This is a genomic window from Streptomyces sp. NPDC093568 (assembly GCF_044764945.1).
GTDB lineage: Bacteria > Actinomycetota > Actinomycetes > Streptomycetales > Streptomycetaceae > Streptomyces.
Window position 1 is genome coordinate 1 of the sequence record NZ_JBIWJD010000002.1, and the last position, 53641, is coordinate 53641.

General features: G+C 69.0%; 62 protein-coding genes and 1 pseudogene (1 of these 63 cut by a window edge). 24 read left to right on the plus strand and 39 right to left on the minus strand.

Annotation, left to right across the window (positions count from 1 at the left end):
- Positions 1–82 precede the first annotated feature (82 nt).
- From ACIRD7_RS09430 to ACIRD7_RS09440, 3 genes are read left to right on the plus strand one after another with little or no spacing between them, the layout of a single operon-like run.
- Complete coding sequence (locus tag ACIRD7_RS09430; RefSeq protein ID WP_403451768.1) at positions 83–1909, plus strand: hypothetical protein; 1827 nt, start codon at positions 83–85, stop codon at positions 1907–1909.
- Complete coding sequence (locus ACIRD7_RS09435; protein ID WP_403451770.1) at positions 1906–4047, plus strand: site-specific integrase; 2142 nt, start codon at positions 1906–1908, stop codon at positions 4045–4047. Before ACIRD7_RS09430 ends, ACIRD7_RS09435 begins: the two co-directional genes overlap by 4 nt.
- The gene (locus tag ACIRD7_RS09440; RefSeq protein ID WP_403451772.1) at positions 4044–4463 is read left to right on the plus strand and encodes a hypothetical protein; all 420 of its coding nucleotides are present in this window, start codon (positions 4044–4046) and stop codon (positions 4461–4463) included. The genes ACIRD7_RS09435 and ACIRD7_RS09440 overlap by 4 nt, the downstream gene beginning before the upstream one ends.
- A 366-nt stretch (positions 4464–4829) precedes the next feature.
- On the opposite strand, the gene ACIRD7_RS09445 is transcribed toward ACIRD7_RS09440, so the two are convergent.
- From ACIRD7_RS09445 to ACIRD7_RS09470, 6 genes are all read right to left on the minus strand, one after another.
- Entirely contained in the window at positions 4830–5204 is a 375-nt protein-coding gene (locus ACIRD7_RS09445; RefSeq protein ID WP_403451774.1) for an ArsR/SmtB family transcription factor, read from the minus strand.
- Positions 5201–5650, minus strand: coding sequence for an OsmC family protein (locus tag ACIRD7_RS09450; protein ID WP_403451776.1), 450 nt, complete (start codon positions 5648–5650; stop codon positions 5201–5203). Before ACIRD7_RS09450 ends, ACIRD7_RS09445 begins: the two co-directional genes overlap by 4 nt.
- Positions 5647–5919 (minus strand): DUF2180 family protein, encoded by a 273-nt coding sequence (locus ACIRD7_RS09455; protein WP_403451777.1) that lies wholly within the window; start codon positions 5917–5919, stop codon positions 5647–5649. The genes ACIRD7_RS09450 and ACIRD7_RS09455 overlap by 4 nt, the downstream gene beginning before the upstream one ends.
- Positions 5920–5991: 72 nt before the next feature.
- On the minus strand, positions 5992–6345 hold the full coding sequence (locus ACIRD7_RS09460; protein WP_403451779.1) for a hypothetical protein: 354 nt from the start codon (positions 6343–6345) through the stop codon (positions 5992–5994).
- A 36-nt stretch (positions 6346–6381) separates the two neighbouring features.
- Complete coding sequence (locus ACIRD7_RS09465) at positions 6382–7122, minus strand: sulfite exporter TauE/SafE family protein (protein WP_403451780.1); 741 nt, start codon at positions 7120–7122, stop codon at positions 6382–6384.
- A 218-nt stretch (positions 7123–7340) separates the two neighbouring features.
- A complete protein-coding gene (locus ACIRD7_RS09470; protein WP_403451782.1) occupies positions 7341–9365 on the minus strand; it encodes a PhoX family protein in 2025 nt (674 codons plus the stop codon).
- A gap of 344 nt (positions 9366–9709) precedes the next feature.
- On the opposite strand from ACIRD7_RS09470, the gene ACIRD7_RS09475 reads away from it, so the two are divergent.
- From ACIRD7_RS09475 to ACIRD7_RS09500, 6 genes are read left to right on the plus strand one after another with little or no spacing between them, the layout of a single operon-like run.
- Positions 9710–10687, plus strand: a complete 978-nt coding sequence (locus ACIRD7_RS09475; protein WP_403451783.1) for a phosphate ABC transporter substrate-binding protein PstS family protein — start codon at positions 9710–9712, stop codon at positions 10685–10687.
- Positions 10684–11634 carry a phosphate ABC transporter permease subunit PstC gene (pstC, locus tag ACIRD7_RS09480; RefSeq protein WP_403451785.1) on the plus strand — a complete coding sequence of 317 codons (951 nt, stop codon included), beginning with the start codon at positions 10684–10686 and terminating at the stop codon, positions 11632–11634. Before ACIRD7_RS09475 ends, pstC begins: the two co-directional genes overlap by 4 nt.
- The gene (pstA, locus tag ACIRD7_RS09485) at positions 11634–12539 is read left to right on the plus strand and encodes a phosphate ABC transporter permease PstA (RefSeq protein ID WP_403451787.1); all 906 of its coding nucleotides are present in this window, start codon (positions 11634–11636) and stop codon (positions 12537–12539) included. Before pstC ends, pstA begins: the two co-directional genes overlap by 1 nt.
- Before the next feature lie 59 nt (positions 12540–12598).
- Positions 12599–13447, plus strand: a complete 849-nt coding sequence (gene pstB, locus ACIRD7_RS09490) for a phosphate ABC transporter ATP-binding protein PstB (protein ID WP_403453046.1) — start codon at positions 12599–12601, stop codon at positions 13445–13447.
- 58 nt (positions 13448–13505) lie between these two features.
- Positions 13506–14279 carry a winged-helix domain-containing protein gene (locus ACIRD7_RS09495; protein WP_403451788.1) on the plus strand — a complete coding sequence of 258 codons (774 nt, stop codon included), beginning with the start codon at positions 13506–13508 and terminating at the stop codon, positions 14277–14279.
- A 9-nt stretch (positions 14280–14288) separates the two neighbouring features.
- The gene (locus ACIRD7_RS09500; protein ID WP_403451790.1) at positions 14289–14579 is read left to right on the plus strand and encodes a hypothetical protein; all 291 of its coding nucleotides are present in this window, start codon (positions 14289–14291) and stop codon (positions 14577–14579) included.
- 73 nt (positions 14580–14652) lie between these two features.
- Here ACIRD7_RS09500 and ACIRD7_RS09505 read toward each other — a convergent pair whose 3' ends face one another.
- Genes ACIRD7_RS09505 through ACIRD7_RS09520 form a run of 4 tightly spaced genes read right to left on the minus strand, consistent with a single transcriptional unit; the run spans position 14653 to position 16689 of the window.
- Entirely contained in the window at positions 14653–15087 is a 435-nt protein-coding gene (locus ACIRD7_RS09505; protein WP_403451792.1) for a hypothetical protein, read from the minus strand.
- Positions 15021–15437: an FAD-dependent oxidoreductase gene (locus ACIRD7_RS09510; RefSeq protein ID WP_403451794.1), complete on the minus strand. Its 417-nt coding sequence runs from the start codon at positions 15435–15437 to the stop codon at positions 15021–15023. The genes ACIRD7_RS09505 and ACIRD7_RS09510 overlap by 67 nt, the downstream gene beginning before the upstream one ends.
- A gap of 56 nt (positions 15438–15493) precedes the next feature.
- Positions 15494–16219: a sulfite exporter TauE/SafE family protein gene (locus tag ACIRD7_RS09515; RefSeq protein ID WP_403451795.1), complete on the minus strand. Its 726-nt coding sequence runs from the start codon at positions 16217–16219 to the stop codon at positions 15494–15496.
- Between the two features lie 47 nt (positions 16220–16266).
- Positions 16267–16689, minus strand: a complete 423-nt coding sequence (locus tag ACIRD7_RS09520; protein ID WP_403451796.1) for a MerR family DNA-binding protein — start codon at positions 16687–16689, stop codon at positions 16267–16269.
- Between the two features lie 95 nt (positions 16690–16784).
- Between ACIRD7_RS09520 and ACIRD7_RS09525 the strand changes: the two genes are divergently transcribed.
- The gene (locus ACIRD7_RS09525; RefSeq protein ID WP_403451797.1) at positions 16785–16937 is read left to right on the plus strand and encodes a hypothetical protein; all 153 of its coding nucleotides are present in this window, start codon (positions 16785–16787) and stop codon (positions 16935–16937) included.
- Between the two features lie 93 nt (positions 16938–17030).
- Here ACIRD7_RS09525 and ACIRD7_RS09530 read toward each other — a convergent pair whose 3' ends face one another.
- Both ACIRD7_RS09530 and ACIRD7_RS09535 read right to left on the minus strand, forming a co-directional pair.
- Positions 17031–17303, minus strand: coding sequence for a hypothetical protein (locus ACIRD7_RS09530; protein WP_403451799.1), 273 nt, complete (start codon positions 17301–17303; stop codon positions 17031–17033).
- Positions 17304–17452: 149 nt separating this feature from the next.
- Complete coding sequence (locus ACIRD7_RS09535; protein ID WP_403451800.1) at positions 17453–18133, minus strand: three-helix bundle dimerization domain-containing protein; 681 nt, start codon at positions 18131–18133, stop codon at positions 17453–17455.
- Positions 18134–18299: 166 nt separating this feature from the next.
- On the opposite strand from ACIRD7_RS09535, the gene ACIRD7_RS09540 reads away from it, so the two are divergent.
- Positions 18300–18701: an ArsR/SmtB family transcription factor gene (locus ACIRD7_RS09540; RefSeq protein ID WP_403451802.1), complete on the plus strand. Its 402-nt coding sequence runs from the start codon at positions 18300–18302 to the stop codon at positions 18699–18701.
- 88 nt (positions 18702–18789) lie between these two features.
- Here ACIRD7_RS09540 and trxA read toward each other — a convergent pair whose 3' ends face one another.
- From trxA to ACIRD7_RS09555, 3 genes are read right to left on the minus strand one after another with little or no spacing between them, the layout of a single operon-like run.
- A complete protein-coding gene (trxA, locus tag ACIRD7_RS09545; protein ID WP_403451804.1) occupies positions 18790–19113 on the minus strand; it encodes a thioredoxin in 324 nt (107 codons plus the stop codon).
- Between the two features lie 35 nt (positions 19114–19148).
- Entirely contained in the window at positions 19149–20144 is a 996-nt protein-coding gene (trxB, locus tag ACIRD7_RS09550; RefSeq protein WP_403451806.1) for a thioredoxin-disulfide reductase, read from the minus strand.
- Positions 20141–20554, minus strand: coding sequence for an arsenate reductase ArsC (locus ACIRD7_RS09555; RefSeq protein WP_403451807.1), 414 nt, complete (start codon positions 20552–20554; stop codon positions 20141–20143). The genes trxB and ACIRD7_RS09555 overlap by 4 nt, the downstream gene beginning before the upstream one ends.
- Positions 20555–20646: 92 nt before the next feature.
- On the opposite strand from ACIRD7_RS09555, the gene ACIRD7_RS09560 reads away from it, so the two are divergent.
- The 4 genes from ACIRD7_RS09560 to ACIRD7_RS09575 are packed head-to-tail and all read left to right on the plus strand — an operon-like array spanning position 20647 to position 23370.
- Positions 20647–20955 carry an ArsR/SmtB family transcription factor gene (locus ACIRD7_RS09560; RefSeq protein WP_403451809.1) on the plus strand — a complete coding sequence of 103 codons (309 nt, stop codon included), beginning with the start codon at positions 20647–20649 and terminating at the stop codon, positions 20953–20955.
- Positions 20952–22061, plus strand: a complete 1110-nt coding sequence (gene arsB / locus ACIRD7_RS09565; protein WP_403451810.1) for an ACR3 family arsenite efflux transporter — start codon at positions 20952–20954, stop codon at positions 22059–22061. Before ACIRD7_RS09560 ends, arsB begins: the two co-directional genes overlap by 4 nt.
- Complete coding sequence (locus ACIRD7_RS09570) at positions 22061–22309, plus strand: DUF2180 family protein (protein ID WP_403451812.1); 249 nt, start codon at positions 22061–22063, stop codon at positions 22307–22309. The genes arsB and ACIRD7_RS09570 overlap by 1 nt, the downstream gene beginning before the upstream one ends.
- Complete coding sequence (locus ACIRD7_RS09575; RefSeq protein WP_403453047.1) at positions 22309–23370, plus strand: ArsO family NAD(P)H-dependent flavin-containing monooxygenase; 1062 nt, start codon at positions 22309–22311, stop codon at positions 23368–23370. The genes ACIRD7_RS09570 and ACIRD7_RS09575 overlap by 1 nt, the downstream gene beginning before the upstream one ends.
- Before the next feature lie 139 nt (positions 23371–23509).
- Here ACIRD7_RS09575 and ACIRD7_RS09580 read toward each other — a convergent pair whose 3' ends face one another.
- Complete coding sequence (locus ACIRD7_RS09580) at positions 23510–23887, minus strand: ArsR/SmtB family transcription factor (RefSeq protein ID WP_403451814.1); 378 nt, start codon at positions 23885–23887, stop codon at positions 23510–23512.
- A gap of 243 nt (positions 23888–24130) precedes the next feature.
- Positions 24131–24420 (minus strand): annotated as a pseudogene (locus ACIRD7_RS09585) (FAD-dependent oxidoreductase); the annotation flags it as partial.
- A gap of 109 nt (positions 24421–24529) precedes the next feature.
- Between ACIRD7_RS09585 and ACIRD7_RS09590 the strand changes: the two are divergent.
- Both ACIRD7_RS09590 and ACIRD7_RS09595 read left to right on the plus strand, forming a co-directional pair.
- Positions 24530–25897, plus strand: a complete 1368-nt coding sequence (locus ACIRD7_RS09590) for an NAD(P)-binding domain-containing protein (RefSeq protein WP_403451815.1) — start codon at positions 24530–24532, stop codon at positions 25895–25897.
- A 28-nt stretch (positions 25898–25925) separates the two neighbouring features.
- Positions 25926–26393: an ArsI/CadI family heavy metal resistance metalloenzyme gene (locus ACIRD7_RS09595; protein WP_403451817.1), complete on the plus strand. Its 468-nt coding sequence runs from the start codon at positions 25926–25928 to the stop codon at positions 26391–26393.
- 149 nt (positions 26394–26542) lie between these two features.
- On the opposite strand, the gene ACIRD7_RS09600 is transcribed toward ACIRD7_RS09595, so the two are convergent.
- Positions 26543–27130: a phosphotransferase gene (locus ACIRD7_RS09600; protein WP_403451818.1), complete on the minus strand. Its 588-nt coding sequence runs from the start codon at positions 27128–27130 to the stop codon at positions 26543–26545.
- Between the two features lie 1070 nt (positions 27131–28200).
- Here ACIRD7_RS09600 and ACIRD7_RS09605 point away from each other — a divergent pair.
- A complete protein-coding gene (locus tag ACIRD7_RS09605) occupies positions 28201–29199 on the plus strand; it encodes a phosphotransferase (RefSeq protein WP_403451820.1) in 999 nt (332 codons plus the stop codon).
- On the opposite strand, the gene ACIRD7_RS09610 is transcribed toward ACIRD7_RS09605, so the two are convergent.
- From ACIRD7_RS09610 to ACIRD7_RS09655, 10 genes are read right to left on the minus strand one after another with little or no spacing between them, the layout of a single operon-like run.
- On the minus strand, positions 29196–30278 hold the full coding sequence (locus tag ACIRD7_RS09610; protein WP_403451821.1) for a zinc-binding dehydrogenase: 1083 nt from the start codon (positions 30276–30278) through the stop codon (positions 29196–29198). The genes ACIRD7_RS09605 and ACIRD7_RS09610 overlap by 4 nt on opposite strands.
- A 23-nt stretch (positions 30279–30301) precedes the next feature.
- Positions 30302–31495: a DegT/DnrJ/EryC1/StrS family aminotransferase gene (locus ACIRD7_RS09615; protein ID WP_403451823.1), complete on the minus strand. Its 1194-nt coding sequence runs from the start codon at positions 31493–31495 to the stop codon at positions 30302–30304.
- 13 nt (positions 31496–31508) lie between these two features.
- Positions 31509–31910 carry a cupin domain-containing protein gene (locus ACIRD7_RS09620; RefSeq protein WP_403451824.1) on the minus strand — a complete coding sequence of 134 codons (402 nt, stop codon included), beginning with the start codon at positions 31908–31910 and terminating at the stop codon, positions 31509–31511.
- Positions 31907–32839: a phosphotransferase family protein gene (locus tag ACIRD7_RS09625; protein WP_403451825.1), complete on the minus strand. Its 933-nt coding sequence runs from the start codon at positions 32837–32839 to the stop codon at positions 31907–31909. The genes ACIRD7_RS09620 and ACIRD7_RS09625 overlap by 4 nt, the downstream gene beginning before the upstream one ends.
- Before the next feature lie 28 nt (positions 32840–32867).
- Positions 32868–33878, minus strand: coding sequence for a Gfo/Idh/MocA family protein (locus ACIRD7_RS09630; RefSeq protein ID WP_403451826.1), 1011 nt, complete (start codon positions 33876–33878; stop codon positions 32868–32870).
- Positions 33875–34522, minus strand: coding sequence for a hypothetical protein (locus ACIRD7_RS09635; protein WP_403451828.1), 648 nt, complete (start codon positions 34520–34522; stop codon positions 33875–33877). Before ACIRD7_RS09635 ends, ACIRD7_RS09630 begins: the two co-directional genes overlap by 4 nt.
- A complete protein-coding gene (locus ACIRD7_RS09640; protein ID WP_403451829.1) occupies positions 34519–36093 on the minus strand; it encodes a hypothetical protein in 1575 nt (524 codons plus the stop codon). The genes ACIRD7_RS09635 and ACIRD7_RS09640 overlap by 4 nt, the downstream gene beginning before the upstream one ends.
- On the minus strand, positions 36090–36965 hold the full coding sequence (locus ACIRD7_RS09645; protein ID WP_403451831.1) for a glycosyltransferase family 8 protein: 876 nt from the start codon (positions 36963–36965) through the stop codon (positions 36090–36092). The genes ACIRD7_RS09640 and ACIRD7_RS09645 overlap by 4 nt, the downstream gene beginning before the upstream one ends.
- Positions 36962–37984 (minus strand): UDP-glucuronic acid decarboxylase family protein, encoded by a 1023-nt coding sequence (locus ACIRD7_RS09650; protein WP_403451833.1) that lies wholly within the window; start codon positions 37982–37984, stop codon positions 36962–36964. Before ACIRD7_RS09650 ends, ACIRD7_RS09645 begins: the two co-directional genes overlap by 4 nt.
- 5 nt (positions 37985–37989) lie before the next feature.
- Positions 37990–38985 carry an adenosylhomocysteinase gene (locus ACIRD7_RS09655; RefSeq protein WP_403451835.1) on the minus strand — a complete coding sequence of 332 codons (996 nt, stop codon included), beginning with the start codon at positions 38983–38985 and terminating at the stop codon, positions 37990–37992.
- On the opposite strand from ACIRD7_RS09655, the gene ACIRD7_RS09660 reads away from it, so the two are divergent.
- Positions 38975–39157, plus strand: a complete 183-nt coding sequence (locus ACIRD7_RS09660) for a hypothetical protein (protein WP_403451837.1) — start codon at positions 38975–38977, stop codon at positions 39155–39157. The two genes, ACIRD7_RS09655 and ACIRD7_RS09660, sit on opposite strands and share 11 nt — an antisense overlap.
- Before the next feature lie 184 nt (positions 39158–39341).
- Positions 39342–39902 (plus strand): hypothetical protein, encoded by a 561-nt coding sequence (locus ACIRD7_RS09665; RefSeq protein ID WP_403451838.1) that lies wholly within the window; start codon positions 39342–39344, stop codon positions 39900–39902.
- Between the two features lie 175 nt (positions 39903–40077).
- Here ACIRD7_RS09665 and ACIRD7_RS09670 read toward each other — a convergent pair whose 3' ends face one another.
- From ACIRD7_RS09670 to ACIRD7_RS09710, 9 genes are all read right to left on the minus strand, one after another.
- Positions 40078–40851, minus strand: a complete 774-nt coding sequence (locus ACIRD7_RS09670; protein WP_403451840.1) for a hypothetical protein — start codon at positions 40849–40851, stop codon at positions 40078–40080.
- A gap of 102 nt (positions 40852–40953) precedes the next feature.
- A complete protein-coding gene (locus tag ACIRD7_RS09675; protein WP_403451842.1) occupies positions 40954–42207 on the minus strand; it encodes a cytochrome P450 in 1254 nt (417 codons plus the stop codon).
- Between the two features lie 5 nt (positions 42208–42212).
- A complete protein-coding gene (locus ACIRD7_RS09680; RefSeq protein WP_403451844.1) occupies positions 42213–43478 on the minus strand; it encodes a cytochrome P450 in 1266 nt (421 codons plus the stop codon).
- Positions 43475–44077 carry a GTP-binding protein gene (locus ACIRD7_RS09685; RefSeq protein ID WP_403451846.1) on the minus strand — a complete coding sequence of 201 codons (603 nt, stop codon included), beginning with the start codon at positions 44075–44077 and terminating at the stop codon, positions 43475–43477. Before ACIRD7_RS09685 ends, ACIRD7_RS09680 begins: the two co-directional genes overlap by 4 nt.
- Positions 44049–44414, minus strand: coding sequence for a DUF742 domain-containing protein (locus tag ACIRD7_RS09690; RefSeq protein ID WP_403451847.1), 366 nt, complete (start codon positions 44412–44414; stop codon positions 44049–44051). Before ACIRD7_RS09690 ends, ACIRD7_RS09685 begins: the two co-directional genes overlap by 29 nt.
- Positions 44411–44824, minus strand: a complete 414-nt coding sequence (locus ACIRD7_RS09695; RefSeq protein WP_403451849.1) for a roadblock/LC7 domain-containing protein — start codon at positions 44822–44824, stop codon at positions 44411–44413. Before ACIRD7_RS09695 ends, ACIRD7_RS09690 begins: the two co-directional genes overlap by 4 nt.
- A complete protein-coding gene (locus ACIRD7_RS09700; protein ID WP_403451851.1) occupies positions 44821–46134 on the minus strand; it encodes a sensor histidine kinase in 1314 nt (437 codons plus the stop codon). The genes ACIRD7_RS09695 and ACIRD7_RS09700 overlap by 4 nt, the downstream gene beginning before the upstream one ends.
- Before the next feature lie 136 nt (positions 46135–46270).
- Complete coding sequence (locus ACIRD7_RS09705; protein WP_403451853.1) at positions 46271–47092, minus strand: aldo/keto reductase; 822 nt, start codon at positions 47090–47092, stop codon at positions 46271–46273.
- Positions 47089–47691 (minus strand): hypothetical protein, encoded by a 603-nt coding sequence (locus tag ACIRD7_RS09710; protein ID WP_403451854.1) that lies wholly within the window; start codon positions 47689–47691, stop codon positions 47089–47091. Before ACIRD7_RS09710 ends, ACIRD7_RS09705 begins: the two co-directional genes overlap by 4 nt.
- Before the next feature lie 710 nt (positions 47692–48401).
- On the opposite strand from ACIRD7_RS09710, the gene ACIRD7_RS09715 reads away from it, so the two are divergent.
- Entirely contained in the window at positions 48402–48857 is a 456-nt protein-coding gene (locus tag ACIRD7_RS09715) for an ATP-binding protein (protein WP_403451855.1), read from the plus strand.
- On the plus strand, positions 48857–49891 hold the full coding sequence (locus ACIRD7_RS09720) for an aldo/keto reductase (RefSeq protein ID WP_403451857.1): 1035 nt from the start codon (positions 48857–48859) through the stop codon (positions 49889–49891). Before ACIRD7_RS09715 ends, ACIRD7_RS09720 begins: the two co-directional genes overlap by 1 nt.
- Positions 49892–50008: 117 nt before the next feature.
- On the opposite strand, the gene ACIRD7_RS09725 is transcribed toward ACIRD7_RS09720, so the two are convergent.
- Complete coding sequence (locus ACIRD7_RS09725; RefSeq protein ID WP_403451859.1) at positions 50009–50257, minus strand: DUF397 domain-containing protein; 249 nt, start codon at positions 50255–50257, stop codon at positions 50009–50011.
- On the minus strand, positions 50258–51169 hold the full coding sequence (locus tag ACIRD7_RS09730) for a helix-turn-helix domain-containing protein (protein WP_403451861.1): 912 nt from the start codon (positions 51167–51169) through the stop codon (positions 50258–50260).
- Between the two features lie 199 nt (positions 51170–51368).
- On the opposite strand from ACIRD7_RS09730, the gene ACIRD7_RS09735 reads away from it, so the two are divergent.
- Together ACIRD7_RS09735 and ACIRD7_RS09740 are read left to right on the plus strand one after the other, a co-directional pair.
- A complete protein-coding gene (locus ACIRD7_RS09735; RefSeq protein ID WP_403451863.1) occupies positions 51369–52853 on the plus strand; it encodes a hypothetical protein in 1485 nt (494 codons plus the stop codon).
- A 45-nt stretch (positions 52854–52898) separates the two neighbouring features.
- On the plus strand, positions 52899–53641 hold the 5' portion of the coding sequence (locus tag ACIRD7_RS09740; protein ID WP_403451864.1) for an asparaginase. Its footprint extends 259 nt past the window's final position; only the first 743 of its 1002 coding nucleotides appear in the window; it begins with the start codon at positions 52899–52901; the stop codon falls past the right edge of the window.

Sequence of the window (53641 nt, forward strand, 5' to 3'; positions counted from 1 at the left end):
ACAGCCCGCCGGAACCCCACCGGCGGGCTCTTCTCATCCCCGAACATCACCATCGTGAGTGGCAAACCCGTCACGATTTTGAATGGCAACCAACAGTGGTACGGCGGTGCGCGTCATAGAGCAGTCGGGGGCGCGTTCGCGGGTGTTCGACTTCGCCGATATCCACGACCGTAAAGGCCGACGGGTAGTGATCGCTGTGGGCCTGCAACGCTGGTTGGCGTCGGCCTTCGCCGCCCGGACCTCGAACCGTTCGGGGGTGACGCGGCTCGGCGCCGCTGAGGGCATCTATGCGGTGCTGTCCTGGCTGGCCCGGTTCTTCGCGGCCCAGAGCCCTCCCGTTCTGGGGCCGGGCGACGTCACCGCAGATCACGTGCGGGCGCTGTGGACGCATATGGAGGGGCGCAACAACGCCACGCAACGGGATCATCTCTACCGGCTGCGTCTGCTGTGGCGCGATGACGACCAGTTGTCGGATGAGACGCGGGCGGCACTGTACGAGCAGCCGCTGCCCGAGGTGACGGACATCGTGGATGTGCCCGCGTACGACGACGCGGGCATGCAGCGGATCATGACCGCGTTGCGGCACGACATCCGGGTGGCGCGGGACCGGGTACGGACCGGGCAGGATCTCCTGGCGCGCTACCGCGCCGGCCGGGTGCAGCCCGAGGATCCAGATCACCGACTCGTGAGCCTGCTGGACGCCTTCGACCGCACGGGGGATATTCCGCGTACGGCCAGTGGCTGGCCGGTGCTGGCGGTGAGGCAGGCGGGCGGGGTGCGCGAGATTGCCCGGTGGCTGTGCCTGAATTCCCAGGAGCTGACCGCGTTCTGCCTGCTGCTGACGGCGTTGACGGCGGAGAACTTCGGCACGGTGGCCGCGTGGCCCGCGGCGCACTACCGGCCGGACGCCGGGATCGAGGGTATCCCGGGGGTTGCCCTGGTCGAATCGTCCAAGCCCCGGCGCGGCCCGGAGCGCGAGCACATGGTGACCCCCGTGGAAGACGTGCCGGAAGACCTGGCCGCGCTCCTGGTGAACGGTGATCCAGAGCCTCGGCTTTTCCGTTCCCCGCTGCGGGTCTACCAGCTGCTCCTGGAGCTGACACAGGTGGCGCGCCGCCACTGTGGTCATGACCTGGCTCTGGCCGGGTTCCGCGCGACGGGCGCCTCTCGAGAGGGACGCTGGACGCGCGGGGCCGATGCCAAGAACATCGCCCGGTGGTCCGCTCGGCACGGCTTTCCCACCAAGGAGCCCACGATGGAGGGGGTCGAGCCGGTGGAGGCCAGACGGCTTCGGCAGACCGGAATCGAGCGCAAGCGCCGCCCGGTCGCGCACTCCCGGTCCACCATGAACGACCACTACCTGGCCCGCAGTAAGGCGGTCGTCGCCCAGTCCCGCACCGTTGTCGCGGACGCACTGCGCGCCCAGGTGGCCACGGCCCGAGAGCGGCGCAGTGTCCCCGTCCTGCCGGCCTCGCTGGTCGCCCGGGCCGCATCGGATCTGGACGGAGCGGCCCGCGAAGCAGACCTGGACCCGAAGGTTCTGCAGCGCCTGGTCACCGGCGAGCAGGACACCGTGCTGACGGGATGTATCGACCACCTCAACAGCCCGACCACGGAGCCGGGAGAGCCCTGTGCGGAATCGTTCCTGGCCTGTCTGGGATGCGAGAACGCCCGAGCACTGCCGCACCAACTGCCCTTGCAGATCGCTGCCCTGGACCAGTTGAACCTCCTGCGAGCCCACGTGGACCCGGCGACGTGGAAGGCGCGGCACGCAGTGCACCAGGAACGCCTGGAGGACCTGGTGGGCCAGTACCGCGAGTCGGAGCAGGACAAGGCACGCCGCGACCTCACCGAGCCGCAGGCACAGATGATCAATGAGCTGATGAGCGGACGGATGGACCTGCGATGACCATGCCCTTGAGCGACGGGGCGGTCGCGCCTTCACTGTTGCACCGCCTTGCGGATGTCATCGTCCTGCGCGCACGCCCGCTGTGGCACGGCATTGATCCGGTGTCGCTGTCACGGTTCGCGGACTGGACCTGGTCCCTGGCCGAGGCGCAGCCGGACCAGCACACCCAGCCCATCATGCTGTACTGGTCGACGTTCCCGTCCGTTCTGGTGGACGACTTCAAGGTGTTCACCCTCGCGGTGCTCGACTGCCCCTATCCGCCGACCCTGAGCAGGATCACGGGACTGGACCAGGCCAGCGTTGCCACGGTGCTCCTGTGGTTCAAGCGTCTCCGCGTCTTCGCGACCTGGCTGCAGCATCGCGGCGTCGCCCGGCTGCGGGACGTGACCGATCACGATCTCGACCGCTACCTCGACCACGTGCGCGCGATGCAGGCCAGCACCAACACGCGCCGTCAGCTCCTGAACGCCGTACGCGCCATCTGGGCCTACGCGCCACAGATGCCGCCAGAACACCGCATGTCCGTCACGGAACCGTGGCAGGGCCGCTCCCCCGGGGAACTGGCCGAGGACATCAAGACCGGCCGCGGCAACAAGACCCCGAGGATCGAAGCCGCCACCATGACCGCGCTGCTGGACTGGGCTCTGCGCATCGTCGAGGACATCGGCCCGGACGTCCGCGACGCATGGCGGGAATTCCGGCAGCTGTACACGGGCGACCACCTCAGCCACCGCCGGTACGACGGGCTGCCGCAGACCGAGCGGATCAAGCTCTTCCTCCAGGCCGCGCGTGAACAGGGCAAGGAGCTGCCCGGCGACCCGATGCGCCCTGGCATCATCGATTTCAAGTACTTGGCCTGCCTCATCGGGCTGCCCGCGCTGTCCAGCTCCCTGTCCGGAGCTTCCCGGTCGCTGGCCGAAGCCGCCGGGCTGCCGGTGGCCGAGGACTTCTTCATCGGCCGTATCACGGGACGGCTCGACGGCCGTCCCTGGCGGGAGCGGCCGCTCATGGTATCGGAACTCCCCGCCCTCGTCTGGGTCGTGACCGCGGCATGCTTCGTCACAGTGTCGTACTTGTCTGGTATGCGCCCGGGTGAGGTGGCCAATCTGCGTCGCGGCTGCCGGGCGGACGACGTCGAGTCCGGGGAACTGCTGCTGCTCGGGCACCGGGGCAAGGGGTATGACCGGAACGCGGCGGAGACGCAGCGGCCGCCGGCCCGTCCCTGGGCCGTCGTCAGCCCGGTGCACCAGGCCATCGCCCTGCTGGAGTCGCTGCACGAGACGGACCTGTTGTTCCCCACCCGTCTGCCGGGCAGCAGCGGGCGCAAGAGCCGCGCGGGCGCGCGGACCTGGGACACCAAGAAGACCAATACGGAGCTGAAGCGGTTGCAGGACTGGGTGAACTCCACCTTCACGTCCGTCAGCGGCACCGCTGCGATACCGCCCGACCCGGTCAAGCACCTGCACGCCTCCCGGTTCCGGCGGACCCTCGCCTACTTCATTGTGCGCCGCCCCCGCGGCCTGATTGCCGCCGCGTTGCAGTACGGCCATCTCAAGACGAAAGTGACCTTGAACTACGCCGCGAACGACGACGACTCGTGGCTCGACGACGTTGCCGTGGAACGCCTCGAGATGGTCCTGGAACAGTCCGAGGACGACTGGACCCGCCTGGAGGAGGAGCACGAGCACGTCAGCGGCCCGGCTGCCGCGGAATACCGTCGCCGCACCGCCGGCGCCGCGGCGTTCCTCGGTCGCACCGTGCGGGCACAGGCCAGTGTGAGCCGCCTCCTAGCGCAGGCGGACACCGACATCCACCACGGTGAAGCCATGACCTGCGTGCATCGTGCGGAAACCGCGGCATGCCGCAAGGAGAAGCTCCTGCTCGGGCTGCCCGCCGACGACGGACCCGATGAATCACTCTGCCGCAGCACCTGCGTCAACCTCGCCTACACCGACCGGGACATCGCCGAACACCGCGCGCGCCTGCCCGTCCTGATGACGGAAGCATGCGATCCGATGACCCCGCGCCCGCGCCGGGACCGTGCCGCCGCACAGGCCGACCAGATCCTCGCGGTCATCGAACAACACGAGACGTCGCGACCAGGAGCCGCACACACGAAGGGCGGTCAGGCGGCATGACCCGCAGGAACAGAGACCGGGATGCGGAGCGTGAGGCGATACGAGCCGCCGCGACACGTCTCCTGGCCGGCACACCCTTTCGCTCGACGGCCGGCAAACTGACAGGGACCGAGCTGATCGCCGAGTGCGGGCTACGGCGCGACATTGTCTACGGCGACCACAAGGACCTGGTGGACGAGTTCAAGGCGCGGGCCAGGGCACAGAACTTCACCCCGCAGGCCGCCCAACGCATGGCTGAGGACAACGCCGCGCTGAGGCACGCCCTGGCGAAGACCAAGGACGAACTCGCCGCGGAGCGAGAGCGGGTCCGCGCCCTCGTACGCGCCACAGCCGAACTGTCACTCGAACTCGACCAGGCGCGCGAGGAACTCGCAGCAGCTCAGCAGGTAACACGGCTGCCCGGCGCACGGGGGTGACAGCTCATGGTTTCGACGACAGGCCGCCTCGTGAACGCCTCCGCCTCCCTGCACGGGGTCGGACACCATGCGGCGTACGTCCTGCGAAAGTTGAGACGCCGCCGCACAACATGGGCCCGTCCGGGGCGCAAACCGTCACACCCTGCGCCCCGGAGCAGGAGCTACCCACCGCTAGTGCCGTTTCTCCTTCCACACCGTCACGACCGATGTTCCTGTCGGACGTCGGGCACGCCATCGCCGCCCCGGAGACCGGCGGTTGGCGGAGCCGGCAGACGCATCGTGGTGGACATGACGACTCCCACCGTGGGCCCTCCGAGGCTGGGGTGGGGAGTGGAACACCCAGTGCGCCCGAAGTGCTTGCCGTGGCTACGCTTGATCGGCGCACTGTGGCGGGCAGACCGCATACTGCGGCAGGACAGCGGCCGCACCGCCCGCGGCAGCGGGCTGGCGGACCGGTGTGCCGGGGAGTGTGGCGTGGAGCCGTTCGAGGGCGTCGGGGGCCAGGACGTAGTCGATCCAACGGCCGCGACGGCTGCAGGTGACCAGGCCCGCCGCGCGGAGCACCTTCAGGTGGTAGCTGAGGAGGTTGAGTGCGAGTGGCACCTGTTCTTGCAGGACGCAGACGCAGGCGGGGGAGTCGGCCAGCCGGTGGATGACGGCCAGGCGGGCCGGGTCGGCGACCGCGTGCAGCAGGGCTGCGGCCTCGGTGCGGTCCGGTGCGTCGGCGGTCGTGGTGGTCATGACGGTTCCGTCGGGGGTGGGGTGGTCACGATGCGGCCCTGGACGTCGCAGGTGGCGGCGAGGGTGTTGTAGACGGTGCCGTAGCGGCGCAGGTTGTGGTGGAGCAGGTCGATGCGGCGCTGGGGTTCGTTTGTGACCAGGCGCAGTTCGTAGGTGAAGCCGGTGAACTTCGGTGGGGTGTCCTGGCGTTGGGCGACGACGTCGACCTCGGCGCTGGTGTAGCGGAACGGCAGGAGCTTGCCGGAGCGGTTGAGGTTCTTCAGCAGGCAGGCGGCGAGGGACGCGGCGAGCAGTTCGGCGGGGCCGGGCTGCCCGGTCGCGGGCTGGGCCCAGGCGGTGTCGGCGGGGATGGTCTGGTCGGCCGCCTCGATGTGGGCCGGGCCGTCGGGGGTGGTGCGGCCCCGCACCCGGTAGGTGGTGCGGGCCTGGGGCGTGCTGGTGCTCATCGCCGGCCTCCGATCAGATCGGTCAGGTGGCGGCGGGGCCGCGGGACGGCGGCCGGGGTGGGGTTCCCGCTGTGCTCGGCGTCGTAGCAGGTGGTGCAGGTGATGCGGCGCGCGGGCAGCGGCCGGACCGAGGGGCCCATGCCGAGCATGCGGTACACGAGGTCGGCGGTGACGTGGGCGTGTTCGGTGCACACGGCGGCGCCGCAGTGTTGGCACACGGCCGTCGCCGGGGTGGTCCGCCCTTCCTGGGCGCAGTCGTAGCAGTTCACGGTTAACCCTTCTTTCCTTTCCTGTGTTCAGTCGGGGCCGTCGCACGGGTCGTGCGACGGCAGGCATGAGGGTCAGAACGAGATGACGGCGGCGGCTTCCCGCCCGTAGCGGGCGAAGGCGTCGCGCGCGAACTCGAGCTGGATGCCGCGCTGGGCCAGCTGGTCGGCGGCGCCGGCCGCGGCGGCGATGTTCAGGCAGGTCCTGACCGGTACGCCGCGCTCGATCAGGGCGTCGATCTGCGTGTTGAACTCCGCCCGGTCGATGTCGAGCAGGGCCTGTTCGGCGGGGCCGAAGAGGTAGACCTCCAGTTCGACGCCCCGGTCGGCGGCGACCTGGCGGATGCGTTCGGCCACGTGGGCTCCGGTGGCCAGGGAGTCCTGGTCGGCGTGGAAGATGTGGATCACCGTCTTGGGCACGGTCCCCACGTCCTTTCCTCGGGCGGGTGCTGCCCTGGTGCGGGGTCACACCAGCAACGTGATGATCTTGTAGGCGGTCATGACGACGATGAGCACGCCGAACAGCTGCTTGATGCGCTGTCCGGGTACGTAGAGGCTGGTCAGCCGGGCTCCGGCGAAGGCGCCGACGGCGCCGACGGTGAGCAGGGCGAGGGTGAGGCCGCCGTCCCACTGGGCGGTGGACAGGTGCGGCAGCAGCGCGGAGAACGACGGCGGCGTGACGGCGACCGCGTTGATCGCGGCGGCCTTCCTGGTCTCGAAGCCGGCCAGGATCAGGGTCGGCATGAGCAGGAAGCCGGGGCCGACGCCGAGCAGGCCGGAGAGCACCGAGATCGGTACCGACCAGGCCAGCGCGGCCCGGTAGTTCTCCCAGCCGGGGCGCTCCTTGACCGGGCGGAAGAGTCGGTAGGCGAGGTAACCGACGCTGAGCAGGTACACCGCCCAGATCGCCCCGGGCTCGATCACGTGCGCGAGCAGGGCGCCGAGTGGGGCGAAGGCGGTGGTCACCGCAGCCAGGCCGAGCGCGCGGCGCCAGTCGATCAGATGACTGCGGGCGAAGCCGAACGCGGCGAACGCCGCGGTGATGCCGTTGAGCAGCAGGCTCAGCGGCTGCACCTGGTCCACCAGGTTCGACATGAACAGGCCCAGGAACGGTACCGCGGCGAAGGCGACGCCCAGACCGAGCATCCCGGACACCACGGACAGCACGAGCAGTCCGCCCACCATGGCGAGCACGGCACCGTCCATCGGACACCTCCGGTGTCACTTCAACGAACGTTGAAGTGACACTTCGATGCTCCATCGGGCGCCGGGGCCGCGGGAGAGTCGCAGGTCCTCGGTGCAGGGCCGCCCGGCCCCGAAATTCCGTGGCCGTGTGGCCCACGGAGGAGGGAAGACGGGCCGGGAATATGACGCTGCCCGGGCGGTCGAAGACTGCCCGGGCAGGCGGGTGAGCGGGGTGGGGCCTACCGGTGCTTCTCCTTCCACACCGTCACGACCGACGGCCGCGGAATGCTCCCCGGCCCGTCCGGCCAGTGCGACGCCGGGTTTTCCGCGGTTGCGCCGGTGGTCTCGCCCGGGTGCTGGGCAGCGACCAGGATGCGGTCCTCGGTGATGATCGGGCCGCAGGTCTCCGCTCCCTTGGGCACGGTCAGGAACTGCTGCACATGCCCGCGCTCGGCGCCCTTGACCGGGACGGCGAACAGGCCGTCGTTCGAGCCCAGGGCGTTGCCGTCGGTGGCGATCCACAAGTTGCCGTGGGCGTCGAAGGCGACGTTGTCGGGGCAGGAGATCGGGCTGACCTGGGTCTTGTCGAAGCCGGCGAAGTACGTTGACGGGTCGTCGGGGTCGCCGCACACCAGCATCAGGCGCCAGGCGAAGGACGTCGACGCCGCATCGCCGCGCTTCTCCTCCAGCTCCAGGATGTGGCCGTGCTTGTTGCCGATGCGCGGGTTGGCCTCGTCAGGACCCGTCTTGCCGGCGGCGCCGCGGTCGGAGTTGTTGGTCAGGGCGACGTAGACGCGGCCGGTGGTCGGGTGGGGCTCGACGTCCTCGGGGCGGTCCATCTTCGTGGCGCCCGCCTTGTCGGCGGCCAGGCGGGTGAAGACGTAGACCTCCTCGGCATTCATCCCGGGCACGTGCGACACGTTGCCCGTAGCGAGCGGAATCCACTCGCCCGAGCCGTCGAACTCCCCGTCGCTCGGCAGCTTTCCGGTGCCGTCGATCTCCGTGGCCGGGCTGTCGCCAGTGAACTTGGCGACGTACAGGGTACCTTCGTCGAGGAGCGTGAGGTTGTGCTCGCGGGCGGTTCGGCTGTCGCCCTTCTTGTACGTCTTGGTGGAGACGTACTTGTAGAGGTAGTCGAAGCGTTCGTCGTCGCCCATGTAGAGGGCGACCCGGCCGTCGCGGGTCAGGCGTGGCTCGGCGGCCTCGTGCTTGAAGCGGCCGAGCGCGGTGCGCTTGCGCGGGGTCGAGGTCGGGTCGTACGGGTCGATCTCCACGACCCAGCCGAAGCGGTTGGGCTCGTTGGGCTCCTTGCCGATGTCGAAGCGGTCGTCGAACCGCTCCCACTTGCGGGTGCTGGCGCCGGCAGGGAGGCCGTAGCGGGCCAGGCGCGCCTTCGCGACCGGGTCGGTGATCGTGGCGGCGTTGCCGAAATACTGGTTGAAGTTCTCCTCGCCGGTCAGCACGGTGCCCCACGGGGTGATGCCGCCGCCGCAGTTGTTCAGGGTGCCCAGGACCGTGCGGCCGATGGGGTCGGCGTTCGTCTTGAGCAGGTCGCTGCCTGCCGCCGGGCCGGTGAAGCGGATCGGTGTGGTGGCGGTGATACGGCGGTTCAGCGCGTCGCCGGTCACCGGCCACAGGCGGCCGGAGCAGTCGTCCGCGCGGACCACCAGGACGGTCAGGCCGTGCGCGGCCCAGGCGATCTCGACCTGGTCCCGGGTCGGAGTGGCCGGGACGTACCCGAAGAACATGATCTCTTCGTTGGTGTACTCGTGGTTGACCACGAGCAGTTGGTGACCGCGGCGGGGCGCGTCGAGCAGGGCCATGTAATCGGCGTTGTATCCGAACTGCCCCGCCTGCGCCTTCGAACTCTGGTTGCGGGTGTCGAAGCGGGGGGCGCCGGCGAGGACCGGGTCGCCCCAGCGGATGACGACCTGCTGGGCGTAGCCGTCGGGAATCGTCACGGCGTCCGCCGTGTTCGGGGCGACCGGCTCGAAGTCGAGGCCGCGCGGCGGGCGGCCCCCGGCGGACGGCGCCGCAGCGGCCGGCGTGGTCGCGAGTGTCGCCCCGCCGGCGGCCAGTGCGAGCACGGCGCCGCCCTTGAAGACGCCTCTGCGGGACAGGGCCCGCTGTACGACGTCACCGAAGTACGGATTGAGCGAGCGGTTGGGCGCCTCGTGGGAGCAGGCGTTGCCACAGCGGTATTCGCAGGTCAGGGCGGACCGGGCGGTGTTGTGGCCGGTGGGCAGCAGGGGCAGGTCGGGCACAGTTCCTCCACGCATTCGGGTGCGGACGCGAGGCCACCGGTGTATAGGTGGATGTCGATGCATGACGCTAGGCGGGCTCCGGGCGTACCGAAGCGGCTGAACGGTGAACTCCGTTCGAACTCTGACCGGCACCCCGCCCTGTGCGCCCGCTCCGGTTCCGGAATGTCCGCCGTCACTTTAATCAAGATCGACCTATATAGATGGCGGGCTATAGTTCATACAGGAGGGGTTTCCCGTACACCGTCCGTTCATATAGTCAGACTTCGATCCAAGGTGTCAGAACGGAGCGCACAGCGCACCGGTCCATCCGCCGGAGCACCCGGCAGACACGAGGGTCGAGAGTCGTGAACATTTCCCTGTCATTGCGTCGGGCCAAGGCTCCTCTGGCTCTGACGGCGGTCGTCATGCTGGCCGCGAGCGCGTGTGGCGGTGCTGACGCGGGCTCCGGGAGCAGCGACGGTGACAAGCTGGCCGGGACGATCAAGGTCGACGGTTCCAGCACGGTGGCTCCGCTGTCCACGGCAGCGGCCCAGCTCTTCCAGCAGGAGAACTCCGGGGTCAAGGTCACAGTCGGCACGTCCGGTACCGGTGGCGGCTTCGAGAAGTTCTGCGCCGGCGAGACCGACATCTCCGACGCCTCCCGTCCGATCAAGGACGAGGAGAAGGCCGCGTGCGAGAAGGAGGGCATCAAGTACGAGGAGTTCCAGGTCGCCAACGACGGTCTGTCGGTCGTGGTCAGCAAGGACAACGACTGGGCCGACTGCCTCACGGTCGAGCAGCTGAAGAAGATCTGGGAGCCCGGTTCCAAGGTGAACAACTGGAACCAGGTCGACTCCAAGTTCCCGGACCAGAAGCTGGAGCTGTTCGGCGCGGGCACCGACTCGGGCACCTTCGACTACTTCACGCAGGCCATCAACGGTGAAGAGGGCGCCTCCCGCACGGACTACTCGCCGAGCGAGGACGACAACGTAACCGTCCAGGGAGTGTCCGGTTCCAAGGGCGGCATGGGCTACTTCGGCCTGTCCTACTACGAGGAGAACCAGGACAAGCTGAAGGTCCTGAAGATCGACGGTGGTGACGGCTGCGTCGCGCCCGACACCAAGACGGTGCAGGAGGGCACGTACAAGCCGCTGTCGCGCCCGCTGTTCATCTACCCGAAGGCGTCCTCGCTGGACAAGGCCGAGGTCGAGGCGTTCGTCGAGTTCTACGTCGAGAACAACAAGAGCATCGCCGAGAAGTCCCTGTTCGTGCCGCTCAACTCCACCCAGGAGACCGAGCTGCAGAAGGACCTTGACACCCTCAAGGCCGCGCACAAGTCATGAGCTCATCCGTCACCGGGCGGCAGACCGCTTCAGGAGGCCCCGGCTTCCTGAAGCGGTCCCAGCCGCGCTACGGCGAGAAGGCCATCAAGGTCCTCCTGGTGGCCGCCTCTCTGGTCTCGGTGCTGACCACCATCGGCATCGTCATCGCCCTCATCCCGCCGGCCGCCGAGTTCTTCTCCAAGGTGAACTTCGCCGAGTTCATCACCGGAACCAACTGGGCGCCCCTGTTCAAGCCGCCGCACTTCGGCGTGATCCCGCTGGTCACCGGCACCCTGATGGTCACCCTCATCGCGCTGCTGGTGGCCGTCCCGCTCGGCCTGGGCGCGGCGGTGTACCTGAGCGAGTACGCCAGGCCCCGCGTGCGCAGCGTCTTCAAGCCGATGCTGGAGGTGCTCGCGGGCATCCCCACCGTCGTCTACGGCTTCTTCGCCCTGAAGGCGCTCACGCCGCTGCTGCAGGACGTCTGGCCGGTCGGGGACCCGCCGCAGGTCTTCAACGCCCTGTCGGCCGGCTTCGTCATGGGCATCATGATCATCCCGACGATCGCCTCGCTTGCCGAGGACTCCATGGCAGCCGTGCCGCGCGCCCTGCGCGACGGCGCCTACGGGCTGGGCTCCTCCAAGATGCAGGTCTCCACGCGAGTGGTCTTCCCGGCCGCGCTCTCGGGCATCGTCGCCGCCGTCGTGCTCGGCATCTCCCGCGCGCTGGGCGAGACGATGATCGTGGCCGTGGCCGCGGGCGGACGTCCCAACCTGTCCTTCAACCCGCTCGAAGGCATGCAGACGATGACCGCGTTCATCGCGGCGGCCGGCATCGGCGATCTGCCGACCGGTTCCACCGGCTACCAGACGATCTTCGCGGTGGGCTCCCTGCTGTTCGTGATGACGCTGGTGATGAACCTGGTCAGCATTCGCCTGGTGCGCAAGTACCGGGAGGTGTACGAGTGATGAGTTCCGACGTCATCGACAAGGCCCCCGTCACCCCCGGGGTGCCCCGTCTGAAGGGCAAGGGCAAGCCCTGGCGGGAGCAGTTCTTCGAGCTCAGCCTGTGGGCGTCCCTCGCCGTGGGCGTGATCTTCCTCGTCTCCCTCCTCGCCTACGTCCTGGCCGAGGGCTGGCCGCGCCTGGACTCGCGGATCTGGTCGAACTTCCCGGACATCATCGACCCGACCAACGCCGGCGCCCAGTCGGCGATCATGGGAACGGTCTGGGTCATCGCCTTCACGGCTATCTACTGCCTGCCGACCGGTATCCTCACGGCGATCTACCTGGAGGAGTACGCCGACCCCACGCGCTGGTGGAACCGGATCGTCGAGATCAACATCCAGAACCTGGCGGCCGTCCCGTCGATCGTCTACGGCATCCTCGGCCTCGGTGTCATCTCCCGCGGCCTGGGCTTCGGCCAGACGGTCATGACCGCCTCGCTCACCCTGTCGCTGCTGGTCCTGCCCACCGTGATCATCGCGTCCCGGGAGGCGGTCCGCGCCGTACCGCAGTCGATCCGGCAGGCGTCCCTGGCGCTGGGCGCGACGCAGTGGCAGACCATCTGGCGCCAGGTGCTCCCGGCCGCCGTGCCTGGGATGGCGACCGGCTCGATCCTCGCCCTGTCCCGCGCGATCGGCGAGGCGGCCCCGCTGCTGCTGCTGGGCGGGCTGACCTTCATCACGTTCAACCCCACCGGTGTGCAGAGCCAGTTCACCGTCCTGCCGATCCAGATCTTCAACTGGATCAGCCAGTCGCGCGCCGAGTTCACCGCGCTCGCCGCCTCGGCGATCGTCATCCTGCTGGTGATCCTGCTGGCGATGAACTCCGTCGCGATCTGGCTCCGCAACCGCTACTCCCGCCGGTGGTGACCGCCATGACCACTATCCACCCCACCGACCAGCTCCCCGAGCCCGGCCAGGAGGCCGCCATGTCCCAGCCCTCCGATGCCGCCGGCGGCACCCGGACCCCTCAGGTCTCCTACCGCCAGGCGCCGTCCCTGACCAGCCCGGTCTTCGACGTCAGCAGCCTGTCCGTGTTCTACGGCGACCACGAGGCCGTCCGTGACGTCAACATGACGATCGGGCAGCGCCAGATCACCGCGATGATCGGCCCCTCGGGCTGCGGCAAGTCCACCGTGATCCGCTGCTTCAACCGCATGAACGACCTGGTGCCCACCGCCCGCGTGGCCGGGAAGATCCGCTACCACAACGAGGACCTGTACGGCCGTGACGTCGACCCGATCGAGGTCCGGCGCCGTATCGGCATGGTCTTCCAGAAGCCCAACCCGTTCCCGAAGTCGATCTACGACAACATCGCGTACGGGCCGCGGGTGGGCGGCTTCAAGGGCAACCTCGACGACCTCGTCGAGGAGACTCTGACCCACGCGGCGCTGTGGGAGGAGGTCAAGGACAAGCTGAAGACCTCCGCTCTCGCGCTGTCCGGCGGTCAGCAGCAGCGGCTGTGCATCGCCCGCACCATCGCGGTCAAGCCGGAGGTGATCCTCATGGACGAGCCCTGCTCGGCGCTGGACCCGATCGCCACCGCGAAGATCGAGGACCTCATGGAGCACCTCGCCCAGGAGTTCACGATCGTCGTCGTCACGCACAACATGCAGCAGGCCGCACGCGTCTCACACCGCACGGCCTTCTTCACCGCGGACGTCGACGACAAGGGCGTACGCCACGGCCGCCTGGTCGAGTACGACGAGACCGAGCGGATCTTCTCCAACCCCTCCGACCAGCGCACCGAGGACTACATCTCCGGACGCTTCGGCTGAGTCGATGCCCCCTTTGACGTCCGCCCCTTTGCGCGCTACCCGTGAAGGAGTTCTACGGGTGACACCCGAGGCACACCCGCCACCGGCGACCGCGGCCAGCGGTTCCTCCGGCGGCCCAGACGACGGCAAGAGCCCCGACCTGCTCCTGGTCGAGCCCGACGGGGAACTCGCCGCCAAGGCCCTGGCCCGATTCGAGGGCGCGGGCATCCGCACCCATGTCTGCCACGACGGCGCCGAGGCGCTGCTGCAGGCCGGTGCGCTCCATCCGCGCGCGGTGCTGCTCGGCGCCCCGCTGCCGGTGGTGGACGCGGCGCGGGTCACCGAGCTGATCGCCCGGCTCCACCCGGTGCCGGTCCTGGTGGGAGCCGGGCCCGACGGGGCGGCGGAGGCGACGGCGGCGGTGGCGGCCGGCGCGATCGCCTTCGTCGCCCGCCCCTACCGGATCGAGGAGATCGCTCCCCTGCTCCGGGCCGGACGCGGCGAGGGCGACAGCTCGGCCGCTCCGTTGAAGGTCGGTGACATCGAGCTTGATCCGGCAGGCTTTCACGTCTATGTCCGCGGGCGTTCCCTGCAGTTGCCGGTCCGTGAATTCCTGCTGCTGCGCTACTTCATGGAACGCCCCAACAAGGTCATCAGCCGCACCGAGCTGACCCAGGCCCTGTGGGGCACGGACACGCCGGAGAGCAACACCCTCACCGTGCACGTGCGCCGGGTGCGCACCAAGCTGAAGGAGGAAGGGGAGAGCTGCTGCACCATCGACGCGATCCGCGGGATGGGATACCGGCTGGAGTGCGGCACCGGGTGCCAGCCGAAGACCACCTCGACGGCGTAAGGACCGGCGGTGAACGGAGGGCCGGAGGAGGACTCCTACATCGACCTGCCTGTGTGGGCCACCCGCTATCCCCGCTGGGGCACCGTCCACGGCCGGCACCACATCCCGACGGTCGGCACACTCTTCCACCGCAAGCCGTGGTACTCCGCGACGGTCCGCGTCCGGTTCCTGGCCACCGGCCAGGCCCAGTGGCAGACCTTCACCACCGACCCGAACACCTTGATGGAGATCATCACCGCAGGGACTCTGGCCGAGGCCCGGACGCTGATCTCCCTGTGCCTGACCGACGCGGGAACGTGAGAGTGGGTGGCTTCACAGACTCCGGCCGACGGGCTGCTTGGCGGTGCCCCGTCGGCCGGCTCACTTCACCGGCTCACCCGTGTTCCCGCGACCAGGCTTGGATCGCCGCCTGCACCGCGTCCCAGGGGGAGCCCAGCGACGGGGTGCAGGAAAGATCGAGGTCGCTGACGCCGTCCATGCTCATACCGTGGAACAGCGCGGTCGCGTAGGTGTCGACGCGCTTGGCGATCTCGGCGGTACGGCGCCCGACGAGCTGGGCGCCCAGCAGCAGTCCGCTGCCGCGATCCCCGGTGACGCGGGCCGCGATCGGCGTGGCGCCCGGGTAGTACGCCTTGTGGTCGTCCGCGGCGCTGGCGGTGGTCACCGGCATCCAGCCCCGCTCCGCCGCCAGGGCCTCGTGCTCGCGCAGCCCGGTCCGCGCGGCCACCAGGTCGAAGACCTTCACCATCTGCGTGCCCAGGCTCCCGGCGAAGCACCGGTCACCGCCGAGCGCGTTCTCGCCCGCCACCCGCCCCTGCTTGTGCGCGGTGGTGCCCAGCGGCAACCAGGTCGTGCCAGCAGCCGGTGGTGGGTGACGACGCAGTCCCCGGCGGCGTACGCCCCCGGCAGGGAGGCCCGCATCCATTCGTCTGCCGCGATGGCGCCGCGCAAGCCGAGTTCGGCGCCCGCTTCGGCGGCAGGCGCGGTGTCGGGGCGTACACCGACGACGACCAGGACGAGGTCGACGAGACGGGTCACGGACTCGCCGTCCGCACTGGCGGCCTCCACCCGCAGCCGGCCGTCGGCCTCCCGGGAGACGGCCTTGACGGTGGTGCCGGTCAGCACCTCGACACCGTGCTCGACGAGCTCGGCCCGCACTGTGTGAAACTGGCGATACGCGCCAACGGGGGCAATGGGATGGTCTTGAAGGGTCCCTACCCGGTGACGAGGAGGAGGATGCCGGAGGCGACCAGTCCGACCTCGATGAGTACGACGAAGACGGGGACGGGGAGCCGGTCGACGATCTTCTTCCCGGCCCAGGCGCCGGCGGTGGAGGCGGGCGCGAGGGCCAGGCCGATCAGAGCACTGGTGGCGGTCAGGACGGCGGCGGCGCCGAAGACGACGAGCTTGACCAGGTGCATCACCACCGCGGCGGCGGCCTCGGTACCGATATAGGCGCCGCGGACCAGGCCGCGGGCGAGGAAGAACGGGGCGACCATCGGCCCGACGGAGCCGACCAGCGCGGAGCCGAAGCCGGAGGCCGCGCCGACGGCGGCGAACGCGGCATCGTCCAGCCGGGCGGCCTTCGGGCGCCAGCGCCGCCAGACGACCATGACCAGCAGGAAGACGCCTATGACGCGGGTGAGGGCGGGCAGCGGCGCCGAGGTGAACAGCACCGCCCCAGCTGCGGCGGCGGGCACGGCGCCGAGGGCGAAGATGCCGACCAGGCGGCGGTCGACCTCGGTTCGGTTGAACCACACCCGGCTGCCGTTGCTCGCCAGCTGGGCGACGGTGAGGATGGCGACCGCGTCGCGGGGGCCGAAAACGGCCAGGAACACCGGCAGGAGCAGCACTCCTCCGCCGAACCCGGCCACCGCGGACAGTGCTGCGGTACCGAACGCCGCAGCCATGACCGCCAGGATCGTCAATGCCTCACTCACCCGCACATCATCGCTACCGGCCTGGCCGCCGCCGGTCCCGGGTCCGCTCAGGCCGGGGCTTCGGGCGCGTCCTCGATGATCGCGCAGACGGTGACGGGCTGGTCGCCGGTGCAGCCGGAGGCTCGCTCCCGGGTGTCGGCGAGGGTTTCACGAAGGGCCAACAGCTCGGCCACGGTGGCGTCGAGCTCGGCGATCCGGGTGTCGAGCAGGTCACGGACGGTGGCACAGGGCGGAATGCCGCCGTTGCGAATGGCGAGGACGGTATGGATGTCGTCCAGGTGCAGGCCCAGGGTGCGGGCCCGGCGGATGAAGGTCAGCAGTTCGACGTCACCCTGGCTGTAGAGCCGGTAGCCGGCCGTGGTCCGCTCGGCGGCGGGCAGCAGGCCCTTGGCCTCGTACACGCGCATCGCCTTGCGCGTCAGGCCCGCCGCCCGGGCGGCCTGCCCAATGGTCAGTTGCCGTGGCATCATGTCGGCCTCCTCCCTCCCAGTGTTGACCCGGCCCCAGGGGCCGGGTTCTAGCCTCGCAGGCGTACGGATGGAATGCGACGAGAGAGGTGATGACCATGCCGTTCCGTGAGGGTGAGGTCTTCCGCTGCCCGGAGTCGGACTGCGGGTGCGAGCTGACCGTGACCAAGGCAGCTCCGCCCGCCTGCACGGGCCAGCATGATGCGCCGACGTGCTGCTGTGGCAAGACCATGGTCAAGAAGTCCGCGTAGGCGCCCGCCGGGCCCGCGCGCCCGGCGATGCTGAGCGGAGCCGTGCCGGTGGCGTTCCCCCGTGCCACCGGCACGGCCTTCGTACGTCCCGGCTCAGCCCGGGCCGTCGGCTGCGCCGTCCTCGGCGAGGACGCGGTAGGCGGTGGCGACCGAGGGGAGCTGTCCCTCGTTCTTGCACGAGGGGATGACGAGCTTGCTCGCGATCTGCGGGACGTCGACGCGCACCTCTATGCCGGTGGCCGCGAGGTCGGCGGCGGTGCGGTGGGCGAGGCTGGTCCAGGGCGCGACCTCGCCGGAGATGTAGCAGGGGGATGCCGCAGATGGAGAAGTTGGGGTAGGCGTCGGCCACGACCACGGTGGCCTCACTGGCCGGGTCGAGCTCCCGGGCGCGAAGGGCGGCGCTGATGCCGGTATCGCTGCCGCCGACGGCGATCCACACGGGTCACGGAAGGGGCCTCCTGGAAGTGGCGATCTGCGCGCCTACGACCGTACAAACCGCCCCGCACCTGGGCAACTCACGTCCGGTGAACCCTTGCCGGCAAGAGTTCACCCACCAGTACGGCGACACGGTTAGCGAGGGCGTCCCGTACCGCTCGCGCGCTTTCGATGTCCAGGCCGCTCAGGTCCGGCAGGTCCCAGTCCAGATAGCGGCGCCCGGGCCGGACGGGGCAGGCGTCGCCGCAGCCCAGCGTGACGACGACGTCGGCGGCGGTGACGACTTCGCGGGTCAGCGGCTTGGGGAACTCCTCGTCCGCGCTCATGCCCTGCTCGGCGAGCAGCCGGAGCACGACCGGGGCGATCTCCGAGCCGGGCTCGGAACCGGCCGTCAGCACCCGGATCCCGTCCCCGGCCCGGTGCCGCAGCAGCGCGGCGGCCAGCTGCGAACGCCCCGCGTTCTCCGTGCACACGAACAGCACCTCGGGCACCGGCTTCGGTGACAGCCCCATGCCGCGGGCCAGGGCGCCGAGCCGCTGGTCGGCGAACCGCTCGACCAGGACCGGAAGGTGGGTGGCGACGCGCGCCCTCGCCGACAGCGCCCAGGAGCACTCCTCGACGTACCGCTCCACGGTCTCCCGGGAGAAGGCCCTGCCGTGGCGTACGGCAAGGCGGGCCGTGATGCGTCCGAGCACGGGATCGATGTCCCGCAGAGGCGGTGCTGCTCGGCGGCCTCGGCCGAGAGGGCTTTGCTCGTCCATGGGGCGGCTCCTCGGTCTGCGGCTCCCAACACCGCTCTCACCACGAATAATAGGTGCATATCTATATCTTGGATAGACGTCAACCTAAGTGAACGCTTGGTGAACAACGACCTCGGTGTGGCTTCGAACACACGGTTGGCGCCAGGCCCGCACCTATGGTGAATAGATGGCTATCACTGAATTGGGCGCCGCGGAGGAAGCGGGCGGGGCGGCAGCGGAGAGCTGCAGTCCCGGCCTTGCGTGCCTGCTCATCGAGCGCGACGAGGCCGAGCGTCTGGCCCTCATGCTCAAGGCCATCGCCGACCCCACGCGGCTGCAGATCTTCCGCATCATCGAACGCGCGCCGGCCGGCGAAGCCTGCGTGTGCGACCTGGCCGACTGCCTGGGCTTCAGGCAGCCGACCGTCAGCCACCACCTCAAGATCATGACCGAGGCGGGCCTCCTGAACCGCGAACGCCGCGGCACCTGGTCCTGGTACTCGGTCAACTACGACGGCCTGAACAAGGTGCGCGCGATCCTGCAGCCGTCGGTCGGCGCACTGGCGGCCCAGGCCCTCGACCGGGTGTAGCCGCAGGGCACCACAGCTTCAGCCGCCGTACGGCGAAAGGACCGGCCCGTCGAGGAACCGGTCCTTCTTTGTAGCCGCTCAAAGCCACTTAGCCGAGGTGGTCGGCCAGTTCACGCTCCAGCGCGGCCTTCGGCTTGGCTCCGACGATCGTCTGCACGACCTCGCCGCCCTTGTAGACGTTCATCGTCGGGATCGACATCACGCCGTACTTCATGGCGGTGTCCGGGTTCTCGTCGATGTTGAGCTTGACGATCTCGATGGCGTCGCCGTGTTCGGCCGCGATCGCCTCCAGGGAAGGGGTGAGCTGGCGGCACGGGCCGCACCAGGCCGCCCAGAAGTCGACGAGCACGGGCTTGTCTCTGCCCAGGACGTCCTGCTCGAAGGAGGCGTCGGTGACGTTCTTGATGGCCATGCGGGTCTCCTCGTAAAGGGGTGGGGCGGGTGCCGTCAGACGGCGGCGACGGCCTCGGCCGCCTCGGGCTGCTTGTCGGTGAGGGCGGCGAGGTACCGCTCGGCGTCCAGTGCGGCCGCGCAGCCGGAGCCGGCGGCGGTGATCGCCTGGCGGTAGGTGTGGTCGACGACGTCGCCCGCGCCGAAGACGCCGGGGATGCTCGTGCGTGTCGACGGGGAGGCGACCTTCAGGTAGCCCTCGGAGTCCAGCGCCAGCTGGCCCTTGAAGAGCTCGGTGCGCGGGTCGTGGCCGATCGCGATGAACAGGCCGGTGGCGTCCAGCTCGCGCGTTTTGCCGGTGAAGGTGTCGCGCAGGGTGAGACCGGACAGCATGCCGTTCTCGTCGTGGAGCTCGGCGACTTCGCTGTCGAGGGCGAAGGAGATCTTGTCGTCGGCGAAGGCGCGGTTCTGCATGACCTGGGAGGCGCGCAGGGCGGAGCGGCGGTGGACGACGGTCACGGAGCGGGCGAAGCGGGTGAGGAAGGTGGCCTCCTCCATGGCGGTGTCGCCGCCGCCGACGACCATGATGTCGCGGTCGCGGAAGAAGAAGCCGTCGCAGGTGGCGCACCAGGACACGCCCCGCCCGGACAGCTCGTCCTCCTTGGGCAGGCCGAGCTTGCGGTAGCCGGAGCCGGTCGCGATGATCACGGTGTGCGCCCGGTAGACGTTCCCGGCCGTGTCCGTGACGGTCTTCACCTTGCCGATCAGGTCGACCTCGACGATGTCGTCGTCGATCATCTCGGCGCCGAACTTCTCGGCCTGGGCCCGCATGTTCTCCATGAGCTCGGGGCCCTGGACGCCGTCGGGGAAGCCGGGGAAGTTCTCGACCTCGGTCGTGGTCGTCAGCGAGCCGCCGACGAAGATCGCGCCGCCGAAGACGAGGGGGTTGAGGTCGGCGCGGGCGGTGTAGAGCGCGGCGGTGTAGCCGGCCGGGCCCGAGCCGATGATGATGACGTTGCGTATGCCCGCAGCCGTGTCCGTCGCCGTGCTCATGCCTGGGGCTCCGGCGCGATCTCCTTGATCAGGCCCTCGATGAGCACCTTGATCTCGTCACGGATCGGACGCACGGCCTCGACGCCCTGACCCGCCGGGTCCTCCAGCTGCCAGTCCAGGTACCGCTTGCCGGGGAAGACCGGGCAGGTGTCGCCGCAGCCCATGGTGATGCAGACGTCCGACTCCCTGACCGCGTCGACGGTGAGCATCTTCGGGACCTCGGCGGAGATGTCGATGCCGACCTCGGCCATGGCCTCGACGGCGGCCGGGTTGACGTTCGCGCCCGGGTTGGAGCCGGCGGAGCGGACCTCGACGCGGTCCCCGGCCAGGTGGGTCAGCCACGCGGCGGCCATCTGGGAACGGCCGGCGTTGTGGACACAGACGAAGAGCACGGAGGGCTTGTCGGACATCAGAAGGTCTCTCTTGTCTCACGACGGCATCAGGTACAAGTGACTTCAGCACCCGGTGGTGTCAGCCACCACTGATGTGAGAGTATCAGTCCATGATGACGTCAGTCGACACTGATCTGATGCGAGTCCTCGCCGACCCGCTCCGCCTCCAGATCGTCACCCTTCTCGCCAAGGAGACGCTCTGCTCCACGCACCTGATCGAAGAGACCGGCGCGAAGCAGACCAACGTCTCCAACCACCTGAGAGTGCTGCGCGAGGCAGGGGTGGTCGAGACGGAGCCGTGCGGCCGGTACACGTACTACCGGCTCAAGCCCGACGTCATCGCCCAGCTCGCCGGCCAGTTCGCCGACCTGGCCGAGTCCGCTCGTAACGCCGCCGACAACAAGAGGGCCTGCCCGTGACCCGCACTGAAGCAGCCGCGACCGCCGAGGAGTCCTCGGTCGTCGCGAAGCTGTCGACGCTCGACCGTTTCCTCGCCGTCTGGATCCTGCTGGCCATGGCCCTCGGCCTCGGCCTGGGCAGGCTCATCCCCGGCCTGAACGACGCCCTCGCGAAGGTCGAGATCGGCGGGATCTCCCTGCCGATCGCCGTCGGCCTGCTGATCATGATGTATCCGGTCCTGGCCAAGGTCCGCTACGACAAGCTCGACACCGTCACCGGCGACAAGCCGCTCATGATCTCGTCGCTGGTCATCAACTGGATCGTCGGCCCCGCGGTGATGTTCGCGCTGGCCTGGATCTTCCTGCCGGACCTGCCCGAGTACCGCACCGGCCTGATCATCGTCGGCCTGGCCCGCTGCATCGCCATGGTCATCATCTGGAACGACCTCGCCTGCGGCGACCGCGAGGCAGCAGCCGTGCTCGTCGCGCTGAACTCGGTCTTCCAGGTGCTGGCCTTCGGTCTGCTCGGCTGGTTCTACCTGGACATCCTGCCGGGCTGGCTGGGCCTGGGCGACGGCGAGCACCTGGACATCTCCATGTGGAAGATCGCCCTGAATGTCGTCATCTTCCTCGGCATCCCGCTGCTGGCCGGGTTCCTCACCCGCCGCATCGGCGAGCAGAAGCTGGGCCGCGAGAAGTACGAGTCCAACTTCCTCCCGAGGATCGGCCCGTGGGCGCTGTACGGCCTGCTCTTCACGATCGTCATCCTCTTCGCCCTGCAGGGGAAGACCATCACCTCGCAGCCGCTGGACGTGGCCCGCATCGCGCTGCCGCTGCTGGTGTACTTCGCGGTGATGTGGTTCGGCACGTTCGCCCTCGGCAAGGTCATCGGCCTGGCCTACGACCGCACGGCGACCCTCGCCTTCACCGCGGCTGGCAACAACTTCGAGCTGGCCATCGCGGTCGCCATCGCCACCTTCGGCGTCACCTCCGGCCAGGCCCTGTCCGGAGTCGTCGGACCGCTCATCGAGGTCCCCGTCCTGGTGGCGCTGGTCTACGTGTCGCTGGCCTGGCGGCGGAAGTTCAGCGCCGCCCAGCAACTGACGCCGGCACCGCAGGAGGGCTGATGCACTGCCTGGACTGTTACAGCGGTGGACGGCAGACACCGGCGATCGGCGTCTGCCAGCAGTGCGGCAGCGCGGTGTGCGGGGAGCACTCCCAGCTGGGCGAACAGTTCCTGACCTGCACCAAGCCCGTGTCCCGCACCCACTTCGTCGACCCGCCGGTACGGCGTCTACTGTGCCTGCGCTGCACACAGGCCCACGAGGCGTACGCCTCATGCTGTCCCGCGTCCGCCAACACCATCCGGACGTGATGACGGGCATCAAGCACGCGCAGGCGGTGGTGATCGGCGGCGGCCAGGCCGGGCTTGCCGCCGGTTACCACCTGCGCCGCCTCGGCGTGGACTTCGTCATCCTCGACGCCCAGGCCGAGCCGGGCGGTGCCTGGCAACACACCTGGGAGTCCCTGCACTTGTTCTCCCCGGCCGTGTACTCGTCGCTGCCGGGGCGCCCGATGCCCATGCAGGTGGGGGAAACGTACCCGGACGCAGGCCATGTGGTCGGCTACCTCACCGAGTATGAGCGGCGGTACGACCTTCCCGTGCACCGCCCCATACGCGTCACCGGAGTCCACCGTGACGGCGAGTTCCTGCGCGTCGAGACCGACACGGGCGTCTGGCGAGCCCGGGCCGTCATCAGCGCCACCGGCACCTGGTGGCGCCCCTTCCTGCCCGCAGTCCCCGGCCGGGCGGACTTCTGCGGGCGGCAGCTGCACACCATCGAGTACCGCAGCGCCCGCGCCTTCGCCGGACAACGCGTCATCGTGGTCGGCGGCGGCAACTCCGGTGCCCAGATCGCCGCCGACCTGGCGTACGACACCGAGCTGACCTGGGTGACCCGGCGTCCGCCCCGCTTCCTCGCCGACGACATCGACGGCCGCGCCCTCTTCGACGCCGCCACCGCCCGCCGCCGCGCCCTCGAAGAGGGCCGCACCGACACTGGCGGCGTCGCCTCGCTCGGCGACATCGTCGCCGTACCGCCCGTCCGCGAGGCCCGCGACGCCGGACGGCTGAAGGCGGCACCCATGTTCGTACGCCTCGACCGCGACGGAGCCGTGTGGGCCGACGGCACGCGGGCGCCAGCCGACGCGGTCATCTGGTGCACCGGCTTCCGCCCGGCACTCTCCCACCTGGCACCGCTGGGGCTGCGCGGCGTTCACGGCCACATCGCCACTGAGGGAACGCGGGCACTGGACGAGCCGCGCGTGCACCTGCTCGGCTATGGCGACTGGACCGGCCCCGCCTCCGCCACCCTCATCGGCGCCGGGCGCCCCGCTCGGGAGGCCGCCCGCGACATCGCCGGCCTGCTCGCGTAGGACCCGACCGCCCGAAGATCCTCCGCCCCAGCGGCAGCGATCCGTCCTGAGCCGGGGCCATCTGCCGGAACGGCCTCGCGTTTTCAGCGGGGCGGACAATCACGTCGCGGGGCGCTATGGGGGCGCAGGCGTTCGCGGTTCAGGCCACTGCCGGCGCGATGGTCAGCAGCTTGCCCATCGCGGCCAGCACGGACGGCTCGACCCGGTAGTACACCCAGGTGCCGCGCCGTTCGGAGGCGAGCAACCCGGCCTCCTTCAGCTTCTTCAAGTGGTGGGAGACGGTCGGCTGCGAGACGCCGACGTCAGAGATGTCGCACACGCACGCCTCGCCACCCTCGTGCGAGGCCAGGGCTGAGAACAGCCGCAGCCGCACCGGGTCACCGAGCGCCTTGAACATCCGCGCGGCAGTCTCGGCCTCCTCCGCCGTGAACGGGCGCTCGGTGAGCGGCGGGCAGCACAGCGCCACCGCCTCACCGGCGGCGGCATCCAGCAGCGGCAACACCTTGGTGTTCGACATGCATCTATGTTGACACATGTCGAAGCAGCCGGGCGAGGGTCGGACAGCATCAGGAACGGGCGACGTGGATGGTGAGGTGCCGCGCGACCCGGGCGGCATCCCGGCCGACCCCGCGCAGGGACGTGGCGAGGGTGCCCGTTAGCGTCGAGGGCGCCGAGCGGGGCGAGATAGCCCAGGTCGGGGCGGTGGCCGGTGGCCAGCACGATCGCATCCACTGCCTCCGCGCTTCCGTCGGCCCAGACGCACCCGAGTCCGGGTGCGGATCTCGGCGTCCAGCCGCTCGGCGCAGCGCAGCAGATAGGCGACGACCTCGTCACAGTGCGGGTAGCGGTCGCCGCCGAACGGCAGCCCGGGCAGGGAGCCGTACCGGGCTGGCGAGAAGAAGGTGAGGCTGTCGTAGTAGCGCGGCCACGACCCCGCCGCCTGCTCGGAGCCTCCAGCACCACCGGCTGTAGCCCCTGCCCACGAAGAACGTGCGCGGCGGCGAGCCTGGACTGGCCGCCACCGATCACCGCGACGTCGACCTGCTCCACAAGCCTCATCCTCCTGGATTTGATGAATATCTATGTTGACGTTTATCAATACAGATGTCATGCTGGGCCGCGCAAGCCATCGACGAATGTCGAAGCAAAGGGGAATCTCGTGAACGCGCCCACCACCGACCAGCTGCCCGTCGTGGTCGTCGGAGCCGGCCCGATCGGGCTGGCTGCCGCCGCCCGTCTCGTCGAGCGCGGTATCGAACCGCTCGTCCTGGAGTCCGGGCCGTCCGCCGGCACCGCCGTGCGGGCCTGGTCGCACGTGCGGCTGTTCTCCCCCTGGGCCGAGATCACCGACCCGGCCGCCGAGAAGCTCCTCGCCCCCACCGGCTGGGCCCGCCCCGACAACGCCGCCTACCCCACAGGCGGCGACTGGGCCGAGAAGTACCTGCAGCCGCTCGCCGACGTTCTCGGCGACACGGTCCGCTACGGCACCACGGTCACCGGCGTCGCCCGCGCGGGCCGTGACCGCATCGTCGACTCCGGCCGCGACGAGCAGCCCTTCACCGTCCACATCCAGCTCGCCGACGGCAACGAGGAGCGGATCACCGCGCGCGCGGTCATTGACGCCTCCGGCACCTGGTCCACGCCCAGCCCGATGGGCGCCGACGGCCTGGCCGCCCTCGGCGAGAAGACCGCCGCCGAGTGCATCTCCTACCGCGTCCCCGACCTGGGCGACCCGGCCGTCCGCGCCCGGTACGCGGGCAAACGCACCGCTGTGATCGGCTCCGGCGCTTCCGCCTTCACCGCCCTCGCCCACCTCGCCGACCTGGCCAAGGAGGAAGACGGGACCCACGCGGTGTGGATCCTGCGCCGTGGCATCAACGGCTCCACCTTTGGCGGCGGCGAGGCCGACCAACTGCCCGCCCGCGGCGCCCTGGGCCTGCGCGCCAAGGCCGCCGTCGAGGCCGGCCACGCCAGCGCGGTCACCGGATTCCGCACCCAGTCTGTCGAGCGGAACGCCGACGGCCTGCTTGTCCTCGTCGCCGACGACGGGCGCCGCCTGGACCCGGTCGACGAGGTCATCGTCCTGACCGGCTTCCGCCCCGACCTGTCCTTTCTCTCCGAGATCCGCCTCGGGCTCGACGAACGCCTCCAGGCCCCGACCGCGCTGGCCCCGCTGATCGACCCGAACGTCCACTCGTGCGGCACCGTCTACCCGCACGGCGTGAACGAGCTCTCCCACCCCGAGCAGGACGTGTACCTGGTCGGCATGAAGTCCTACGGCCGCGCCCCCGCCTTCCTCGCCCTGACCGGCTACGAGCAGGTCCGTTCCATCACCGCCGCCCTCGTCGGAGACCAAGAGGCCGCCGAACGCGTCGAACTCACCCTCCCCGAGACGGGCGTGTGCGGCGGCGCGGGCCTCTTCAACGAGCCGGAGAACGCCGAACAGTCCGGTGGCGGCTGCTGCGCCGCCCCCGCCACGCTCCAGATCGGCATCGGCGCCCCGGCCACCGCCTCCGACGGCTGCTGAATACCCCACCCCCACAAGGAGGTTCGCCATGACATCCCGCGTACAGCTCGCCCTCCGCGTCCCCGACCTCGCCGAGTCCGTCGCCTTCTACAGCAAGCTGTTCGGCACCGAGCCCGCCAAACTCCGCGACGGCTACGCCAACTTCGCCATCGCCGAACCCCCGCTCAAGCTCGTCCTCATCGAAGGCAGCGCGGAGGAGGCAACGCGCATGGACCACCTCGGAGTGGAGGTCGAGACGACCGAAGCCGTCCACGCCGCCACCGCCCGCCTGGGCGAAGCCGGCCTGACCACCGACGTGGAGAACGACACCACCTGCTGCTATGCCCTCCAGGACAAGGTCTGGGTCCACGGCCCCGGCCAGGAACCCTGGGAGGTGTACGTCGTCAAGGCCGACGCCGAAACCCTGGCCAAGCAGCAAGGCACCATCTGTTGCCCCGACCCGGCTGCGGTCGACACCGGCGCGACCGAACCGGTCACCGCGAGCCGCTGCTGCTGACCGCCGGATGACCGACCTTCACACGAGCCAGGCCACGACCGGAACGGGGGACCGGTCGCGGCCCCACGCTGCCCTGCCCGCCCTTTGTACAATCCAGATCACCAGCTGAGGCATCGATCCGACAAAAGCGGTTCCGACAACTGACTTGCCTAGTGAATGGGCCGGAAGTCGCCGTGAATGTATGCGGCGGGCAGCGGTCCGATTCGGCCGAGTTCGGCGGCATGCCGCCGAACGGTCCGCCGTTCCTCGGCTCTGATCAGCTCCCCGGCCCGCTCCAGGTGCTTGTCGGCACCGACGGCGGCGCGGACGATCTCGTTGGCGGCGTCCTGGCGGTCCTGGACCGATAGATCGCGTGGGCCGCCGTGGAAGCGCCGCAGCCAGCTTCCGGCCTGCCGGTGCAGCGACCGCTCGCCGCCGGGGGTGAGAGAGAGCGACTTCACCGGGCGGCCGGAGACTAGCGAGAGGAGCAGCGCCTGCTCATAAGCGTCGGCTCCCCGAAGCAAGGGGACGGTTCCCGGCTCCAGACCGGGTGCCACTTCGCGCAGGGCACGGGTCTCCCGGCCGAAGGATGTCGGGTTCGGGGACAGCTTCGCGAAGGCCCGACCGGTGTCATAGGTCAGTTCCCACACACGGGAGTTGGGGCGGTCGTGGGAGACGTTGCGTACGGAGAGCACTGGGCCGACGATGCCCTGGGCCCATTCCCGCAGCGCGGATGGAATCGGATTGGTGACGCTCATGCCCCCCACCTCGGTTCCGGGCGTGACATATCCGCGATGCCAGCCGAGGCGCTGTCACACATCGTCACATGGGAACGAGCAGCCGCCCGGACGGCCCCGGGCTGTCCAGGGAGGGGATGGGCGATGACGAGGGTGGGGTTCATGGATCCTCCTGAGGTTGACCGGGCGAGAGAACGGGGCGTGCCGGTGGCCGGCGCGGACGGCGGCCACCGGCACGCATCACCAACAGCGCGGCCTGCAGGCCGGGTTGGGGATGACTGATGATGACCGGGACAACGAGCCGGCCACCGCTTTCGAACACGCGTGTTTGAGTCGCGTCTCCGCCCCACGGTTACGGGGCGCATACGTCGCGCACCCCCGAATTGAGGGGCGGACGTGGTACCGGTCGTGGCCGAATCGCCGCGATGCGGTACCCCGGTGGCCCGCCTACACGGGCGGGTCGGTAGCGCGGCTGCTGTGGAGTGGTACGCCGAGGAGCAGTTCTGCGAACTGTCCGGTCTCGGCGGCAGGCGGCGCGCGTCTCGCCGAGACCGCACGCCATAACGCCTGTGGTCCGGGGCTCGGTGCTGAGCGTGCGGGCGGCGGAGAGCAGCTCCTGCTGGTGCTGCCACAGTTGCGGTACAGCGCTGCCGGTGTGATCGATGACAGGGGTGGGCACGGATTCCTCTTCGTACGATGTTCGATGTGCGGTATGTGGCGGGCCTCCTGCGCAGCCGCACCGGAGCGGGTGTGGTCAGACGGACCGACGCGGGCGCGACAGGGTCCGGCGGGGCCGGGACCGGCTAGGCGGTCAGGGGGAAGCAGGCGCGGTAGATGGCCCTCCTGGGAGGTGACGGCGGGGTGCGGAGCCGCTGTCGGTCAAGGCGGTGCGGGTGTGACAGTCCTTGCCGCCATCAGCTAGCGGCGGGGGCGGCAGGAGTTGCTTCGGCACTGTGCGGTATGTGATCGCCTCGGGAGGCTGGCTTGTCAGGCACAGGCGCCGTCCTTTGGCTGCGTTCGCTGTACCTGCCACAGGCGGCCGAGGAGATCGGTAGCCTGCCGGTGTGACTTCTGAGGCATCTGCACCGGACGTGTCCACTGACCTTGCGCTCCTGGTGAAGGCGTACGACCTGGGCCGGGTCCACGAGGTGCGCTACTTGACCGAGGGCCTGATGAATCGCAACTGGCGCGTCTCCACGGCGCGCGGCGATTTCGCGCTCAAAGAGATCCTCGACGTCTCGCTGCCCTTGGCACGCCGCAACCTGGCGGTCGTGGCCGCACTCGCGAAGGCGGGTGTTCCGGCTGCCCCGGCCGCGCCGACGACGGCCGGGGAGTTCGTCTTCGAGACGGACGGCCGTGGCTACGCGCTGTTCCCGTGGGTGGAGGGCGAGCACATCGCCGGGACCGACCTGACCGAGGAGCAGGTGTACGCGCTCGGTGCCGTTCTCGGCCGCATCCACGGGACGCTCAACGAGGTCAGGCAGGAGCTGCTGCCCGAGAAGCCCGCCGGCCTGACCGCCTCGGTGGCCAGCCCGGAGAAGGCGCGTACCGAGGCGGAGCGCTTCCTGGCCCTCGCCGCGGCAGACGGCAGCGGTTTCGCCCAGGAGGTGACCGGCTTTGTGCAGCAGCGCCTGGTGCTCCTCGACAAGTACGCCGGCCAGCGGCCCACCAGCGACACGCCGCTCGGCCCGTTCGGCTGGCGGCACGGAGACTTCCAGCACCTGAACGTGAAGTGGCACCAGGGCCGGATCAGCGCGGTGCTGGACTGGGACCGGATCCGGGTCGGCTCGTTCGGCGAGGAGGTCGCCCGCTCGGCCACCCTGCTCTTCGGACGCGAGCAGGGTGACTTGGACCTGGCCCGGGTGACCGCCTTCGTCCACGGCTACCGGTCCGTGCACGATCTGGCCGACGAGGACCTGACGGACGCGGTGCTGCGCCTGTGGTGGAAGCGGATGTGCGACTACTGGCACCTTGAGTTCCATTACGACCGCGGCGATCACTCGTGCGATCACCTGTTCCTCTCGGCTTCGCTGTTCTTGGAGTGGTGGACGAGTCACTTCGACGAGGTCCAGGCTGCGTTCGTGGCCTAGAACCGGATCAGCGCGCGCACGCCGGCACGCTCCGCGGCGTCGCCGAGGGCGTCGTTGATGCCTTTCAACGGCCGTGTCGAGGTGATCAGGGGCTCGGCGTGCAGCACGCCGCGCAGCAGCATGTCGGCGTAGCGGGGGATGTCGGCCTGGGTCCGTACGGAGCCCATCACGGTGCCGGACAGGGAACGGCCTGCGCGCAGGAGGCGGCCGGGCACGTTGATGTCGGTGTCGGCCGGCACCATGCCGATGACGGTGGCCCGCCCGCCCGGGGCGAGGCAGTGGAAAGCCTGTTCGGCGGTGTCGATCGAGCCGACGGCTTCGATCGCGTGATCCACGCCGATGCCGGTGAGCTCCTTGATGTCGGCGGCCGTGGCCACACTGGCGAGCAGCGTGTCGGTGGCGCCGAGTTCCTCGGCTATGGCCAGGCGGTGCTGGTGTTCGTCGACCGCGATGATGCGCGAGGCCCCGGCGATCCGTGCGCCCTGGACGGCGCCCAGGCCGACACCGCCAGCGCCGATGACGGCGACGGTGGAGCCCGGAGCGGGCCGGTTGACGTTGAAGACGGTCGCCAGCCCGGTGGTCAGGCAGCACGAGAGCAGTGCTCCGGCCTCGAAGGAGATGCCGTCGGGCAGCGGGATGAGCGCGTGCGCGTCAACGACCATGAGTTCGGCGAAGGCCGAGACGCCCAGGTACTGGCGGATCGGTTCGCCGCCCAGCCGCATCCGCTGGTGCTGGCGCTGCTTGGCCGACGGGTCGGTGCAGTAGACCATCGCGCCGCTCAGGCACGCGGCGCACTGGCCACAGAAAGTCTGGTCGCAGACGATGACCCGGTCCCCGGGTGCCACGGTGGTGACGCCCGCACCGACGGCCGCGACGGTGCCGCTGGCCTCGTGTCCGAGCACGGTGGGGGTGGGGTAGGGGAACGCGCCGACGGCGAAGTGGAGGTCGGTGCCGCAGATCCCGGAGGCGGCGGTGCGCACCAGGACCTCGCCGGGCTGCGGCTCGGTGAGCTGGATGTCGCGGATCTCCAGGGGCTGGCCGGGGGCCGGCAGGACGGCGGCCTGGCAGGTGATGGTCACAGCAGAACTCCTTGGAGAGGCGGTCAGGGGTTGAGGTGCCGGTCGAGGACGTCGGCGAGCGTGCGGCCGACGGCGTGCATGTAGTCGGCGGCGGCCACCATGGGCACTTTGAGCACCAGGGTCTGGCGGCGGGCGCGGTTGTAGTGAGGCAGCGCGTCGGGCTCCGGAGGGGCATACGGGGTCAGCCGGACGTGCGGCCACAACTGCCGCAGGAGATCGGGCTGTTGGAAGAGGGGGGCCCTGACCCAGTCGTCGTACATCGGCCGCAGCGGGATACCGGCGGCGACCGCCGCGGCACGCAGTGCCTCCGGCTCGCCGAGGGGTTCGGTGACCGTGAGCGGCGTTCCGTACCAGCCCCGTCGGCTGTCGCTGGCCAGCTCGGGCGCCGTGATGGGGGCTTTGTGGTCGGCGAGCGTGCTAGTGAGGACGGCCAGGTTGGTCTCGGCCGCTCTGGCGCGGTCGGCCAGGGTGCGTAGCTGCTCGCGGGCGATGAGCGCGGAGAGCACCGGCATCCGGAACTTGTAGCCGGCTCCGGTCTGGGCGAGCGGTTGCAGGTCGGGCAGGGAGAGTTCGGCTTGGAGGCGGTGGGGATGGTGGCCCAGGGTGAGGGCGCGTTCGTAGACGGCGCGGGTGCTGGTGGTCAGGATGCCGCCCTCGCCGCCGGAGACGGATTTGGCGTCCTGGAGGCTGAAGCAGCCGGCCGCACCGAGGGAGCCGACCGGGCGGCCGAGGTAGAGAGCCCCGTGCGCGTGTGAGTCGTCCTCGACTAGGGCGAGTGGCTCATCGATGTGGGCGAGTGCGTCCATGGGCGCGGGGATGCCCCAGGCGTGCGTCACGACCGCTGCCGAACAGCGTGGTGCCGCCGCGGCCAGGGCGGCGGGCGCCAGGTTCACTCCGTCCGGCTCCACGTCGCAAAAGATCGGGAAACTCCCGGCGTGCAGCGTCGCGGTGAGCGCCGAGATCCAGGTCATCGGGGAGACGGCGATCCCGGCTTCCGGGTGGGCGCCGGTGGCGTGCAGGGCCGCGTGCAGTGCGGACGTCCCGGAGTTGAACGCGAGCGCATAGCGGGCCCCGGTCAGGTCGGTGAAGGCGTCCTCCAGCGCCTGGATCGCCGGGCCCCGGTTGGTGTCGGACAGGCGCCCGGAGCGGAGCTGCTCCACGACCGCCGACTCTGTGGTGGTGTACTTGTTCTCGCGGGGAAAGGGCAGTCCAACCATCCCTGTTGAGGTGTCAGGCACGGTCGTCCCCCTGCTGCTGGTCGCGGACGGGGACGAGGTGCTTGACGGCCGCCTCGGGGGTTTTGTGCAGGTGGTGGGGTGAGGCGCCGGGCGGCAGCTCGGCGGAAAGGTAGAAGAGGTGCAGTTCCTCGGCGACGTCGAGGACGTCGTGCTCCAGTCCGGGGGCGGTGTACAGGATGTCGCCGGCCTCGACCTGGTGGGCGATGTCGCCGATGAGGACGGTGCCGCGGCCCTCGGCGACGAACCAGAACTCGGCGAACTCGTGGTAGTGGCGGTCGAATCGGGCGGTGCCGTCGGCGCGGATGACGAACTTGCCCGCGGCGGAGGCCGGGCAGTGCTCGGGGCGGTTGGCCACAGTGAGCTTCTGGCGGTCACTGGCACGGATCAGGGTCATCGGTGAACTCCTTGAGGACCGGACGACGTACGAGGCGCGGAGAGCTGGAGAATGCGCGGCACGAGACGGGGCTGGCCGGCGGCGAGGTCCTGGAGATCAGCGGCGATCTGATGTCCGCGCAGCGTCGCCAGGTCCTCCTCACCGTGGGAGGCGTGGAAGGCGAGCAGGAACAAGGCGATGCGCACCCGGTACATGGCCAGGACGGTGCGCTGCTGCTGGTCCGGCGGGTCGGTGAAGTAGGAGCTCGCTAGGGCCTCGGTCAGGTATCCGGGCTCCTGGAGGCTCCAGCCAGCCACGTCCGCCAGCGGATCGCCGCCGCGGACGCTCTCCAGGTCGATCACGCCGGTGATGCCCGAGTCGGCGTGCAGGACATGACGGGCGGTCCAGTCGCCGTGCAGCAGACGAGCAGGCACCCCGGCAACCAGCGGCGCTCGCACACGCAGAGCGGTCGTCACCACTGGTGTCAGGGCGCGCAGCAGGCCGTGGCCCGACGTCTGGGAGGGCGGGCGCAGCAGCCAGGCTTCGATACTGGCGTGCTCGGCCCATCCGTCCAACGTGAGTCGCCCGTACCCGGTGACCTGCACGCTGTGGATGCGTCGCAGGATCAGCCCGGCCTGCTCAGCGGCACGGACAGCCACCCCTCGGTCCGTCGTCGCACCGAGGGACCTGCCCGGGCAGAAGGTCTCCACCGCGAAGTTGTCGGTCTGCCACAGGGGTACCGGCACGGGAACATCGGCGGCAGTGAGCTGCTTGGCGGCCCAGGCGGCGACGGCATACCGGGGAATCCGGCCGGGCGTCGGCACCTTCACGATCAGCTCCCGGCCGTCCGCGCCATCGACGCGGAAGGCATGGTTGTCCACCCCTCCGGACAGCCACACGGGGCGACAGCCGGGTGCGACCAGCCAGGCTGCCACCAACTTGTCGATCACGGACCGGAGTTCAGCAGGCGGTCGGAGATCATGGGGCTGCATCGAGGGCCTCCTGCAGCGGGTCTGGTAGGTCGACAGGGCACGGGCGGGCGAGGGCGGCGGAGCGAAGCGCCGCGTCCAGCAGGGCGATCGAGCCGAGGTTCTGTTCGGCGGCCAGCTCCAGGGAGGAGCCGCCGTGCAGCACGTCGACCATGGCCTCGATGACGAGCTGATAGCCCGCGGGCGCCTCCGGTAAGGGCTCCAGGTTCGCGGAGGGTTCACCGATGGCACCGTGGGTCAGCTGGTCCTCGCCGTCCCAGGTACTCGCCAGGTCCTTGCCGACGGCGCCCCATCGGCCGCTTGCCGGGGTGTGTAAGCCTCCCGAGGTGTAGCCGCCGCGGTAGGAGAACACGGAGCCGTCGGTGAAGCGGAGCAGCAGGGTGGCCAGCGCGCAATGGGCGCCCTGGTGGGGCAGCGGGACCTCTGCGGCCTGGATGTCGAGGGCTGCGGCCGGGATGAGTTGGCGTATCTGGTCGAAGGCGTGGACGGCCAGATCGGTCAGGACGGGCCGACGCATCCGCGTGCGGAAGCCCGGTCGGTGGAGCGTGACCAGGGTGTCGGCGGTGACGGCCCACGGCCCGGGGCTGGCGCGGACGACGTCGCGGAAGGCGAGGAAGCGCGGGTCCATGGCCCGGTTCTGCATCACCAGAAGGTGTCGGCCGACGGCCCGGGCCTGGTGCACCAGCTCGGTAGCCTCGCGCAGACTGATAGCGAGAGGCTTCTCCGTCAGCACGTGCAGACCGGCATCGAGCGCGGCAGCGGACACGCAGGCGTGACGGGCGGGCGGGGTGAGGTTCACCACCGCGTCCAGGCCCGCGATCTCCAACGCCTGCTGCCAGCCGGTCAGCCGGGGCACGGTCAGCTGATAGCGGCGTGCAAGACGCTCTGCGGCTTCCGTGTCCGGGTCGGCCAGGGCCCCGATGGTGATGCGCGGGTCGTCGGCCAGCGTGCGCACCCAGCGCGAAGCGATCAGCCCGCAGCCGAAAACGGCGACCTTCATGCCGCCCTCCTTGCCGCAGGTCCGCCGGGCCCGGGGTCCTGCGGGTGGTGGCCCGCTGCGCGGCGGGCCTGCCGGATGTGCTGAACGGCGCGGGGCACCAGGGCGGCGGTCGGCGGTGTGGAGTCCAGCCGGATGCAGTGCGGAGTGAGCGGCGAAGTGAAGTGCTCGTTGAAGTGCCGTGCGAAGTCGGGGGCGTAGAAGATGGGAGGCATCCCCGGCCGTTTGGCCGCCCGCTCCGCGAGAACGTCCGGGCTGGTGTGCAGCAGCAGGGTGAGCGCGGGAAGCAGGGGACGGGTGTCCAGGATGAGCTGGCGCGCTTGGCTGATGATCGGATAGCCGTGGAGTTCGGCCACGGCGTGGGCATGGGCGAGGAGCGTGTCGACCGTCCGATCGAAGATCACGTCCCGGCCCTGGGCGTCTGCCTCCTCGGCTCGCCGACGCCGTATCTGCTCGACCTCCAGGAGGATGTGGAGGCCGGCGAGCTGCACGTCTGCCGACGGCGCGACCGGAGCGGGCAGCAGGGCCGGGTCAGGGGCGGTGTGGTAGTAGCAGGGCACGACGAGCGGGTCGTCGAGGGCCTGGGCCAAGGCGCGGGCCAGGGAGGATTTCCCGGCGCAGCTGACGCCTTCAATGCCGATGATCACCGTGCCTCCCGTGACGTGACTGAGGTGTTGGCGCCCGGGGTGGGGCGCCGGTTGGTCTTGGGGGCCATCGCCCGTTCGGCACCGGGCCGTGCTGGGGGGTGGACGAGGGCTAGCGCGGGCCCGGCACTGCTGACGAGGTAGGCCAGCAGCAGTTCGAAGCTCGCCTGTGCCCGCTCGCGTGGGCTGAGCAACTTGCCTTCAACCACGGCGAGTTGACCGACAGGGGTGACCAGGCCCAGCCAGAGGGCGATGGCGGCCGTCGCCCTCACCGGCAGGCGGGTCGAGGGCCACAGCAGCAGATACAAGCACGTGACGGTGGCTGGGGTGCGGGCCAGCCACGTCGCTCCCCGGTACCACCCCGCCGCGAGTGCCGTCGCGCGCCGGGCCGGAGTGCCACGCCCGCGACGGGTCGCCTCGGCCCAGCAGGCCGAGTAGTCGAGGTAGTTGGCGAACCAGCGCTGTCCCTGCTCCACCAGCGTGCGGGCGTCCTCCGGCCCGGGCGCGGTGGCGGTGTGGTCCACGACGTGAACCGGCACGCGCTCGACGGTGGCCCGGAAGCCGAAGGGGAGGTCGTCCAGCACCGTGTAGGTGGGCAGGCCGTCGAGATTATCGAAGACATCCAGACGGACCCACAGGCCGTGGCCGACGGTCTGGGCCAGAGCGCCGCCACCGGCCAGCATCCGCAGCGGCCCGTGTCCACCGAGGACGGCCCGGGTGTAGCGGCGGAAGGCGGGGATCTCACGGCGCAGGGTCCACAGCGTCTGCAGGCGGGCCGCTCCCCGGCACAGGGCGCGCTCCCAACGGTGCGGGCTGGTCCCCGAGCTGGTGAACCGGGCGGACTGCTGGACCACTCCGGGCAGGCTCCCCTGCCGCGCCGCGTACGCGGCGATGCTCGCCCAGGTCCGCTCGACCAATTCCGGGCCGGGCCGGGAGTCGATGTCATAGACGGCCAGGTAGGCCGGCTTCGGGGTGCGGAGCAGCCCGGCTGCGGCCTGGTTGACCTGGGCGGCCTTGCGTCCGGTTCCGGTGTAGTGGACGTGCCGGATCGGCAGCGCCGCAAGGGCGGGATCGGCCAGGACCGCATCGACGACCTGGTCGGTGGTCGCCACACTATCCAGTGCCGCGGCCACCTCATGGGCGCTGACCGGGCCGGGCCGCTGAAGGCAGCACCGTACGGCCCGCAGCTCGTCGTCGGCCAGCTCCGGGAACATGCCGACGGCCACGGAGTGCGGCTGACGGACACTGCGGGCGGCGATCTGCTCGGCTATCAGGATCCGTTCGGCGCGCTCGCGGGCGGTGGTCACCAAGGTCAGGGTCGAGCCTGGCCACTGCTTCAAGAGCGGTACGAACCAGTCCACCGCGGCACGGATGTGCGGCTGCTCGCGCAGCACGGGGACGACGAAGTGGACAATGCCCGCGACCGTCTCCTCCTCCGACGGGGCCTCGGGCGGGGAGAGCCGGTCGACGGTCGCCAGGGTGCGGCGCATCGCGCCAAGTCCCGCCGCATGCCGTACAGCCGCTGCCACCGCCACGGCGCCAGCCGCACAGCGCATGATCCGGCGATGGTTCATCGGTCCTCCCCGGGCGCGAAGGCCGGCACGTGCCGCAGGTAGAGGTCGCCGAGCCGACCGCCGGGGTAGTTGGTCTGCCAGGGCTTCAGCGGGCCCGCGAAGTGCAGAATCGATGCCGTCCGCTCGTCCTCCAGCAGCGTGGCCAGCGGCATGGCGGGCTCGGCGTGGTGGACGAAGTCGGGCCGGGCCGCGAGCGGTGAGAGCGCGAAGGTGTTCCACGTCCGCTCCAGGCGCAGCCACTGGTCGTCGGCCGCCCAGTTCAGCGCGCACTGGTCCCAGAACCGCACGTGCCCCGGGCGCTCGTGGAGGAAGCGCCGGGCCCGCTCGAAAAGGTGCTGCTCACGGCAGGCTGCCAGATCCAGCAGCATCACCCCGCTGTTGAAGTACTCGCGCGCCCCGTCCAAGCCCAGCAGGTCCCATCCGGGCAGCGCGATCCCGCCCCCGAGGAGAGGGTTCTGCGGGTCACGTACGGCCGCCAGCACGAAGCCGTGCAGATCCTGCCGCAACAGCGGTCGGAGACTACGCAGGACGAGCACGTCGCTGTCAAGGTAGAGCGCCCGCGCATCATCGACCAGTTCCGGGATGGACAGCCGCAGATACACCGCGCCGCTGATCCATCCCGAGACCGGGAATCCGGCCGAGGCCGGGGCGGGCAGCCCGCGCAGGTCCATGCTCAGTCCGAGGCGGTCGGCCTGGCGGCGGAGGGAGTCCTGCCCGTGGGCGGAGAGCTCCTCGTGCAGCACGATCAGCCGCAGATCGGCGAGGTCGTCCAGGTGAGCCGCGGCGAGGGACTGCATGACAATCCCCAGCGGGCGCAGATAGTGCTCGTCAACACCGCACACGATCGGCGGCAACGTCTCCGTGAGGCTCACCGGGCATCGCCCGCCAACGCCGGGCCCGCCGTGGCCGCGCGGGCGGCGTCGATCGTGCGGGACAGCCCCGCCGACAGGTCCACCAGCGGCGCCCAGCCCAGCGACTGCCGAGCGCGGGTGATGTCCGGGCAACGGCGTCGCGGATCGTCCGCGGGCAGAGGCGTGTGGGTGATCGCAGACCCCGATCCGGTCAGCTCACGGATCATGTCGGCCAGCTGCAGCACGGTGATTTCGTGGGGGTTGCCGATGTTCACCGGCCCCCGCTCCCCGCTCGCGGCCAAGGCCAGCAGCCCGCTGACGGTGTCGTCGACGAAGCACAGAGACCTCGTCTGACTGCCGTCCCCGGCCACCGTCAGCGGCTGGCCAGCCAGGGCCTGCGCGATGAAGGTCGGCACCACCCGGCCGTCGTAGGGCCGCATCCGCGGACCGTAGGTGTTGAAGATCCGCACGATGGCCGTATCCACCTGCGCGGTCCGGCCGAATGCCGCCGTCAGGGCCTCGGCGTAGCGCTTGGCCTCGTCGTACACGCTGCGCGGGCCGACCGGGTTGACATTGCCCCAGTAGCTCTCCCGCTGCGGATGCTCCAGCGGGTCCCCGTACACCTCGGAGGTGGAGGCCACCACGATGCGCGCCTGCTTCTGGGCGGCCAGGGTCAGCGCGTTCAGGGTGCCGGCGGAACCGGTCACAAGCGTCCGCACCGGCTGCTTGCCGTAGTCCAGGGGCGAGGCGGGTGAGGCGAGATGGAACACGTAGTCGATCCGCCCAGCGATGTGCAACGGCAGCGTCACGTCATGGAGCAGCAGTTCGAACGCGTCGGCTTCGAGTGCGGCGAGGTTCTCCGACCGGCCGGTCGAGAGATCATCCACGCCCACCACGTGTGAGCCGTAGGCGATCAGGCGCTCGCACAGATGGGAGCCGAGGAAGCCTGCGGCCCCGGTCACCATAGTCCGGCTGCCCCGGAGCGCGGCAGCCTGCGCCGGGGTGCACCCGTCGTTGGGGAGTGGCTTGGTGCTGGGCATCTTGTTCAACTCCTCACGGTCACAGGGGAATGCGTGCGCGATGCGGGGTGGAAGGTGCTCAGCCAGGCGTCGGCGATGTGGTGCCGCAGGTCGGCGGAGAGTTCGTAGAAGCCCGGCGGGTGCGCAACGTTCACCAGCTGGGTGAGCGCGAGCAGCATCTCGGCCTGGACCAGGTGGATCGACGGGCCCAGGGCGGAGCCGTGCAGGAAGTTCACGGCGTTGCCCTCGTGGAGGAGGTGGAAGCTGCCACCACGGTGTCGGTAGCGCGTGATGTGCTCAGCGACCGGCTCGCCCGTGAACTCCTCGTCCATTCCGGTCAGGTCGAATTCGTCATCGGCCGAGGTCACGCTCGCCACGTACGCGCCCTCGCGTAACAGTCGCAGGTCGGCGGTGCTCAGGCAGCGGTCGCCGGTGGCGCAGAACACCAACTCGGCTTCCGCGAGAGCGTCGTGGAGGCGTGCCGCCGGGTAGCCCGCGCTGAGTGCGTTGACCAGACGCAGGGGATTGCGCTCGACCACGGTCACGGGAACGCGGCGGCCGTGCAGCGTGTCGGCGATGCTGGAGCCGATCTTCCCGTAGCCGATCACACAGGTTGGGCGGCCGGTCAGCACTTCACCGGTGCTGCGCAGCAGCGCTTCGGTGGAGAACACGATGCTCTCGCCTACGTGCCGGTCCTCCGCCTCCTTCAGCGGACTGCGGGCCACGTTGTAGACGGCACACGGCGGCTTGCCGAGCGACTCGTAGCGGCGCAGCCCGTTCTCGGTGTCCTCGACCACGCCCAAGATCTGGCCGGAGAAGCCCGTACACGCCCTTGCCAGGCCGGGGGCGAAGTAGCCACCCACGTCAAGGGGAACCACCGGCTGGCCGGCCGCCCGCAGTTCCAGGTACTCCAGCAACGCCTCCGGCTGGGCCAGCTCGCCGCGGGTGAGGTCGTCACAGGGGGCCAGCCCTTCCAACGGTCGGCGGATCGACTGCTGTACCGATTTGGGCTTGGGAACCACGGAGGCCAACGTCGAGATACGGCGCAGCGACCGGAGGAACGCCGGCTGGCTCGGCAGCAGATGGGCGACCAAAAGGGAGGCGACCTGCCTCGTCGGCGAGGCAGCTTCCAACACGGTGTCGAAGAACGCCTCCACGGGATTCGCGGCCGTCGCGACCGAGGCGCCTCGCTGAAGGACTGCTCTCTGCGACGGCGGGTGGCCGGAACGGTCATGCCATCCATGGAGGGAGGAGGGGATGGCGAGCGCAGGAGCGAGCTGATCGTCCATGGCGTGCCCTTCTGGGGGTGATGGTCTGCCTGTGCCGTCCGGTACGGCTGAGGCGGGCAGGCGGTGCCCCCGGCCTGGTCGGAGAAGCGATGGTGTTGTTCGTGTCCGCGGCAACGCGGCAGCTGTACGACCGCGCCGGGCTAGGGCGGCGCGAGGTGGTGGGGCCATACAGCAGGTGGGCGGTCGGGGTGCGGGCGTGGCATCTCGACGTGGCTGCTGATGAGCGCCGACAGCCCATTGATCGTCTCGGCACGGCGCTGCATGAGGTGGACGCGGCGGCCTTGCTGGTCCGTCCGGAAACGGACCTCGTGCCAGCCCAGGGCGGTGCTGTAGTGACTGGCAAGTGCGCGCTCGGGTGCGAAGCAGCGGACCCAGGACCGTGGTTCGGGCAGTCGTGCGGCGAAGTCGCAGACCCACATCGTCATGAGCAGTCCGATGCGGTCACCGCGATGATCCGGATGGGTGTGCGTCATCGTCATGATCACACTGGGCTGCTGGCGTTCCTCAACTGTCCATCCGAGACCGAGTATTGGTTCGGTCAACAGCGCGGTGCATCCCAGGACCTGGTCGTCCTCATAGAGGCCCACAGCCACGTTGGTGTCGTCCGGCTCTCTGATCAATCCGGCCAGGGCATCGGCGTTGCCGTGTGACTCCTTACTGCGTGCTCGTAACCACCGCTCTCGGGCGGCAACCAGCGCGCCGACCTGGTCCCGGGACTCGGGACCCGCAAGACGCATCTCGTACACAGGGGTTCTCGCTTCTGTTTCAAGGGAAGGGCGACGGGACCTGCTGAAGGCTCGCGGAGCAGGCCGGGGGGCGAGGGCGTCAGCCGGGCCGGGGACTGCCCGGCCCGCCGCGGGCTCCCATGGCCTCGATCAGGCGATGCGCTGCGGGGACCGTGAGGTCGCCGACGTCGAGGCGGTGCGGACGGGATCGCGAGCAGCTGCTGCAGGCGGGATCCGCGAGGACCATGACGACATCGCCTGTTGCGGCACTCAGGATCGCGCCGGTCCGGGCGGCCAGGTACTCCACGGCACGCCAGTCGTCTTCCGGCTCGGGGTCGACTCCCCTGACCTTGTGCAGGATGCGGCTCAGCAAGGCCGCGTCCTGCACGGCGAGGCACCCGACCGTGACGGCCTCGCGGGTGCCGTGCACGCCCCTGGCTTCGATCCCCCGCTCGGTAAGCGCGGTCCGCAGCTGGTGCGCGGCCTGGTGCGGGGCCGGCAGGTGATCCATGATCCACTGCGCGAGACCGCTCGCGTCGTCGCAGGTAGGGAGTTGGACCCGCAGCGCAGGCTCGGGGCCCACCGCCTCGGCGACGATGTCGGCCTCCACCGAGATGCTGTGCAAGGCGTGTTTGAGCACGCTCGCCGCCGACCGGTCCGGAACCGCCATCCCATCGGGGAAGAAGGTGGAGTCATCGCCGTTGGACAGCAGGACCAGCGTGACGGCCGGGCTGTGCAGCGTGCGGCCCACGTCGCAGACCGAGCGGATCTCGGCCGCGTGCAGCGCATCAACAAGAGCGCGCTTGGCGCCTTTGCGCCGGTCGAGTTCTTCATCGCCCACCTCAGGGTCGGGGACGATCGGGCCGTTACGCATGGACGTTCCTCTTGTCAGGACGGCGTTGCTCAGGCCGCATGTCGGCCCGAGGCCTCTCCCTCGGGAGCAGCTGAAGCCCGGGCGGCGGAGGCAGGGCGGGGGTTACGCGGTGGCGGGGCCGAGGACGACGGGGACCTGCTCGTGGCCGTTGGAGATGAGGCTCGGCAGAGGGCGCAGCTGGTCGGCTTCGACGGCCAGGCGCAGGCCCGGGAAACGGGCGAAGAGCGCGGCGAGCGCGATCCGCGCCTCGATGCGGGCGAGTTCCGCGCCCAGGCACAGGTGGGCGCCGTGGCCGAAGGCGAGGTGGTCGCGGACTGTGCCGCGCGTGATGTCGAAGTGGTCGGCGTCCTGGCCGTGAACGCCGGAATCGCGGCCAGCGGCGGCGTAGTTGATGGCGATGGCCTCGCCCTGGGCGAAGGTGAGGCCGGTGGCTTCGTCGTGGACGTCGCGGACGGGGAAGCGCAGGATGATCGTCGCGATTGGGGCCTGGTGCCGCAGTGCCTCCTCGACGACGCGGTCCCATCCGATCTGGCCGGTCGTGGCCATGGCGAGTTGTCCGGGGTGGAGCAGGAGACTGACCGAGGCGTGGTCGAGGAGATTCACGGTGGTCTCGTGGCCGGCGCCGATGAGCAGCATGAGACTGTCGTCGAGTTCCTGCTCGGTGAGCTGGCCTTCGGCGTGCGCGGCGATGAGACCGGAGGTGATGTCGTCGCCGGGGTGTTCGCGTTTGTGGGCGATCAGCTGGCTGATGAGGCCGTAGACCGCCACGGGGGCCTGGGCCGCCTTCTCGGGGGAAAGGTTGGTGGCGAAGAGGTTTCCGACCTCGTCGCGGAAGTCGTCGTGCAGGTCTTCGGGAACACCGAGCACGGCATTGACGACGAGGAGCGGCAGGCGCCAGGCGAAGCGGGCACGCAGGTCCACGACCTCCTCGGGGCCGCTGGTCTGGAGGTCGTCCAGGAGGGTGTGGGTGATCGTCTCGATCTGCGGTGCCAGCGCCCGGACACGACGCGGGCTGAACGCGGCGGCAAGCGGGCGGCGCAGGCGGGTGTGCTCGGGGCCGTAGGCGGACAGGGCGTTGCGGACGTCGACCCAGATCCGCAGCGGCCAGTCGGCGGGGATCTCCTTGTTGATGTAGGCGGGCCAGTGCTGGTGGGCGTCCTTGGAGATGTCCGGGTGGGTGAGCAGGCGGCGTATGAGGTGCGGGTCGGTGACCGACCAGGCAGGGAGGCCGCCGGGGAGCAGGACGCGGGCGGCCGGGCCGAGGGTGCGCAGGGCGGCGGCCTCACCGTGGATGTCGGTGCCCTTTCCGTCGAGGCGGTAGGGGCAGCCGGTGGCGGGAGTCTGAGTGGTGGTCATGGCGGTCACCTTCCGTGCGGGGCGAGTCGGGTGTCGGGCTGGAAGCGGACGGGCAGCGCGGTCAGGCCGGCCAGGAAGGTGCCGGGACGGTTGTGGAGTTCGTTCTCCGGCACGGCGAGGTCGAGGCCCGGGAGCCGGTCGAGGACGCGTTCGAGGGCGGTCTCGGCGATGAGACGGCCGAGGTCAGGTGCCGGGCAGCCGTGTACTCCGGCCGAGAAGGCAAGGTGACCTTTGTTTCCCGCACGTGCGCCGGGGGCGACCACCAGGGTCGGGTCTCCGTTGGCGGCGGCGAAGGACACGAGGATCGGATAGCCGGGCCACAGGTCCACGCCCTCGTAGCTCTGCTGGCCGATCGCGTACAGAGGGCTGTAGTTGGGCACGGGCGGGTTGTCCCACAGGACTTCTTCGAGGGCGTCAGTCACGGGCCGGACTCCGGCGTGGACGCTCCCGGCGAAGCTGGGATCGGTCAGGACCCGTCGCAGGCCGTTTCCGACGAGGTTGCTGGTCGGGGGCGCGGCTGCACCGATGACCAGCAGGATCGTCTGGACCATCTCGGCGTCGGTCAGGCCGGCCGCGATCAGGTAGCTGGCGACGTCACGGCCAGGCGCGCGCCGCTTGAGATGGGTCAGCTCCAGGCAGGCGGCTTCCAGCTCGGCGTTGGCCTGTTCGACGTCCGCGCCGTCGAACAGGCGCGTGACGGCGCCGACGATGCGCATGCCGAGCTCCTGGGAGCAGCCGAACATGTTGATGACGGTGAGCATCGGCAGTGGGTCGGAGTACTGGGCGACCATGTCGGCTTGCCCGGTTGCGGCGAAGGTGTCGATCAGCTGGTCGGCGATGCCGGTGACGGCAGCGGCCAGGGCGTGGGTGTCGACCTGGGCGACAGCAGTGTTGATCGCGTTACGCAGCCGGGTGTGCTCGGGGCCGTCCTTCCAGAGGGCGTTGTCCCGCGGTTGCATCATCATGAGGGCCGGGCTGTCGGCCGGCACCTGTCCCAGCCGCAGAGCCTCCCAGTGCCGGGGGTCTTTCGCGAACCGGCTCGGGGTGTTGCGCAGCAGGTAGACGGCGGCCCGGTAGGTGACGGCCAGGTATCCGTACACGCCCGGGGAGATCTCGACCGGAACGATCGGGCCCTGGGCGCGCAGCCTTCGATAGGTGGCGTGCGGGTCGGCGCTGAAGGCGTCGCCGTAGATCGGGTTCGGGCCGGTGGTCGGCGGTGTCTGCTCGTGGGCCGGGCATTGCCCGGCGGAGGGCTGGGGGTGTGTGGTCATCGGGCGGCTTCCGGCGTGTGGGTCAACAGGTGGTGAATGAGGGCGATCAGCGCGTCGCGGGAGCTGTCCCGGTCGCGGGCGTCGCACCACACCAGCGGGGTGCCGTCGTCGAGGGCCATGACCTCGCGCAGACGCTGATCGGGGATGACGGGCGCTCCGGCGAACGCATTGATCGCGACGGCGTACCGGAGTCCGAGATTTTCGACGAGCTGGAGGATCGGGTAGGTCTCGGCCAGACGGCGTGTATCGACCAGGACCAGTGCGCCGAGCGCGCCGATGGAGAGGTCCTCAAGGACCGGAAAGAATCGGGGCTGGCCAGGGGCACCGAACAAGTACAGAACGAGGTCGTGACTCAGATGGAGGCGACCGAAGTCCATGGCCACAGTGGTCTTCGACTTGTCCGGCAGGTCTGTGTAATCAACATCCGCACCCGCGCTCGTCATCACCTCTTCGGTGCTGACGGGAGCGATCTGCGACAGGCCGTGCACGAGCGTCGTTTTCCCGGCAGCGAAGTGCCCGGCGACCAAGATCTTCGCGGTGCGCTCGTCCCCGCGAAGTTTTGGCGAGGCTTCAGAGTTTGCGAAGGCCGGCAAGGACATCCTCCAGCAGCGTGCGGGTGGTGTTGGCAGCGTCGGTGATGCGCTGCAGGGTGTTGATGTGACCGGACGCCATGAGATCGGCCAGCAGGATGCGCAGCACGCTCACCGGCAGCCTCAGGAACGCTCCGAGTTCGGCGACCGACTGGGCACTGTGCGCCAACTTCTCCAGGATCGCGGCGTGTTCAGGGTTGAGCTGGGCACGGCTGAGGTGGGCGGCAGACTCGGACAGGGTGATCAGAGTGATGTGGTCGAAGTGGTTGCGGCTGGCGTGCGACCGGCCGGAGGTGACCACATACGTCCGCACCAGCGGGTCGCCACCGCGCCGTGCCTGGCTCATGCGCTCTCGGCCTGGGGCTGCCGGGGAGCGACCGCGAGTTCGGGCCCGAGGCGCTCGACCGTTTTGGTCATCTGATAGGAGAACGCCGCGATGTCCACATCGGGGCCGGCAGAGACCACCAGGAAGGCCCCTGCGGCAGCGGCGATGATGAAGAGAAAGCCGTCCTTGAAGCTGACCATCGTCTGCTGCCAGGCGGTGCCACCGCTGCTGACGAAGACGGCGCCGTTGCGGCTGAGGGACTGCATGCCCGAGGCCATCGCGGCGACTGAGTCGGCCGTGTCGCGGTCGACGCCCTCGGACGCCGCCATCTGTAGTCCGTCGGCGGACAGCAGCACAGCATGGCGGGCATCAGGCGCCGATACGAGCTCGTCGAGGATCCAGCTCAGATTGGGGCGGGTCGGGCTGCTCACGATGTCGACTCCTCGTCGGTGGGGGTACGTGCGGACTGCGTGCCGCGGACGAACGCGGCGAGCGCTTGGCCGGCCTCGGGGGGTGGGGTCTGCGTCGCGGGACGGGTGGGACCCGTCCTCGGAGCGGCGGCGCGGGTACGGACGGGCAGGCCGTCGGCCGCCACCGGGTATTCCTGCGCGGGTTGTGCCGCGGGGGAAATGCCGGGCGCCGGAACGGCCGGCTGCGGCACGGCCTGCTCGGGACTTGGGGCGGCAGGCGGAGCGGCGAGCAACTCGCGGGGCAGGTACAGCACCGCACGGACTCCACCGTGGACCGAGTGTTCCTCGTCAACCGAAACGCGGAAGCCGTACTGGGCGGCGAGGGCTCCGACGCCGAGGTGACCGAAGCTGGGCGGAGTGCGGAGTTCGGTGAGCCGGACCGGGTGCTGTCCGGAGAGACGGCGCGCGGCCTCTTCACGAGCCTCGGGCCTCATGCCGGGCCCGGCGTCGTGAATCTGGATGCTGATGCCGTGGTGGGTTTCGAGGAAGCTGACTTCCACCGGGGTACTGGGGGCGCTGTGCCGGGCAGCGTTGTCCAGCAGCTCGGCCACCGCGAGTACGACGGGCTCGACGTAGCGGCCGGCGACATAGTGTGCGGACTCCTTGGGGACCTCTACCCGGCGGAAATCCCGGATTCTCGACACGCCGCCCCGTACCGTCTCCAGAAGCGGCGCGTCCTCACGAATGCGTCCCGGCCACATGCCGGTCAGGACCCCGAGGATCTGCAGACGGCGGGCCAGCTGGCTAGCCGCGTGGTCGATGGGCTGGACCAACTCCAGGAGCTTCTCATCGTGCTCCGTGTCCAGCAGATGAGTGATCGCGCTCTGTTGCTCGTAGACCAGGGCTTGAACGGACCGCGTGACCGTCTGCAAGGACGAGCGGGCCACCCCCTCAGCATGGTCGGATGCCTGCGCGGCCAAGGCGTTGACCTGTTCCAGTACCGAGAGATACGCCCTCCCGGTAACGCTGCTGGCCAACGGAGCGTGAAGAAGGCCGCCAGCAGAAGCGATATCTCCGGTTCCGTGCTGTAGCGCGTACACCAGGGCCGGCAGACGGGACTCGGCCAAGTGCTTGGCCTCCTCGTCCCGCGCGGCCACTCCCCGCTCGGCGTCGACCGCCCTCTGTCCGGTTGCGGCAGCCTGCGTCGCCAGCGTCCCAACGCGGTCGCGGTGCTCAGCCGCTTTGTGCCGGTAGTGCAGTGCAAGGGCACCGGCGGCGATCATGCCTCCGGTCGGCGCCCATACCAGCACGTGCTCTATCAGGGGGGTCATCAGATCCTCACGGGTGCAGAAAGGAAGGGGTAGTACGTCGTGTCACGGATTACGGCCGCCGGGGCGCGACCTGGACCAACTCCGGTCCGACGGGGGGCAAGACCATCGCGGTCTCCAGGCACACCCCGGCGGCGGCCTACGGACCACAAGGGGTGGTTGGTGGCGCCATATGGCATGTTGACCCATCAGCGCCCATACCGGCCGCGGCGCCGACCAGTTCCTCCAAGTGACTCAACGACGACGTCGCGGGAATCGCAGCCACATGCCGACCACGGGCAAGGACCCAAGAAAGGGCCTTCAAAGGATCCGCAGCGAGCTTCCCCGAGTTCAGAGGACGGCTGGCCACGTAGGGGATGCCCGCGGTCGCGCACATGTCGAGGACCGGGTCGAACTCCTTTGACAGATTCAGACGATTCTGAACTGCGGCGATCGTGCCGTGCATCATCGCGAGGGTCAGATCGGCCTCGGTTGCATTAACGACCCCGACGTGGCCGATCTTGCCCTCCGCCCGCATCTCCATCAGGGTGCCGATCTGGTCCGCCACAGCGACCTCCGGATCGAGCCAGTGCAAGTAGCACAAGTCGAGCCGCTCGACATCGAGTCGGCGGAGACTGCCTTCCACCGCATGGCGCAGGTACTCCGGACGGCCAAGAGGAGCCCAATGGTCCGCGGTTGGCCGGACGACTCCGACCTTGGTCGCGACCAACACCTCATCCCGATACGGAAACAGAGCCTCACGCACGAGTTGCTCCGCGAAATGCGGGCCGTACGCGTCAGCGGTGTCGATGTAGGTGACGCCATGCGTGTCGGCTGCAGCACGCAGGACTGCGACGGCTGCCCCGTAATCGTTTGGTTCACCCCAAGCACAAGCGCCCGTAAGGCGCATCGTGCTCAGACCTAGTCGTGATACCTGCTTTCCGGCAATCTCGATCTGACCACCGAGAGGTGACCTCGTCATGCTGCGAGCACCGCCCTGCGTGCGGTCTGGATGACCCGGTGGACTGCTTCGGCCTGACTGTCCGTCGATTCGCTTACGGCGAGATAGGGCTGTTTCGAGTTGCGCAGCAGGCGGTGTACGTGCTGGTCGACCAGCGCACTGAAGTGCACCTCGCCGCATTCCCACGTTCCGTCTTCTGGATTCGGATCGAAGAGGGTAGCCAGTGCCAGGTCGAATGCCGCGAACCTGTCACTGGCAAGTTGCATAATCCGACGCGTTGTCAGGGGCTCGGGCACTTCTCCCCGGAATTCGAGAGCAGCGGTGTAGCCGGCAACTGCCGAGAAGGACACCCCGTCGGCCAGCACGACGTCGACCTCGCGAGCAGCGGCGGCTGCGATCTCATTCGCGGCCCCCTGGCTGATTAACCATTCTGCGGTCTGCTCGGTCTGGCGCTGCATCGTCGGAAACCCCTGTGCAGAAGCATGGATATGCGAGAGATCGCTCGTACGGACCACCCGCAAGCCACTGTCTGTCAGCGCAGCGTCGAGAAGAGAGGCCAGACGGGTCTTGCCGGACCTGGGCGCTCCGAGGACACCAATCAACGTGGGAGGGTTCAACACGATGTCTTTCCTTCATCGGGGCAAGGTCATCAGCCGCTACCAGCGGGGCATTCAAGCTCCAGCAGTGCCCTGGCTTGCCTGCGGCAGTTGAGGTCGTGATCAAAAGACTCGCCGGTTGCAGGGAGCTTTGGTAGGAGAAGCGCCTCCCCACTTCTCCCCACTTGAAGATGGTGAGCGGCACATATCGGAGGCAGTACTTGCCAGAGCCAGCCGCGCATATAGGGGCTTTCCAGGCATCCATGACGGTTGATGAGACGTCAGCCTGGCGTTGGGCACCCTGGATTCACACCCACCCCACTTCGCCCCACTTCACGCAAACCTCTTGACTTATGGCCGGGCACGATCTAGGACACCCTCGCCAAGGTCCCTGAAAACCACAGCCGTTATCGACGAGAATCCGCGTCGGGCCAGGCCAGGCACGATGGCTGGCCGCCCACACCCTCGTAATGACGGTCCCGCGCTCCGCCTCGCCAACATCGCTCCCCGTCGAGCCTGTGCGGCTCCGGATGCTCGCGAAGCGACTGTGAAATTGGAACTAATGGAATCTATTACCCCATATAGGCGTCGTGACGTACCGGAGGCACGCTGCCAAGTGGGGTGAAGTGGGGTGCAGCACCGTGTACCGCGCCAGAGGCTCATGGGCCACGGTGTCCGGAGGACTACATACGTCCGCACCCCCCGGGCATCTCAGAGCACAAGGAGACGAGGGCATGCCCAGTCCCGTAACCGCCATGGCCCACGCTGCCATTGCACTTGGCGAGCCCCTCGCGCACGCCCACATCGACCTCACCGGCCTTGCGCGACCCCAGAAGGTCGCCCGCGACCTGGTGCGCGAAACGTTGGACGGCGTGGACACCAGATCCATGGACGACGTCGAATTGGTCGCCGCCGAACTGGTCTGCAACGCCGACAGCCACGTCCCTGGAAACGGCCCCATGCAGCTGGCAGTCGACTGCTACGCGAGGGGAGTGCTCCTACAGGTGAGCGATAGCGGCACAGACGTTGACGCCATCCCCCGGGAGCCGAAACCACCCACTCCAGAGAGTCAAGGAGGGCGTGGCCTCGTTCTCATGCAGGAACTGGCGAGCAGCTGGGACGTGGTGAAGGTCGAGTCCGGGAAGAAGGTAGTTGCCGTCTTCCTGCACCAGCCGACCAGGGGATCGTAATGAGTGGCTCCAGGCTTTCCCCAAGAGCACTGTTCCCCGGGGCACCCTTGACCCCTCTGGGCGTCAGTACTGGCAGCACCCGTTGGGATCTTTCCAGTGGCGCTGCTGACGACCGCGAGATCCTCAGGGGCCTCCGCCAAGCTATAGAGTTGGGTGCTTCCTTTATCGACACCGCAGACTCCTTGGGAGACGGCCGCGCCGAACGCCTCATCGGAAAGGTGCTCCGCGACTACAGAAACTACAGGATCCCTGTCATCAGCAAGGTCGGTCGACTGCGCGGCTCCGCCCCGCACCCGTACGCCGGCCCCCGCGTGCGGCACCAGCTGGAACAAACACTCGAAAACCTCCGCATGGAAGAGCTCGGGGTCTACGTACTGGATTCGCATGACTTCGGTCCCGGCGAGCGCTATCTAAGCCCTGTTATCGGACAGTTGCGCGCCATGCGCGATTTGGGTCAGATCCGGGCTATTGGACTGCGGGGCCCAACGGATGTTGACTCCCCAGAGCGCATCCAGCGCTTTCTATGGTTGGTCGAAGAGATTGAGCCTGATGTTATCTGGGCCCAAGCCAACGGCCTCCAACCCCCTCCGTCCATCGAACAGGGAAACGATCTCTGTCACTTCACCGCTAGACATGGTATCGGGCTGGTCATTGCCTCGCCCCTTGCGCATGGGCTGCTCGCCGGCCAAGGCAACTACCACGTCTTGGAACCACTGTTCAGAGTCCCCAGCCGCAATGCTGCAAGCATCGTGCAACACGGCCTGCGCGACCTCGGCGACCGGTTCGGACATCAGCCCGGAATTCTGGCCCAGATCCTACTGCGAGCACGCCTGCAACGAACGCCGCACGCAGTGGTTGCCGTCGGAATCACGGATGAACGGCGAGTCCGCGAATGCTTCAGATGCCTAACCGTAGAGCTCACGGATGGAGAGCTCGGCTACATCGAAGACGTACTGTCCCAGATACGGTTGGGCATTCAAGGCCTGCGCGGCGGGCGCGACACTTCCAAGGCCTGCACGGGAGGCGTCAGTTGAACCCAACGGGCCCGAGTTCGAAGCGGCAATCCAAGAGTTCAGAGTTGAACTGGGGGAAAGAAAGGGGTGGTGGCCGATCCCAATACACCGAGGGTCGGCCACAACCATTTCAAGAACTCAGGCCAGGCCAATCATTTCATCGAACTCGCCATCACGTGCGCCCAGGACCCAGGCCTGTGCCTCACTGAGGGTGTACACCATGGGCGGGCGGTCGGGGTTCTTGGTGTCGCCGACGAGGATCAAGTCGTCCTTGCGGCCCACCCTCACGCAGTCCCCTCCTCCGCCGCTGTAGCTCGACACCTTCCACTCGACGTCTGACAGGTCGAGTTCGGACGGGTCGGGCTTCTGCGACCGCTGCTTGCTCACTTACAACTCCTTGATCATTTCCTTGAGGCGCGCGCGTGAGTCTTCCGGTCCTGGGGCCATGGCCCAGAGATTCGTGAAGGCCGCGGCGTAGCGATCCGTGTACAGCTCCTCGTCGAAGTACCCCGAGCTGACCATGTTTTCAAGCCACACGACGGACCGCGCGGGCTCGGGGAATTCCATCAGCACGAAGCCGCCAGCCAGACCAGGATGGCAGCCGATCGTCTCTGTGCTCGGCAGGATCCTGATCGAGGTCTTGGGATCGTTGGACTCATCGACCAGGCGCTCCAACTGCTCGGTGAGGACTGCCCGGTCGTTGACGGTACGGCGCAGACCGTCTTCGTCGACGAGGGCCTGGAAGTCATGAAGTGCACCCTGGCGGCTTCGTTTCTGGCGATCAAGACGGATGTCAACGAGAGCCCTGACCTCCGCAGGACGTAGGTCGGGACGCATATGCTCGATGACATGGAGTGCGTACGCACGGGTCTGCAGAAGTCCAGGAACGATCCGTGGCTGGTAGTTGCGCACGCGGATCGCCTGCTGTTCCAGAGCAAGGAAGCCTTCGAAACGCATCGGGCCCAGCACATCAGCGTTTCGGCGCCACAAGGCTGGCCGAGGGCTCCTACTCGTCTGCTCGGCATTCAGCAGCGCAAGGATCTCCGCAATGTCACTAGGATCTGCATCGATGGCCTCAAGGATCGCACCAGCCAGGCCGTGTTCCCGGGGAAGGCGCTTGCGCTGACCGCGTTCGATGCGACTCAAGGTGCTCTGGTCGAGCTTGACCGGCGGGTCGCGGTCCAGGAGGCGCGCGCAGACGTCATTCTGCGTCAGGCCGCCACGCTCCCTTAGCTCCTCCAGGCGGGCACCCACCTCACGCAGCGTCAGGGACGGAGTGGATCCGTTGGCATCCGGCATGACGGCAAGTGTGCCTCCTCCGTCCTCGCCCTACAACCAAACTTTCAGCATTATGCTGCTTCATATTGCAAGTTGAGGGCTCGTCGGAGCATCCTAGCGAGGGTCACGATGCGTACGAGTCTCGTCGCGGCAGGTGGCGCGCGCCATCGGGCGCGCCCGGCCGCAGCTCGTCCCCACCCTGCGTCCGAGGAGGGCCGCCATGCGCCGCCCCACACGGTTCCACGTTCTACTCAAAGAGCGCGGCTGGGACAGCTGGGAGGAGTTCTCCGTCCATTTTGTTGCGGCTGCAAGGGACTTGGCCCACAAGACCGGCCGACAGCGCCTTGCTACGGTCGGAGTCGGGCAGACGACCTTCGACCGATGGGCTGGTGGCGTCTGGAGCGGCCGGCCTCGCGCGGACGCTGCTGAGGTTCTGGAGCATCTCTTCGGAATCCCAGTCGATGAGCTCTTCGGTCCTGCACGCACTACGCAGGAGTTGCGTCCACCGGCCGCGGAAGTGATCGAGAGGCGGTGGCCTTCCACCTCCCGGCTCGTCCTGATGGCAACCCGAGGGACAGGCGTGTGGGAACTCACCGGAAGGGATGTCCTCGACGGCACCGCGGCGGCGGTGAACGTGATGAAGGCCAGGCCCGCCGGAGAAGGCAACGACGTACGGCTCCTGGATCCCGAGCGCGAACTGGATCGGTTCTTACAGCCAGTGCGACGAGGCTTCTTGCTAGGGGTTGACGAGCACAACGACCCTTACAACCTGTATGTACTCGACGGCACAGCGGCTCGCCGAACGCGTGTCGCCGTAGGTGCTCACCGTAGCGCCGTTTCCATCCCTCGGGCTTACCTCCTCGATGACATCACCTACGGGCTCGTGTGGTTCCTCACACAACTGGACGACGGCCTTCTGGCAGACGACCACGCTCTCGACGCGGAAAGCGGCAACCTCGTTACCTACCTTGCACTCCCGCGGTCTGCACCGAGCCGACTAATGCTGGATCTGACAGCTGCGGGTACTAGTTGGTGGGGATCTGCCTTCTGCGCTCACTACATCGAACGCCAGCTGCGTGAGGCCAACGAGGTGCCTGCCTTCTGGACTCGCGAGCAATCAGGCTCGGAGGCCGGCGCCTGGCTCTTCTTCCGGCACAAGGTCGAGTACCTGCAACGTACGGGAAACCTCGCGACCACGTCGAAGTCTACTTCCAGAGTGTTCTGCATCCCCGAGACATCTGTCACCGGCGCTGACCGTCACGAACGAGTTCTGCTGCTGCTCGCCATTGCGCTGATGGAGCACCATGGCATCCGGGTCCGGGTCACCGCCGATCCCGCCTACGAGGAGATGGACGGAATCGCCCTCATCCCTGGGCAACGTGCTGTAATCGCCAACTGGGTCCGCGTCCAAGGAGAAGCACTGTGGGTCGCCACCACAACCAGCAGCCGCAGTGACCTGCGCTCCTACACGGCGGCCTTCGGCGACGCGCAGCAGGCGGACGTCCTAACGGGGGACGCCCCGGGGAGCAGACTTGAACAACTCGCACGCTACCTCGACATCGACTGGAGATGGGTAACCAGTCGGTCGCGTGAACTAGCGGAGCACGGTGTCGCGGGCCTTGTCCGCCCGCGAAGCAGACTGCTGACCCTTGAAGGCATCGAGGACGCGCTGTCGTACCTCGGCAGCTTCACGCCCGAGCCCTGAACCTGATAAGCACATCCCTCTGCGCCCAGAACTGAAAGGGAGTACGTGTCTTCCACCATGCCAAGCAGCACCGCCAAAGTGGTCACCTTCGGCGGCACCATCGCAATGACCCGCACCAGCACTGATGCAGGTGGTGTCAAGCCGCGTTTGACGGGTGCTGACTTGGTGGCAGCCGTACCCGAACTCGCCACCGCCGCGCAGATTACGGTCGAGGACTTCCGCCAGTTGCCAGGCGCCTCACTCCGTCCTGCCGACATTGTCGCCTTCGTCGAGCACATCGCCAAGTACGAAGCTGAAGGCATCAACGGCATCGTGGTCACCCAAGGCACGGACACCCTGGAGGAGACTGCCTTCCTTACGGACCTGTATCACCCCACTGGCCTTCCTATCGTCTTCACCGGCGCCATGCGCAACCCGAGCCTGCCAGGCCCGGACGGGCCAGCTAACCTCCTCGCCGCTGTACAGACTGCGGTCTCACCCGACGTCCGCGACCTCGGCGTGCTGGTCGTCCTCGGCGACGAGATTCACGCAGCCCGTCACGTCCGCAAGACCCACACAACGAGTCCCGGAGCCTTCACCTCACCCAGTGCCGGACCGCTCGGGCAAGTAGTCGAGGGCACACCCCGTATCCACCGCTCCGTGACGCCTCTACCGCCCGTTCCTCTCCCCAACTGCGGCGAACACCCGCGCGTGGAAGTGGTGATGGCAACCCTCGGAAGCGACGGCACAATCCTGGACGCGCTGAAGGACACGGTCCAAGGTCTCGTGATCGCCGCCTTCGGCGTCGG

Bases quoted from the DNA above. Each gene is read 5' to 3' on its own strand.
- ACIRD7_RS09430 (WP_403451768.1), top strand. From the start codon at position 83: ATGGCAACCAACAGTGGTACGGCGGTGCGCGTCATAGAGCAGTCGGGG.
- ACIRD7_RS09435 (WP_403451770.1), top strand. From the start codon at position 1,906: ATGACCATGCCCTTGAGCGACGGGGCGGTCGCGCCTTCACTGTTGCAC.
- ACIRD7_RS09440 (WP_403451772.1), top strand. From the start codon at position 4,044: ATGACCCGCAGGAACAGAGACCGGGATGCGGAGCGTGAGGCGATACGA.
- ACIRD7_RS09445 (WP_403451774.1), bottom strand. From the start codon at position 5,204: ATGACCACCACGACCGCCGACGCACCGGACCGCACCGAGGCCGCAGCC.
- ACIRD7_RS09450 (WP_403451776.1), bottom strand. From the start codon at position 5,650: ATGAGCACCAGCACGCCCCAGGCCCGCACCACCTACCGGGTGCGGGGC.
- ACIRD7_RS09465 (WP_403451780.1), bottom strand. From the start codon at position 7,122: ATGGACGGTGCCGTGCTCGCCATGGTGGGCGGACTGCTCGTGCTGTCC.
- pstC (WP_403451785.1), top strand. From the start codon at position 10,684: ATGAGCTCATCCGTCACCGGGCGGCAGACCGCTTCAGGAGGCCCCGGC.
- pstA (WP_403451787.1), top strand. From the start codon at position 11,634: ATGAGTTCCGACGTCATCGACAAGGCCCCCGTCACCCCCGGGGTGCCC.
- pstB (WP_403453046.1), top strand. From the start codon at position 12,599: ATGTCCCAGCCCTCCGATGCCGCCGGCGGCACCCGGACCCCTCAGGTC.
- ACIRD7_RS09520 (WP_403451796.1), bottom strand. From the start codon at position 16,689: ATGATGCCACGGCAACTGACCATTGGGCAGGCCGCCCGGGCGGCGGGC.
- ACIRD7_RS09525 (WP_403451797.1), top strand. From the start codon at position 16,785: ATGCCGTTCCGTGAGGGTGAGGTCTTCCGCTGCCCGGAGTCGGACTGC.
- ACIRD7_RS09535 (WP_403451800.1), bottom strand. From the start codon at position 18,133: ATGGACGAGCAAAGCCCTCTCGGCCGAGGCCGCCGAGCAGCACCGCCT.
- ACIRD7_RS09540 (WP_403451802.1), top strand. From the start codon at position 18,300: ATGGCTATCACTGAATTGGGCGCCGCGGAGGAAGCGGGCGGGGCGGCA.
- trxA (WP_403451804.1), bottom strand. From the start codon at position 19,113: ATGGCCATCAAGAACGTCACCGACGCCTCCTTCGAGCAGGACGTCCTG.
- trxB (WP_403451806.1), bottom strand. From the start codon at position 20,144: ATGAGCACGGCGACGGACACGGCTGCGGGCATACGCAACGTCATCATC.
- ACIRD7_RS09555 (WP_403451807.1), bottom strand. From the start codon at position 20,554: ATGTCCGACAAGCCCTCCGTGCTCTTCGTCTGTGTCCACAACGCCGGC.
- ACIRD7_RS09560 (WP_403451809.1), top strand. From the start codon at position 20,647: ATGATGACGTCAGTCGACACTGATCTGATGCGAGTCCTCGCCGACCCG.
- ACIRD7_RS09570 (WP_403451812.1), top strand. From the start codon at position 22,061: ATGCACTGCCTGGACTGTTACAGCGGTGGACGGCAGACACCGGCGATC.
- ACIRD7_RS09575 (WP_403453047.1), top strand. From the start codon at position 22,309: ATGACGGGCATCAAGCACGCGCAGGCGGTGGTGATCGGCGGCGGCCAG.
- ACIRD7_RS09580 (WP_403451814.1), bottom strand. From the start codon at position 23,887: ATGTCGAACACCAAGGTGTTGCCGCTGCTGGATGCCGCCGCCGGTGAG.
- ACIRD7_RS09595 (WP_403451817.1), top strand. From the start codon at position 25,926: ATGACATCCCGCGTACAGCTCGCCCTCCGCGTCCCCGACCTCGCCGAG.
- ACIRD7_RS09600 (WP_403451818.1), bottom strand. From the start codon at position 27,130: ATGAGCGTCACCAATCCGATTCCATCCGCGCTGCGGGAATGGGCCCAG.
- ACIRD7_RS09615 (WP_403451823.1), bottom strand. From the start codon at position 31,495: ATGGTTGGACTGCCCTTTCCCCGCGAGAACAAGTACACCACCACAGAG.
- ACIRD7_RS09620 (WP_403451824.1), bottom strand. From the start codon at position 31,910: ATGACCCTGATCCGTGCCAGTGACCGCCAGAAGCTCACTGTGGCCAAC.
- ACIRD7_RS09630 (WP_403451826.1), bottom strand. From the start codon at position 33,878: ATGAAGGTCGCCGTTTTCGGCTGCGGGCTGATCGCTTCGCGCTGGGTG.
- ACIRD7_RS09640 (WP_403451829.1), bottom strand. From the start codon at position 36,093: ATGAACCATCGCCGGATCATGCGCTGTGCGGCTGGCGCCGTGGCGGTG.
- ACIRD7_RS09650 (WP_403451833.1), bottom strand. From the start codon at position 37,984: ATGCCCAGCACCAAGCCACTCCCCAACGACGGGTGCACCCCGGCGCAG.
- ACIRD7_RS09665 (WP_403451838.1), top strand. From the start codon at position 39,342: ATGGTGTTGTTCGTGTCCGCGGCAACGCGGCAGCTGTACGACCGCGCC.
- ACIRD7_RS09670 (WP_403451840.1), bottom strand. From the start codon at position 40,851: ATGCGTAACGGCCCGATCGTCCCCGACCCTGAGGTGGGCGATGAAGAA.
- ACIRD7_RS09675 (WP_403451842.1), bottom strand. From the start codon at position 42,207: ATGACCACCACTCAGACTCCCGCCACCGGCTGCCCCTACCGCCTCGAC.
- ACIRD7_RS09680 (WP_403451844.1), bottom strand. From the start codon at position 43,478: ATGACCACACACCCCCAGCCCTCCGCCGGGCAATGCCCGGCCCACGAG.
- ACIRD7_RS09685 (WP_403451846.1), bottom strand. From the start codon at position 44,077: ATGTCCTTGCCGGCCTTCGCAAACTCTGAAGCCTCGCCAAAACTTCGC.
- ACIRD7_RS09690 (WP_403451847.1), bottom strand. From the start codon at position 44,414: ATGAGCCAGGCACGGCGCGGTGGCGACCCGCTGGTGCGGACGTATGTG.
- ACIRD7_RS09700 (WP_403451851.1), bottom strand. From the start codon at position 46,134: ATGACCCCCCTGATAGAGCACGTGCTGGTATGGGCGCCGACCGGAGGC.
- ACIRD7_RS09705 (WP_403451853.1), bottom strand. From the start codon at position 47,092: ATGACGAGGTCACCTCTCGGTGGTCAGATCGAGATTGCCGGAAAGCAG.
- ACIRD7_RS09715 (WP_403451855.1), top strand. From the start codon at position 48,402: ATGCCCAGTCCCGTAACCGCCATGGCCCACGCTGCCATTGCACTTGGC.
- ACIRD7_RS09720 (WP_403451857.1), top strand. From the start codon at position 48,857: ATGAGTGGCTCCAGGCTTTCCCCAAGAGCACTGTTCCCCGGGGCACCC.
- ACIRD7_RS09730 (WP_403451861.1), bottom strand. From the start codon at position 51,169: ATGCCGGATGCCAACGGATCCACTCCGTCCCTGACGCTGCGTGAGGTG.
- ACIRD7_RS09735 (WP_403451863.1), top strand. From the start codon at position 51,369: ATGCGCCGCCCCACACGGTTCCACGTTCTACTCAAAGAGCGCGGCTGG.